The following is a 57,671-nucleotide window of genomic DNA, read 5'->3' as shown; positions in this document are numbered from 1 at the left end:
ACAGATAGGGGCCAAACTCATCCCCAATCCAGAAGCTACCGTCTTTATCAACAATTAAAGATTCAACATCAAAGTCTGCACCGGTGAGGAATCTTTCACTAGTTCCTTCATTAGTAATTTTGAAAGGAACCTTTTTATCTGGGTCAGATAGTTGAATATAGTCTAAAACTTTGACAGTACCATCACCATTTTCTGTTCCCTTGAAATTGGGATCTAAACGTTGGATACGTAGCAGAAAATCAGCACTATTATTTTTGCTACCGTAACCATTATCTGAGAGGAAATAGAAAGAATTACTGTTAGCAAATTGGACACCACTGAAACCTTGTATTGGTTGTCCGGGGAAAGGCCCGGTTCTACCATTGGCGGAAATTCCTTCACCAGATGCAGGCCCCTCACCATAGGTATCAGCCGGAAGAGAAGCAAAGCCAACTAACTCAACTTTAGGAACAGCATTCGGCGCAATCAGGAAACCGAGTTGACCACCTTCTACTAAGTTATCTGTGCGTTCAACAGTCCCATCGCCATCGGTATCAATACCAGGAACAGTAATAATTGAGCCATCCCGAATGCTGTGTGCTTGGACATTAAACAGTAGCAGTTCGCCGGGATCGTAGTCAAACAGCTGGGAAACATCGAGGATACCAGAAGATTCCCAGTTACCTAGATCTGTAGGGCTAGAGTCAGTTTGACCGGAGGGTACAGCCGTGCGATCGATTTGTGCTATGCGGGTTGCTGTGGTTTCTGGGTTAGTAGCGCTGGGATCGATGCGCCAGATAGAAGCTTCTTCTTTAGAGGTAGCACCAAACAGGTCAGCACCGATGGCGCGGTCTTCTTGAATATAGATTTTACCATCATCAGCCCAATCTAGGTTATCAGGGCTGCGTAACCCAAAATCTTTGTTACCCTCGTCATTACCGTCGTAGAGAATGTTGAGGCTAGCTGTGATTTGATTGCTGCTGAAATCAACATCAATTTTGTAAGTTGTACCCCAGGTATCAGCATTATCAAACAAACCGGTGCGACCAGTAGAAGCTAATACAGCTTGTGTACCATCTGCTGGGTTGGTGGCGACATCTTCAGGACGAGAGAACAAGAAAGCTTTAACTTCATTAGCTAAAGCATCTTGTTGGGCTTGGGTAGCAAAACCTTGGGCATCATAACCCAATTCATTTTGAATGCTAGTATCGGCATCTGTACCATCTACAGCTGTACCGGCTAAGTCAGGGCGATAGTGCTGAATCTCGACAAACTTACCAGCGCGACTGTTACCACTACCTTGGAAATCTCTAGCATCTAGTTCAATAGAATCAGAGTTATCTGTGGGATCGTCAGCTACCCAAACGTAAAGCTTTCCTTGCGCCAAGCCATTGCGATCGAGGAAACTACCGTCACCCTTAGCGTTTTTGTCACCAACATATAAAATTAAAGGAGCTGGGCCGCGATCGTCACCGATTAATAAAGCTACTTTATCAGTGCTACCTGTGTTAATCTCAGTCACACTTTCCCAAGCAGCACGACCCATCCAAGGTACAGCCCAGAGTTGATTAGTGGTAGTATCTAGGGCAAACTGTGTACCACCATCGGTTTCTTCGCCTGTAAAATAAATGCGATCGCTAAATCCAATCCCCGCGCCAAAGTGGTTAGCTTCCATCAAATTTGCCGAACAAAAACGATTAAGTCCAGCAAATTCTAAGTCAGAAGCCGCATCGACAACTTCACCAGCGCGGTTGTAAATTGTGTCAAAAGCTAAACCAGAATCAACTATTTTTAAAGTACGCTTATCAATATCAAAATAGCTAATTCTAGCACCAGGAAGAGAAGCCCCACTTTTGAGGGTGTAATTATAGCCGACATTGTTAGCTATTTCGTGGTTAACTAACAATCTCACAGTGGTGTCATTGAGTTTAAAAGCACCTGTACCATCGAGAATTCCCGGTGGCGCATAATCATCTATTTTTTCACCCACAGTAAATATAGGGTTAACAGTATAACCGCCTAAACCCTTTACCTGTGCAGGCTGATTTGTATCGAATGGTGTATTAGCCATGCCAAAATTCCCTCAATTGTGATTAGCAATATTTGTTAAGCAAACAGTTTTCTAGCAGTAGTCAAAAAAGCCAACTAATTTTTGTCTACAGCAATATAACTGAGTAGTTGGATACAACTTTTACTAGTTAGTTCAGTTAGCTGAGAATTACTTGATAAATCATGAAAACCTTTCTCAATCTAGAAACCAGAGTTAAGGTGCGATCGCGCATTTGAACATAATTTACACATTGCTGTTAGGTTTAATGCCAATTTTGAGTTTTTGAAGAATACATTAAACAAACTGCAACGCTCCCTGATGATCTAAGTGATTGTAACGATATTAATAGTTAGTTTCTAGAACAGAAGGCTAAAACTTCAAATTCAAATGTATCTACATAACAATTCTCTAAATTTTGTAAAAAAACTTATTAATAGATTAAAAATTTTTAACCTACATCATTATGAGTTTTTTACTAATTTTTTTAAGGATGTTATGTAAGTAGAGACTAACTAAACTAGTACCAGTCATATTTCCCCGGCAAGATTAAGAAAAAAATAAGTTAGCTCAAACAAATAGTTAAAATATACACAACTAAAATAGTCTGAATAAAATTTTTTTATTAGGTTAAGGCAAAAATAAGGTAGATGGCATAAAAGATTAAGTCTTTTTAGGTAATACCTCTATGGCGCATTAATAAATACTTTGTTAATAGTAAATATGCGATGTTATTTAATTGCTACATATTTATCCATAGCAGGACAAACACTGTTAAAGTATTGACAAAATAGATAATCTAAATATTTATATGAAAAGAATGAAATTTACTAAGACTTTCTTAATAATGACAAATGCTACAGTGTTACTTTCAGTATTTTGTCAAACAGTAGCATCTCAAATGACAGACTATCTTTTACCAGAAGACTTTAGAGTGTATGTCAGCGCTGAAGGCGGCGTTATCAACCGACCAGCACCAGGATATAGAGAGAAAATTTTGCCCACCATTAACAAATATATGAAGCGAGATGGTGGTTATATTGCTTGCTATTCTCGCAATGAAGCCGGCAGTATTTATTCTGTTGGTGACGGAATCTATGTCATGGGTCAAATCCGTGTAAAAGGGCGATACATTGGGCGGATATTTCATCCCCACGGTTATGAAGGTAAAGATATTAGTGCGGCTAAAAAATTCAAAACCCTTTGTAATCAAACATTTCCGGCTGCACGTTCTGGCGGTTGGGCTGGTGGTGATACTGGCGGTTGGTTTGGAATTCAGTAAAAAAAATGCGGAATATAAAATTCCGCATCCAGAGCAGCATCTTAAATAAGAGATAGATATTTCTTACTCATACTCATGCAACGCGCCTAACTTCCGCATTTCCGGCCAAATCATCGCCGTTGCAATAACTACGAGAATTGTGCCAATTCCACCACCAACAACGGATACTATGGGGCCGAATAAAGCCGCCGCTAAACCTGACTCAAAACCCCCCAATTCGTTGGAAGCGCTAATAAACACGCTGTTAATTGCTGCAACTCGACCGCGTAAATGATTGGGTGTGCGAATTTGCACTAAAGTATGACGAATAACCACGCTAATGCTGTCTAATGCGCCACTTAATGCCAGCATTAGCAGTGATAGCCAAAACGATCGCGATAAGCCAAAGATGATCGTCACGACACCAAAACCAACCACAGACCAAAGTAAGGCTGGCCCGGCTTTACGCATGGGTGGTAAATGTGCCAAAGTTACCGCCATAATTAGCGCACCAATGGAAGGAGCCGCTTGCAAATAGCCTAATTCTACAGGGCCGACATGTAAAATATCTTTGGCAAAGATTGGTAGTAAAGCTACTGCTCCCCCTAGTAATACTGCGAACATATCTAGGGTAATTGCTGCGAAAATTATCTGATTTTTCCAAACAAATTCTGCACCTCCAGCTAAGGTTCTCAGCGAGATTGGTTCTTGGGAAAGGGCAGTATTTTGTTGTTTAATCGGCAATGTTAAGGCGAAACATAAAAATGCAGCCACAGCCGCCAATATATATACCCCTGTAGCATTTCCTAAACCAGCGATCGCAAATCCTCCCAATGCTGGGCCGATAACTGTCGCTAGCTGAAAGCTGGTACTGTTCCAGGTAGCAGCGTTGGTAAATACGCTCGTCGGTATCAACTGCCACATCATGGCATCGCTGGCAGGTTTTAAGAACGCCCTGGCAATACCTGTAAAAACTAAGCAGGTATAAAAAAGACTAATTGCACCTTGAGTATAGGAAACCACAGCTAACGCCAAGGAGCAAATAGCTAGCAAGAAAATAGATAGTAAGGTGGTAAATTTGCGATCGCGTCTGTCAGCTACATGTCCAGCAATTAACGTCAGCGCGATCATTGGGATGACTTGCGCCAAGCCTACCCCGCCTAATACCATCGCTGAGTTGGTGCGCTCGTACAGTTCCCAACCAATCGCCACTGTCTGCATTTGGGAGCCTGTAAACAACAGTACGCGCCCAAGGGTAAATAGTCGATAATCGCGAAACCGCAAAGCTGCAAAAGAATCGTGTTCTTTTCCTTCTCGGTTAAGGAGCTTTTTTAATTTCTGTTTGCTCGAAGACATTTTTTAATAAAGTCAAGCCTTCTTCAAGATTTGATACTTGCTCTGGCGTTAAACTCTCAAGAATATCGGCAATATGAGCGCGAGTAGTTGCTTGGGATTGCTTTAACAGCATTGTTCCCGCTTCCGTTAAATTCAGCACTATTCGCCGCCGTTCTTGGGGGTGATCGTTACGTTCTACCAGATTGCGTTGAACTAAGCGTTCAATTGTAGTTGATGCTGTAGCGCAGGTAACGCCTAAATGCTCTGCTACCTCAGATAATGATGCACCAGGATTGCGATTGAGAAAAGCGAGCGATCGCAACTGAGGTATCGATAAAGATTCAGCATTATGACTGCGCATATCTGCTCGGATAAACCGCATTAGTAAAGGAACTGTTTCCATTACTCTCGCAGCACATTCTTCCGTTGGTTTTCCGAGCTTGGCCATCTTTTTCTCCTAATTACATTGCCACCCGTGGGTAAAGTCGTCCACAGATCACAGTTAAGCCTATTAATGTTAACAAGAGAATTGTACAGTCCATACCAAACCCATAAACACTGGAACCATGAGCGATCATTGTGCCTCGTAAGGCATCAACTTCATAAGTTAAGGGATTGATGCTAGAAATCACATGCAGCCAAGCTGGCATCAATGTTAAGGGATAGATAGCATTACTGGCAAAAAATAACGGCATTGTAATCAGTTGTCCTATACCTGTAAACCTTTCTCGGCTTCTTACCAAGCAGCCAATAATTAAGGAAAAAACACAAAAACAAGCTGCACCTAACAGCACAATCACCACTACTTGCAATAAAGCTAGGGGGTGAAGGTTGAGTTTTACACCTAACAATAGTGCCAATCCATAGATGATGACTATTTGCGATAAGCTTCTCACGCCACAAGCTACAGCTTTACCCAACACCATCGCCGCACGAGGTATGGGACTAGCTAAGAATTTATGTACAATTCCTAAATCTCGTTCCCAAATCAACGTCATCCCACCAGTGAAAATGGCAACAAATAGCACACTCTGCGCCAAAATCCCTGGAGCCATAAATTCTAAATAAGATAAGTTACCTGTGGGGATAGCGCGAGTGCGAGTAAAAACTTGCCCAAAAACTAACAGCCACAATGCAGGCTGTACGCCACGAATGAGTAAATCATAGGGATCGTGGCGAAGTTTGCGTATTTCTAGTTCTGCGATCACAAGAGTTTTTTGAAATAGTTCTGCGATTGCAGAGATAAAATTGCCTTTAGCTGTAGGCTTTGGTTTAACCCAACCGTTGAGCATTACGTCTGGTTCTTTTGATGTCATGATAACTAACTCCTGATGCTAATTCGTCCCCTGTGTAGTGAATAAACACATCATCCAAGGTGGCGTTTTGTTTATTTAAACCAGCCTTTAAATCTGTAGGTGAACCTGTGGTAATTACCTTACCCCGATTCATAATTGCTACTCGATTACACAAGTGATCGGCTTCCTCTAAAAAGTGAGTTGTCAAAAAGATAGTTGTGCCGTAATTTTCTCGGAGTTCCTGCACCAAATTCCAGACTTGATTACGCGCCACCGGATCTAATCCCACTGTTGGCTCATCGAGAAACATAATTTGCGGTCGATGCAAGATAGATTGAGCAATTTCTAGCTTGCGAATCATCCCCCCTGAATAATTTCTCACCAAGCGATGCGCTACTTCCGCCAAACCCATAAATTCCAAAACATCCCAGATGCGCTGTTGGCGTTGTTTCGCGGGAATGTCATATAATTTGGTAAAAATTAACAGATTTTCATAACCTGTCAATGTCCCATCAGCAGACAGCGCTTGCGGTACATAACCAATCGCTCTTCTCACCGCCTGAGATTGATGGGTGACATCATAGCCGGCGATGCTTGCTTTACCTGCACTTGCTGGCAGTAGGGTTGTTAACATCTTAATTACTGTACTTTTCCCGGCTCCATTGGGGCCGAGCAAACCAAACACTTCACCAGCTGCAACAGTAATATTTAACCGATCCACTGCTGTGAAGTTATCAAAACGGCGCGTCAGTTCCTGTGTTTCCAATAAAACCGATTCCGGATAGTGACTAGGCGTTGCTAACCAATCGGCGCTTCCCGTCAAATTTGTCACGAGTTAGATGCACTTCCTTCGCAATACATTTAGATAGCCTAATAATTAGCTTGACATATATTCGCGTTAAGTCAAGTACCTGGTTTGAAGATAGGGAACAGGGAATAGGGAATAGGGAACAGGGAACAGGGAAGAGAAATTTTCATGCTTGGTTGTGGGTTTTTACCATGAGGGGCTGTCTTGAAGATAGGGGCTAGGGGCTAGGGACTAGGAAAGAGAGATTTTCATATTTGGTTGTGAGATTTTCTCGTGATTAACTAGCTTGAAAATAGGGGCTAGAGAAGAATAGTTTTGATGCCCCTGTAGTATGATTTATTGAATAAATACACAAAATTTATTACATTCATTGCGAGTAAAGTATAGACGCAAAGCGGCTGATTGAAGCGTTGTCTATTTCCTGTATGCGCCAGTTAACTCTTTACAGCAAATCTGATGATTAAAAAAAGATTACAGCAGTTTTCATACATTTGAACCACAATCGTAGTAGGGAACATCCACAATCTTCTCGTATATACAATAATGTTACTGGTGCCGTGCCCCTACAGTGTGGTCTATTTACCTGAAAATTGCTGTAATACAGATAAAATTTAATACAAACTGATATATCGCAATCTGCTCTTGGACTTGTGCAATCTGACATAAAGGGTTGTTCACTGTCAGCAGTCAACAGTCAACAGCCAAAACTGATATTTTTCACAACTTAAAATAGGAACGCTATATTTTTCTTTTATTACATTTAATAAATCTTAAAATGATAATTAGTTTAAAAATTAACTAGCAAGTATTTTCTAATACTTACTTTGTAAGCAGATAGATTTTAAAGATTAGATAAAGTTGGGATAAGCACGGAAAATTTATGTTAAATAGATAATCAGTTTATGATTTGTTTAAGAAACTCAGACTAGCCCCAAATGATTTGTAAATGTGTAGTCGATGAAAGAGATCCAATACCTGAAGAAGAGAGCGATCGCTCTCTTTAAACTTGAGTATGTAGTATTTATCACACACCTCTAGCTAGCATTTATTTCCCTTATTTAGCTTCATTCTCCTTGCGTTGTGGAGGCTTTCAATAGTCATCCCCTAGCCGCGTCATGTGAAATTTTCTGTATAAAACTTTTCCATTGAACAATTATTAAGAGGATTTACGATGGCAATAATTAATGTTTCTGCTGGCCAGTCTATTCAACAAGCCATCAATGCTGCCAAAAATGGAGATACCATTATCGTTGCTCCGGGAGTTTATCGCGAAACACTAACTATCTCTGGAAAGGCAATTACATTGGCTTCTGAGTTTTTAACTACTGGCAATGCCAATACCATTATGACAACTATCATCGATGGTGGCGGGTCGTTAGTAGATTCTGACCCTGATGTGGTGCGATTTACAGATACAGTTCCTCCAGGTGCAAAATTAATTGGTTTTACCGTTCGCAACGGTGGAGATGGAATCAAAGTAGAGGGAACGAAAGTAGAGATTCTCAACAACTACATTACTAACACCATAGATGGGATTAACTATAAGTTGGTTTCTAGCGGTGTAAGTGGTGGTATAGCTCGTAATAATATTATCGAAAAAAATAAGGATGATGGTGTTGATATTAATCAAGTTGCAGATGTAGTTGTTGAAGATAACATCATTCGCCAAAACGGAAATGATGGTATTGAAGTCAGAATGAACAGCTATACAGGTACTACAGTCCTGAACAATATCATTCGCAGAAATATTATCTCCGCTAATAATGGCGATGGTATTCAGCTGATTGATTATCCAGAGGTTTCTCAACGTTACTACCGGATAGAAAACAATCTGATTGAAGGAAATAGAGATGCCGGTCTAGGCTTGATGGATAACGGAGACTCATCGGAAGATTATCGAGCTGCTAGTATTCCTGAACCTATAGATGTAATTGGTAACACTTTTAAAAATAACAATCATGGACTAACTGGTGGTGACAATCTAGTTGCCATCAATAATATTTTCATCAATCACACCAGAATTGCAATGAAGGGTGTAGATGGAAATTCTATTGCTGCCTATAACCTCTTTTGGAATAATGGTACGAACACTCAAGGTAGTAATGTCGATACTAGTACCACTATATTTGCCGATCCCCTATTAAGTCCGACCTCGCAATTACAAACAGGTAGTCCAGCAATTGATAAAGGAACTGCATTATTTCAATGGCGAGGTAGAACAGTAATTAACCTTCCTAGTAGTTCATACAAGGGTTCTGCACCGGATTTAGGAGCTTTTGAAAGTGGGAGTACATCCCAACCTCAACCCCAAGGTTCAATCGGTAATCGCATTTGGAATGACACCGATGGCGATGGTATCCAAGACGCTGAGGAAACTGGGATTGCCAATGTTAGTGTCAAACTGCTGAACTCATCTCAACAAATTATTGCGACTAAATTAACTAACAGTAATGGTCACTACACATTTAATAATCTATCGGCAGGTAATTACACTGTTCAGGTAGATAACAGTACCTTACCCAGTGGAGCCGAGATAACTAGCGATCCGGATGATACTAAAGACGGACAATCGCTAGTTACCTTGGCGACAGATGAGACAAAGGTGAATATAGACTTTGGTTATCAATTTCCATTGCAACCACCGCAACCAAAGGTAATTGAAGTTCGGGTGAATTCCAGTTCCGATGATGCTGAACAGCGTCTGACGACTGGATCAATGAATTTAACAAGTACAGATTTAGAACTAATCAACGATAGTGTCGATCAACTTGTAGGTTTGCGCTTTGTAGGCGTGAATATTCCCCAAGGAGCAAAAATTACCAATGCTTATATCCAATTCAAGGTTGATGAAATCGGTTCAACTACAACAAACTTGACCATTCGCGGGGAAGATGTGGATAATGCCCTCACCTTTACTACTTCTAAAAACAATATTTCTAGTAGAGTGACTACAGATGCTGCTGTTGTTTGGAATCCTTTGGCCTGGAGTACTGTCAGCCAAGCAGGTATTAACCAACGAACTGCCAATATTGCATCTGTGATTCAAGAAATTGTCAATCGTCAAGGTTGGAGTAGTGGTAATTCTATCGCCACTATTATCAGTGGGACTGGTAAGCGTACAGCCGAGTCATTTGATGGTGATGCGCTAGGCGCTCCGTTGTTGTATGTGGAATTTACTCCTCCTACGTCTTCCAATATCTAGACGAGCAAAAGTAGCTAAATGGCGATCGCATTTGCATCTACATCGCCAAACCTGTGCAATTGTAGCAGAATGTAATTATGCAAGATTTTGTGGCTATGAGCATAGGCGATCGCTCGCATTCGAGTACCAAGTGCTGAGTTTCGCCTTGATTCCCTATTTCAGGCTGAAATCTCTCCATGCAATGCTGTGAGATCAATTGGCGAATGTCTCAACTACCAGTTTGATGCAAAAAGCGATCGCCAAAACTTAACCAATCTTTTCCATCGCATCTATAGCGCCTTAACTCCTGGGGGTGTCTTCATTTTCGACATTGCACAACCAGGACAGCTAACACCAGGAATTAGCAAAGGATTCACAGAAGGTGAAGATTGGGTAGTACTCGTGGAAAAAGAAGAAAATCAAGAACTCAGCACCTTAACCCGTCGGATTATCACCTTTCGCAAGGTTGGCGAATACTATAGACGGGATGAGGAACTACATCACCAACGTTTATATACAGCGACCGAAATTGCCAATCAACTCCATCAAATTGGCTTTCAGGTTGAGACAATGGCTAGTTATGGTCAATATTCTTTACCATCAGCTCATACAGCCTTTCTTGCGCGTAAATCTTGAATTTTCTCTGTTATTAGTTTCTTGGCTTGTTTTTCCCTTCCCGCATCACAGCATTAACAAATATACGCTTAATATTTGGTTGGCGTTAGAGAATTTTGCGCTTATAACTGAATAGTGAATTTACTGCTGTCTATAAACCGCGCTCATGAATAGGGAGAGATCATCTACCTAATGCTACGGGTTGGTCAAACTCTTCACCCGTTACTATGTTCCATCCCATTTAGGTGTGTCATCAAAAATTATATTGTGTAATTTTTATACTCAGGTGTACATAACAGTCACTATTCATCAGAGTACGGTAAAAATTGAACAGCAGATAATTTTTTCACAACTTTTATTGTCTCAGTAAGTAAAGCGAAAGTTTATCCATGTTAAATCTTGTAAAAACTTGTATAGCAAGCCTTGCATGGGTTATACATATCTAAAATCTCAAAGAGTTCCTTCATCCATCTTGTATTTATAAATACTTTAATATAGGATGAATCAACCCTGTACAATCTGTAATTTTTTCCATGTGTGAGGAATTTACTCGTGATTAAACAAAATTTAATAGGTATACTACTACTCAAAAATGGGCAGTATTTTTTCTCTGGTTTAGGAAGAATCATCGTTACTAGTTTGTTACTGACTACAGCTCTATCCACCCATGCCGCAGCTGCTGAAGATAAATTGATAGTTGATCATCTCATCAGTAACTTCAGTTCTGAAAATCAACCACAAGCGAATTCTGCCAATTATGAAACTATGGCAGAGCAGAAAATCAATTTCAGCCAAGTAACTGTAGAACAAAACAATCCCAATGGGGAATTCACTCCTGTTCCTACATTGGAAGCATCTTCTACTACCTCAGATATTCCAGCCAAGCCCAATGCAAACTTTAAGCAAAAACTACCGCAGCTAATTGCACAAACAGATTCTTCCGGTACTGTGGGCGATACTCTAGGAGATGCCAACAAAATACGCCAAGATCTGTTTATTGAACCCATACTCACCGAAATTCCCAGACCGCGCAAGGGCGGTTCACCTGGTTCTAGTGCGGGAACACCCACTGCTTACGGTGCAAGTTGGGGTCAAGCCTTTATTGGTGGTGGTGGATTCATACCTTTTGAAAAAGGAAAAGTAGATGGTTCTTTATCGGCTGGTTTTGGTTTAGGAGATGCAGTTAAATCAGTAGGCCTAGAAGTCGCCTTCAATATCTACAGTGTCGGTGGTCAAAAGGAATTGTTTGGAGACTTTGGCGATAGTGGCGGTATTGGGTTCAAATTACATAAATTCTTTGCTGACGGTACAGCAGTAGCCGTTGGTTGGTCAAACCCAATTACATGGGGACAAGGAAATAAGTCTAAAGATACGATCTATGGCGTAGTTACCAGAGCATTTTACTTACAGCCTGATAGCCCCACTAATAAATTACCTTTGACTGTTTCTGTGGGTGTTGGTAGTGGTGCTTTTCGCTCTGTAGGGGCCCTGAGATCTCGCTCAGGAGATAATCCACCAAATTTCTTCGGGAGTGTAGGTTTACGAGTTATACCTGAAGCATCCCTAGTAGCTAGTTGGACTGGAAGTGCTTTAAATTTGGGTGCGTCTTTTGCTCCTTTCCGAGACACCCCTATAGTTATTAACACTATTTTCACAGACGTAACTGGTAATTCAACTAACGCTACTGGTTTTAGTTTAAGTGCCGGGTACAGTTTCCAGTTCTAATTGTTAGGTTTTTTGCTACTTAAATTTGAGATAAAAACATGAACAAGCAAAAATTATCTTTAGGGTTGAGTTTGGTGTTAGTTTTATCAAGTTCTTTAGTGGTTACGTCTAATAGAGCAAATGCTGGTACTGCTGGTGCTTTAGGTATTCCTGCAGATTCATCGGGTATTTCTGGTGATAGTTTTGTTCCTACTAATGTGGAAATACCTGGGTCATCAAATTCACTGCTACCAGGCGTTAATTTAGAAATTAGTGCAAATGGAGAAATTATCGTTCCACAAGAAGTTCAAAATAATCTGAATAACATTGCCATTAATATAATTAGACAAACACCTGAACCTAATACTTTTGCAGCAGCAATTTACATTGTTTTGGTAGGGGGAGTTGGTGCAGAAGAAGGAAAAGCGCAAATTCAATCTGCTTTGACAAGTTATGGAGTTACTGCACAATCGGCACAGGCATTTATCAGTTCCATCACCGGTTTGTTAGCCAGTGGCGATGTGAATGTTACGCAATTGGCTGTGGCTATTAATAATTGGAATGAGATAGTGAAACAACTTAGCCCTAACGAGCTGCCAAAGGTTGCAAATAACCCAGGTTTAGGAAAACTAGCACGGGATATCAAGCAATTAAGAGCAGCTTTGAAGAAATTACGTTAAGCTAGCTCTCTTTTTGGATAGAATGAGTTTTCCGTGACATCTTCCCCTTTCTGTGAGAGGGGAATTTTATTGAAGTGCGATCGCTCAACTGCAACATCATTCCATAATGGTATATTATTGAACCTGAGCAAAACGGCTACATAAGTGCGATCGCTCATATCCTGATGATTGGCAATGTTACAATTTAATTAGTAAGTGCGCTAAATTATAGATAAAATCAGAATATTTGGTGATATTTACTGAACTATGTTTTCTCGGCTCTGATATACCATAAATACTCATAGATTTATGGCAAAACAATGATTTATCTTTTGCTTGCTCTTCTATCAGGATTGGCTTGGTGGCTGATTTCATTAATTATTCCCATACCAATAGCTTTAGTAGTTGTGCCATTATTAGTTTTTTTACTTGCAATTATAAGTAGTGCTGTAGAGCCTGAAGAGGAAGAGAATATTCAAGCTAATCCCCAGGAGAAACAGAGGGTTAAGTAAGACCACCACACTTATTTTATGCAAGTAAAAACCGTAGATGCATTGGTATACAATATTAAAAAATATACCTTTAGACAGATAGACATACGATGAAAATCATCGAAACTACTAGAATAATGATGCTTTTTGCCCTGCAAGTATAATCCTATATACGTGTAGGGTTTTTTATTTGTAGAAAAAACTCGTACCCTCCCTTAGTATTTAGCGGCTACGATCCTTATTGATCAAGCTTGTCAAAAAGGCGATCGCTTTTTTTAAGTGTTTCAGGCATAATTTTTTATGTCTTCTTGTGAAAGGTTTCTTACCAGCCATACTTGCGATCGCGATCGTGCTTAAATTTGAGTTGGTGATATTTAGATAATATTCGGAAAATCATGCATCTTCAATAATTTAAGGTGCGTTAGCCTACGGCATAACACACCCTACGAAATCCGAATTGTTGATTAAAGTTTTAAAGCTATATCTTCAAACTTTTCATTCTTGGTTAGAAACTTATCTGCCTTGATACCTTTAGGAGTGTCAAATAGTAAATCCACAGAACGAGCTTCACCTGGAGCAAAAGGTTTACTCAATAAATTAGTATCAAATTTGAACTCAGTCTCTTTAACATCATATTTATTATTTTGTGAGTCAGCTAAAGTTGAAATAAAAAGATAAGTCAATGCATCATCTTGTCGTTGTCTTTTGTTAGTTGTGTTTTTAAAAGTTACAGAAACAACTGTCCAAATTTCGGCTGCTTCATATGTTCGGTACTGTCCTTTAATTGTTTGTCCTGCATATTTAACACCTGTAACTCTAATTTCCCAACCTTTAATATTAAGTTTACCTTTGACTGCTTTTGAATTAGCTTCAACTTTAGAAGTATCAGCAGCATTTGCTTGAGATGATGAAGACTCTACTTTTGCTTGTTGAGAAGGTGTACAGGCAGAAATTAGCATTAATAATGTTCCAATAAATAGGTATTTAAGGTTATTCATGCTTACACTCTGGTTATATATCAAAACTTCTTTCAGTCTTTTGAAAGGTTCGTTATTATAGTTCCCAGAAATTGACGAATATTCACAAATAATAAAATTTGCTAATTTTAAGTCTGTCTCCGCATCACTAAAGCGAACAATGGCAACAAGCCAAATAGGAATTCTAGTCTTTGCAATTGTTTTGTCGTTCTTCTTCGCAATGATATCTTATATTTCAGTATGCATTTAAAGTTTATTTCAGTGTTTTTACCGGATTGATGTAAAAAAATGCAGATTAAAATGTGTAGTTGGAATTCTCAACTATATATTAGGTTTATTGTGATGAGTAATAATTTTATTACCCTTGATTGTGATGATGATATCATCCTCATTGCTACAGATAGTTTTACGATAAGTAGATTAAAAGAGTTAGTTATTAAAGGAATTAGAGAAAAGGAACCTTTGAATTGTGGTAATAACACTACTGTTAGAACTTCATCTTTTATTGGTCACTTCCAAACTTTTAAAATTTATGAGCAATATATCACTATAGATGAGATTCAATTTCAAGTAGTAAAAGAATGCCAAATGTTAAAAATAGGTAGTCAAGGTTGGCAACCTGGAAAGATAACAATAGAGTTGTCTATTTCACCTACTGGAAAGACACAAGATAATGTTAAACTAAAATTTTATCCCGATCAGCCTGTTGAACCTGAATCACCTTTAGATAATATTCGGAAAATCATGCAACCAAGATGAAAAATATCTTTCATATTACCCAATCGGAAAAATGGGAACACGCAAAAATCCTTGGTAGCTATCGCACTGATTCGCTGGAGACTGAGGGGTTTATTCATTGTTCGGAAGTCAATCAAGTAGTTAATTCTGCAAATAAGTTTTTCTTTAATCAACAGGGCTTGGTATTACTATTTATTGATGCTGGTAAGGTGAAGGCAGAAGTTCGTTATGAGGAAGCGGAAATTGGTGAGTTGTTTCCGCATATTTATGGAGAATTAAATATTGATGCTGTGTTTGGGGTAAGTGATTTTGAACCTGGGGAGGATGGTTTGTTTAATTTGCCGCCAGAGGTTGTAGATTTAGAATAATTAACCGCAGAGGACGCAGAGAACGCAGAGGAGAAGAGATGGAGAGTCAAGGGTTTGATGTGGGGGAGTATGTGGAGCAAATGGCGTGGCTGGTGGATTTGCGGTTGCGGGATGAGTATCGTGATGGGGTGGTGGCAAATTTTGAGAGAATTAAAGCGATCGCTTCTCTTGTCACTGAATTCCCAATACCAGAAGATATTGAAGTTGCACCTGTGTTTGAACCATGAATGATGCTGTATCTATAGCTGCGGCTGTGCGTGAGGGTAAAATTAGCGCGGTGGAGGTAACTCAGGCGGCGTTAAATAAAATTGCGGCACGCGATCGCCAACTCAATTGTTTTACGGCGATAATGACTGAAGCAGCTTTAGCAGATGCCAGCAGAATTGATCAAGAAATTGCCCAAGGTAACGATCCTGGTGTGTTGGCTGGCGTACCTTTTGCAGCGAAAAATCTCTACGATATCGCGGGATTAACAACTCTCGCTGGTGCGAAAATTAATGCTGAAAATCCCCCTGCTACCGAAGATGCAACAGTAGTAGCGCGGTTAAAGCAAGCTGGTGCGGTGTTGGTTGGTGCTTTAAATATGGATGAGTACGCCTATGGGTTTGTGACGGAAAATTCCCATTACGGCGCGACTCACAACCCCCACGATTTACAGCGCGTGGCTGGGGGTTCCTCTGGCGGTTCGGCTGCTGCGGTGGCGGCGGATTTGGTTCCTGTAACGCTGGGTTCTGATACAAATGGTTCGATTCGCGTACCGGCGGCTTTTTGCGGTATTTTTGGGTTAAAACCGACTTATGGTAGGTTATCGCGGGCTGGAGTAGCTTTATTTTCTACCAGTCTCGATCATGTCGGCCCTTTTGCCCGTTCGGTGCGGGATATTGCTACAGTATTTGATATTCTCCAAGGTGCAGACGATCGCGATCCGGTATGTACAAAACGTCCCCCGGAGTTATGTTTGCCCCAAATTAATCAAGATATATCTGGTATCAAAATTGCTATTGCTGATGAGTATTTCGCTAGGGGTGCAGTACCAGAAGCCTTGGCAGCATTGGAACAGGTAGCCCAAGCTTTAAATGTAAAGCGGTATGTAACGATACCAGAGTCAGCACGGGCTAGAGCAGCCGCCTTTGTAATTACCGCCAGTGAAGGGGCAAATCTGCATTTAGATAAATTGCGATCGCGTCCCCAAGATTTTGATATTGCTACACGCGATCGCTTTTTGGCTGGGGCGTTAATTCCGAATCAGTGGTATTTGCAAGCACAGCGCTTTAGAAGATGGTATCGCGATCGCCTGCGGGAAATCTTTGCCGATGTTGATATCATTCTTGCGCCGACTACACCAATTCCTGCGCCATTAATTGGGCAACAAACTATGATTTTAGATGGTGAGGAAATGTTAGTTCGTCCTCACCTGGGATTATTTACCCAACCATTATCTTTTATCGGCTTACCTGTCTTATCAGTGCCAATTCAGCGCCCGAATTCTCTACCTTTAGGCGTGCAAATCATCGCTGCACCTGATAATGAAGCCTTAATTTTAAAAGTTGCAGCAGTATTAGAAGCTCAAGGTGTAGTCTCAGCAACGACAAAATAATAGTAGAATTACTGACTACTCCAGAATCGCGCCTTTGCATTCAGCCCACGCAGGTGGGCTTTGTACTGATAGCCCCAGGCTTCCAGCCTGCGGGCGTTATGTGGCGTATCGAACTTTTACCAATTTAAATAATGTTTGCGACACATCAATATATTCTAGAGGGCATGGCATTGCCATGCCCCTACCATCTGTCTTATGATTTTTTCAAATTGGTATCAAATTTTCACATTTCCCCACTTTCTCCAAGTTTTACAATAAATTTATAAAATCTTCAGCATTTTCACTCAGGTGGATACTCGACAATATCATTAGCTGACAAAACTGCATAAGCTCACTCCCCTGAGAGATATTGATTGATAAGACAGCAACGGATAGAGATTCCATTTAGGTAAAACAGCTTATATCAAGCTATTATCTATCGCTAATTTCTACCAAATTCTGATTTTAAGTAAATACGCAACAATTTTTGTCATGTATTTTATTGGAGAAATACACATGAAAGGCTTAAAAGTTTTAGCATCGGGTATGATTTTATTTGGTTTAATGCTATGTGCCCCTAAAGCTAATGCTGAAAATTTATCTAACAACTTAACAAGCGAAATAACAGCAAACTTTACTCAAATTACAAATAATAAATCTAACGCCAAAGCTTTTATAGACCAAGGTTTTGAATTACTAGATAAGAAAAATTATCGCGAAGCTATTAAAACTTTTAGTCAAGGACTTAGTTTAGCACCTGATAATCCCTATGGTTACCTGGGTAGAGGTATCGCTTACTTTAGTATTAAGGAATATCAGTCAGCTAGATCTGATTTTGGACAATCTATAACTATAGATGGGAATATTGCTTATGCTTATTTATTTCGGGGGATGTCTCATTTTGCTTTAGGTAGTAAAGAATCAGCAATTTCTGATTTAGAAACAGCCGCCAATCTCTTTGACAAAGAAGGTGAAAAAGAGATGGCTGAACAAGCTCGTGATACCATTAAACAGATTCGTAATTCGTAATTCGTAATTCGTAATTCGTAATTTACAAGAGGTATTAATAAAGCAATTTATACCAATTTAAAATCCAAAATAACGCTCGATGACTCGCTAACAAAATTCAAAATTGAGACTGTATCTAAGTTTTTGGTTTTGATTGCGTTGCTAGATTTTAGAGAATTGGTATTGCGTTTTTAAAGTATGAAACTGCGATTTGTTGGCGGAATCTACTGGAATGAAAACCCTCACAAGGGCGGGGAAACCCTCACAAGGGCGGGGAAACCCTCACAAGGGCGGGGAAACCCTCACAAGGGCGGGGAAACCCCGCCCCTACGCATGACAAATGACTATTGTACAGACAAGGGTTATCGCGTCTCTATTGACTATTGACTATTGACTATTGACTATTGACCATTGACTATTGACTATTGACTATTGACTATTGACTATTGACCATTGACGAACTGTCGCTTGGACGAAAGCTTGAAAAATTCTTTGATGATGGGGATCGTTAGCAGATAGCTCCGGATGCCATTGTACACCCAATGCCCAAGGATGATATTCGCATTCTACGGCTTCAATTACTTCATCTTCTAGAGCATGGGCGACAACGCGCCAACCGGGAGGTACTTTGTGTACTGCTTGATGATGCCACGATACTACAGAAATGTGAGTATTTTGCACGCAACTAGCTAAACGGCTTTTGACATCAATTTTAACTATGTGTTCTGTGGGCAAACGCTTTCCAGCTTCAGGTTCTAGACGATGTAAAACTGATGTACCATATACTTCTGGTACGTGGGGAATTAGCGTACCACCACAGCCAACGATGAGAATTTGTAAACCCCGACATATACCTAACACTGGTAAATGACTTTCTAAAGCTAGTTTAGCTAGTTGTAGTTCAAAAGCATCGCGCTCGCAATCTACAGAATATATGCTGGGGTGATTGCAACCGTTATAGCAAACCGGATTAATATCTCCACCACCAGAAATGATTAAGCCATCCAGAGGTTCTAACAGGATGCTGGGGTCAGTTTCTCCTGGTGGTAATAATATGGGAGTACCGCCTGCTGCACGGACTGCATCTAGGTAATCTCTGGCAACAGAAAATGGTAATGCTCCATGCTGACCACAGGTAGTAATACCAATCAATGCTTTGTGAGATTTTCTACTCATCGTCTTTCACCAATTTAGCCGAAAACTTTAATCAGTTTTACCCTCCTTTAACATTTGATCTAACAATTTTCTCGCAGGTTGTGCTTTAGTCAACGCTGTTTGATGATCGCTATAAGCCCGAATTAAGCGCGTCAAACCGTTCACACCTACTTTAAGTTGCTCTAAATCTTCACCAGTTACTAGCTCGCCATCTAGCATCCGCCCAATTAAAGGTTTAATATCACCTACTTCTTGACGTACTTTTTGCAACTTTTCTAAAGCACTCAACAAACTTTTGAGCGAGTTAACAATTTCATCAATATTCTGAGCATCCTCTACTGGTGCAGGAGAATCTGTAGCTGTGACTACATCTTCAGTTTCTGCAACTGCGGGTAATTCCTCGGTAGAAGTTTCACTTTTAACCGCGTTTGTCTTTGCCATCAACGCTTCCTCAAGAAATTTACAGAAAGTCGGCGGGAAAGATTAATTCTGCAAGGGGTGAGATAAACTTTTGCCCGCCGACTTGGGGTATGGGGCATAGGGCATAGGGCATCGGGGAGCCAGCGCAATCGCGGGTTTCCCGCGTTAAAGCAACTGGCTTCATTGGTAGCTTTTCCCATGTTCTATGCTCGCAAAATCCCACTCATTTTAGGGGTGGGATAAGCTTAACACAGTGTATCGTGCTTATTGCTTTTCCATCACTCTCAAGTAACCCGATCGCCAAAAAATCTATTTTTCCCATGCCCAATGCCCCATGCCCAATGCCCAATGCCCCATGCCCATTTCCCTTAAAAACATAGATTTTCGTTATCGAGAACCGATATATTAAGTTTGTCCATAAAATGATTAGGAAAACTATAGTGACGCCGGAAGCTGAGGGTATCGAGAAAGAGCCGGAAGCGGTTTCCTATAACGCTTTGACTCCCAGAGAACAAAAGCAGCGATTAACGGAATTAGCAACTATATTTTTGCGCCTGGGTGCGATCGCATTTGGCGGCCCGGCTGCCCACATCGCTATGATGGATAATGAGGTGGTAAACCGCCATCGTTGGATGAGTCGGGAGAAACTGTTAGATTTACTGGGGATTACGAATTTGATTCCCGGGCCGAACTCTACAGAATTAGCAATTCACATTGGTTATGAGCGCGGTGGATGGCGTGGTTTACTAATTGCAGGTAGCTGCTTTATTTTACCTGCTATGCTCATCGTTTGGACGTTAGCAGCAATTTATACTCGCTATCAGACTGTTCCTCAGGTAGGATGGTTGCTGTATGGTATCAAGCCTGTAATTATTGCCATAGTGCTGCAAGCCTTGTGGAATCTAGGAAATAAAGCAGCAAAAGACTGGCCGACAAGAATTACCGCAGTAGTCGCGATCGCAGGTTACTTTGCGGGTTTGAATGAAATTTTGCTACTAATTGTTCTCGGTGTTATTGTCATGCTCGTGAAGAATTGGCAAACAAAAAGCCAAACAAACGGTGCATGGTTGTTACCTTTGTCTGGTATTTTCGCACAAATAAGCACGACAACAGCCGCAGTCACATCAGTTAGTTGGGCTAGTGTATTTCTGTTCTTTCTGAAAATTGGCTGTGTGTTGTATGGTAGTGGTTACGTATTACTAGCATTTTTGCAACGGGATTTAGTAGAACGCAACCATTGGCTAACCTCTCAACAGTTATTAGATGCGGTAGCTATTGGTCAGTTTACACCGGGGCCTGTATTTACTACTGCTACATTTATTGGCTATTTGTTAGCTGGAAATGCGGGAGCGATCGCAGGTACAATTGGTATCTTCTTACCAGCTTTTCTTTTAGTGTTGGTAGTTAACCCTTGGGTACCTAAATTGCGTCAATCGCCTTGGGCTAGCGGCTTTCTCGATGGCGTGAATGCAGCCTCAATGGGATTAATGGCGGGGGTTACCTATACTTTAGGAAGAACCGCCTTGATAGATTGGGTGACAATTATTGTGTCCATTGCGAGTGCGATCGCTGTTTTTCGATTTAAAATCAATTCTGCTTGGTTAGTGTTAGCAGGTGGATTGATTGGGCTTGGCTCACATGTATTAGGGTTAGTCAATGGTTAATAGATTAATCGCTTCTGTATAACTCAGTATTATCCCTGAGTTTGACCCCTGATTTTTTAGATGTTAATACAGAGTGGTCTTAAGAAATTGACCAGTATTTAACGTCTAAAAAATCAGAGTAAGCCAATGGATATAATAACTTTAACTACTTTTCTCACCCCATTTTTACCCTACTTGCTCAAAGCTGGAGAGACAGCAGCAGAAGAAGCTGCTAAGAAACTCGGTGAAACTTTGGGTGCTAATAGCTGGGAAAAAGCGAAATCTTTGTGGAGTAAACTGCAACCAAAAGTAGAAGCCAAGCCAATGGCTAAAGGTGCAGCCGAAGAATTAGCTAGTTCGCCTGATGATGCAGATGCGAAAGAAACGCTGCAAAAACAACTCAAAAAATTAATTGATGAAGATAAAAATTTAGCGGCAGAAATTACCAAATTAATGCAAGAAGATACAGAAGCAATTGCTCAAGTTGTAAATAACTTTAATACAACAATTTCTGGTGATAATAACTCAGTTCAAAATACTGCTGGTGATGGTAATAAAGTAATTGGTACTGTGGGAGGTAATGCAACTATTAACTAGTAAAGCAGCCATAATATAGAAAAATACAGTTCAGTTAAGCATTAATTTCTTCGATTTTTTCTTCTCTCTGCGTCCTTGGCGTCTTGGCGGTTCATTAAAAAAAATGACCTTTATAACAGCATTTTACTTTAACTGAACCGTATTAAAATATAGGAAGTTAAAACAGTGCCACAAAGCAGCTTAAAAAGGTTATGGAAGCGAGTATTACTTTTTTTCTCTAAGTTGGCTGGCGTTTTCACAGGTAAACGTCGCCGATTAAAACATCAGCGACAAATATTAAAGAATGAAGTAACTCAACCCAACTTAAATCAGCATTGTCCAACTAATTTAACTCCCCATATTCCTATTCAAGTTGCTCATACAGCACAAACAATTTCTGGTAACGAAAACGTTGTGCAAAATGTCCAAGGCGATCATAATATTATTGTTGGGCGGGTAGAAGGTAGCTTAACTATTAATTATCGTCGCCCTATAGATAGGCCTTTTCAAGCTCCGAGTTTACCTGCTAGTTTTGTCGATCGTCCACAAGTTACTTTAGAAATTAAAGCGCGGTTACTAGCAAATACATCTGATAATGGTGCATTATTAATTAGTGCCATTCACGGTTTAGGTGGCATAGGTAAAACAACTTTAATTACAGCTATTGCGCACGATGATGATATTCAAAAACGTTTTTCAGGTGGCGTACTTTGGGCAACTTTAGGACAAGAACCAGATATTCTCGCTCTACTTAGTAGCTGGGTACAAGCTTTAGGCGACTATGAATTTCGTGCTGTGAATATAGAAGGAACCTCAGCCCATTTACGCAGTTTATTACATAATAAAGCTGTTTTATTAGTAGTAGATGATGCTTGGGAACCAGAGAAAGTTAAACCCTTTATGGTAGCGGGTTCCCAATCTCAATTATTAATTACTTCCCGGCGTGCTGATGTGGCTAATACTGTGGGCGCTCATTTGCAAGAATTAAATTTGATGACGCCAGCAGAATCTCTAGAATTACTTGCTAAATCTTTAGGACGAGAAATTACAGAAGTAGAAAAACCAGAGGCTTTAAGAGTAGCTGAAACTGTAGGATATCTGCCAATTGCTCTGAATTTGATAGCCGCTAGAGTTAAATGGGGTATTACATGGGAGAAGTTAGAAACAGCTTTAAAGCAAGAAGTTGCTAATTTAAAAGTATTATACGGGCCGCGTCAAGAAAATTCATTAGAAGCGACTTTTAATTTAAGTTTAAAAGCTTTGCAAGACTATGATAAAGAAGCTTGGAAAAATTTTATTTGGTTAGGCGTTTTACCAGAAGATGTCACCATAGCTGCACCAATGGCGGTGACATTATGGGGTATGAAATCTCAGGATGAAGCTAATGAATGTTTAGAGTTACTGTGGAATGATGCTTTACTGCAATCTGATGCACCTGTATTTATTGGCGGTGTAAAATTTAAAGCTTATAGGTTACATGACTTATTACATGATGTCGCTCGTAGTCGCTTAACTCAATCTCCGCCTACAGGGATGGGTATTGATTTAATTGATGCACATAGCCAACTACTAAAACGTTATCAAGAAAAGACAGAAAATAATTTTTGGCATAGTTTAATTCCTGATGGTTACATTCATCAAAATTTAGTTTGGCATTTAGAAAAAGCGCAACAAATAGCAGAAATTCACGCCTTATTCCGGGAAGAGTCAGTAACAGGAAATAATGGCTGGTATGCAGCACAAGAAAAACTTGGACAAGTGGGGGGTTATATCCGCGATATTTCTCGCGCTTGGGAATTAGCTGAGGCGAATTGGAGTGAATCAACGCTGTCTCATGTGGTAAGTTTGCAATGTCGCTATGCTTTGATTAAAGCTTCTTTGAATAGTTTGGCTGCTAATTTACCTGCAAAAATGCTGCTAGGGTTAGTTAAACACAAAATCTGGACTCCGGAGCAAGGATTAGCTTACGCCTTGCAAAAACCAGAACTAAAACAGAAAGTAGCAGCGATTACAGAATTAATTAACTATCTGCCAGCAAATTTAGAGCAAATCGCTATATCTGAAGCAATTACTATTACTAACGCGATTCAAGATGAGAAGTATTACGCTGATTTTCTGATAGCATTATCAGGAAAACTACAAGAAGTATCGCCAGAATTACTTTCATCTGCTAAGGCGATTAAGTATGAGTTATATCGTGTCGAAGTGCTGATTGCATTCGCTGAGAAACTACCAAAATTGTTACCAGAAGCGCTGTTAATTGCTAAGTCGATTGAATATGAGCGCGATCGCGCGACAGCTTTGAGAATATTAGCACCAAAATTAACCCCAGAGTTACTACCACAAGCTTTTTCCGCCGCTAGAGCGATTGAGAATGAAAGCGATCGCACTTACGCTTTAATAGCATTAGCCGAGAATCCACATTTAGCACCAGAGTTCTTACCAGAAGTACTTTCGGCGGTGAACACGATTAACTATGCAAGCGATTGCACTTCTAGTTTGATAACATTAATCGATAATTTACCACCAGAATTGTTACCAGAAGCACTCAATGCTGCTAGAGTAATTACGGATGAGCGTTGTCTCGCTCCCGTTTTGATAACATTAGCCGATAAACTACCACCAGAATTGTTACCGAAATTACTCAATGCTGCTAGAGTAATTACGGATGAGCAATATCGTGCCTGTACGCTGATAGCTTTATCTCAGAGATTACCAGAGTTATTACCAGAAGCTCTCTCCCTCTTCATGGCAATGGAGCGAGAAATATATTATACCTCTATACCCTTAATTAACAGACCTCACTCTGGAATACCATCATTTTTATCACCAAAAGCGATCGCTATCTGGATAGCAATTGAAGAAGAAAGGTATCGCGTTTCTACCTTGATAGCATTAGCCGAGAAACTACCAGCAGATTTGTACCTGAAAGCAGTCACCTCTGCTAGGGAAATTAAGGATGATAAATATCGTGCTGAAGCCTTGAGAATATTAGCCGAAAAACTACCACTAGATTTATTGCCAGAAGCACTCTCCGCCGTCAAGTCAATGGATATTGAGTGGTATTATGCCGAAGTCTTGATTGCATTAGCCGACAAACTCACACCAGATTTGTTATCAGAAGCTCTGACTATGGCTATGGCTCAGGATGAATATTCTCGCGCCTCACTCTTGATAGCATTAGCCGAGCATCTATCACCAGAGTTGTTACCAAAAGCACTCTCAGCCGCTAGAGCAATTGAAGATAAAAACTGTCGCATTAAAGTTCTGAGTAAATTAGCTGACAAGCAACCAGAATTACTGCTAGAAGCGCTAACTGTGGCGAAGACGATTCATTATGAAAGCGAGCGCGCTCCTTTCCTCAGTGCATTAACGGAAAAAATGCCAGCAGAGTTGTTACCAAAAGCACTCTCAGCTTTAAAAGCAATTGATGATGAACAGTATCGCGCCCAAGCTACAAGTGTATTCACAGAGAAAGTATCGCCAGATTTGTTACTAGAAGCATTGAAACTAACGAGGGCGATTCAGTATGAAAGCGATCGCACTCTAGTTCTCAAAAATTTAGCCGCAAAACTCCCAGCACAGTCATTACCAGAAGCAATCTCAATTTTACAAGCAATTGAAGACGAACAATATCGCGCCCAAGTGCTGATTGCATTAGCCGAAAAACTCCCACCAGAGTTGTTAAAAGAAGCACTCACCATTGCTAGAGCAATTCAAAATGATTATTCTCGCGTTCAAATTTTGAGTGCATTAATGCAAAAACTACCTGATTGTATACCAGAAGCGCTTGCTGTCGCGAGGGGAATTGAGAATGAGCGCGATCGCGCCAAAGGTATGCAGATATTAGCCGAAAAACTACCAGAATTATTACCAGAAGCACTGTCCAGCGTTAAGGCAATTGAGGATGAGTATGATCGTGCCGAAGTCTTGAGTGCATTAGTCCCAAGTTTACCACCAGAATTATTACCCGAAGCTCTCACTGTGGCTAGAGAACTGGAAATCAAGTATTTTCAAGCTCAAGCCTTGATGGTATTAGGAGAACGACTACCAGATTGTATGTCAGAAGCACTCACCGCAGCTCAGGCGATTGACGATTATGAAGACTTACGCGCCGAAATTTTGGTAACATTAGCCGAGAAACTACCAGCAGAATTGTTAAAAGAAGCACTCACCGCCGCTACAGTAATTGAGAATGAGGAATATCGCACCCAAGTTTTAATTGCATTAACCGAGAAACTACCAACAGAATTATTACCAGAAGTATTCAATACAACTATGGCGATTGACTCTGAGCATTATCGCGCCGAAGTTTTAGCGACATTAGTCAAGAAACTACCGCCAGAGTTCTTACCACAAGTACTCACCGCCGCTAGAGCAATTGAATATGAAAGCGATCGCGCCCCAGTTATGATTGCATTAGCCGAGCAACTACCAGAATTGTTACCAGAAGCAATCACCACTACCAGAGAAATTCAGAATGAGCGCGATCGCGCTAAGATTTTGAGTATATTAATCAAGCAACTACCAGCAGAATTACTACCAGAAGCAATCACAGCTGCTAAGGCGATTGAGAATGTGCAGTATCGCGTTTCCATTCTGACTGCATTAGGTTTATCACCAATATCAGCAACGGAACTTTTCCCCCTGTGGCGAGATACTCTTCATAATTTATCCCTGCATACTCGCCCTATTTTGTTACCCAGTATCAAGGAACTCTTTCCAGTTATCTTTGCATTGGGTAGTGAAGCGGCAACGGTAGAAGTTGCGCGTGCGATCGCGGATATAGGGCGATGGTGGCAATAACAAGCCAATATCACCGCTATTTGCAAAGTGCGAATGACAAATGACAAATGACAAATGACTATTGTACAGACGCGATTAATCGCGTCTCTACTGACTATTGACAGCTTTCTCCAACTATTTTTAATTGCACCGCCCTAATTACATTAAGTAGTTTCACTGAAATTGACCGCTTATTTTTTAGATGTTAATACAGAGTTGCTTATGGCAATTAACTAGTATTCTATATCTAAAAAATCAAAGTATGCTCATAAATATCGTAATTTTGACTACATTTTTCACCTATTTTTACCATACTTATTTCCGCTTCTACTGAGAATTTAGATTAGGCTTACCCTGTGTCATATAAAAATTTGTCAATCATTTTGTGAGTAAACACTCCAGTGCTGATTTACAGACTAAATTACTCCCTTTGAGAAGTTCTTGCTAGCTTCCTCAGAAGGCTAGAATACAAAGCTTTAACTATTTACGCTTCTATTTAGTTCATTAGCCAGAATATCGGAAGTTAACAAAGTGCTACAAAAAATTAAGAACACTATGAAAACGGATAATATTTTTTTCATAGACTATTTAGCAGCTTTTATCAGCCATAACTAGAAAATATCAAGCATTATATGATGTTAAAAATATTTAAATATCTTAGTATTTGTCTGATTAGCGCCTGGTTGCTATTTGCTTGTCATCATTCAGCATCGAAAGAATTTAAACGCCCTCCCTTGAAAGTACAATTTGGATCTTTTGTTGGTGAATATCCAGGCTTGATTGCTCAAGAAAAAGGCTTATTCAAAGCCCAAGGCGTAGATGTGGAATTAATTTATAAACGACACACCAAATTAGAGCAAGCAAATTTTAGTGCAGGTAAGTATGATGGTATTTCATTATCCTTGGGAAGTTTTATTATCTTGAGTGCCACAAATCCTGATATACAAGGCGTGATGGTTATAGATGAATCAACAGGAGCAGATGTAGTAGTTGCTCAATCACAAATTCAAACCATAGCTGACTTAAAAGGAAAAAAGCTCGGTGTGAATTTAGGCGGTTTTAGCGAAGTTTTTGGAACTGAGATGTTGAAAACTGGCAAATTAACTAGTGATGATGTGAAGTTAGTTCAAGCAGAAGCTTTAGAAATTCCTCAACACCTGAAAAATAATGTTATTCAAGCCGGACATACTTGGCAACCCCATGTTTCTAAAGCTATTAAATTAGGGGAACATATCTTATTTACCAGCAAACAAACCCCTGGCTTAATTTTAGATATGATAATCTTTCGCCAAGATATAATTCGCGATCGCCCCGAAGATATTCGTGGATTTGTGCGCGGATGGCTGCAAGCCTCAAACTACTGGAAAGCAAATATTCAAGAAGGAAACGCTATCATCAGCAAAGCCTTAAAAATTCCTAGCAATAAACTTTCATTAGAGGGAGTAAGCTTAACAGATTTGGCAGAAAATAAAAAATTATTTCAATCTAGTAACCCGAATTCTATCTACAAAACTGCTGAGATATATGCAGATTTTTTTATTCGCTCTGGGAACGTAACGCGCCTTCCTGAACTAAAGAATTTGTTTAATTCTTCCTTTTTGCAAAATCCTTCTTAAGATATAGCCATGCAGCAGACTTTTTTGGGTGGCATTCGGACAAAGTTAATTGCTTCGTTTCTCATTGTAGCTTTGATTCCATTGCTTTTATTAGCATTTATCAATAAACAGACAACTGAAAAAGCATTAACTAGCAACGCGCAACAAGCTCTATCTGCTGCTGCGAAAGAAACAACTTACAGAATCGATGCTTTTATTGATGAAAATCTTGATGCTGTGCGCGTAGAAGCTATTCTTCCAGGGTTGGCACAATACCTCAATTTACCACCCAAACAGCGAAATAATAGCCCCGAAATGCAATTGGCGATAGAAACATTAATTCGTCTGAGTCGCAAAGATATGCTTAATATTCTTTCCTACGCTTTGCTTGACTTAAACGGTAAAAATGTCTTGGATACATCTACATTAAATATTGGTAAAGATGAATCAGTAGAAGATTATTTTCAACAACCACTGCAAACTAAGTTATCCTTTGTTTCTGCCATGAAACTATCGCCAACAATTCCCGATTTAGTGACGCTCTTTTTTAGCAGTCCAGTTCGTAATGCTCAAGGAAAGATATTAGGTGTATTGCGCGTAGCATACAATGCAACTGTTGTCCAACAGTTAGTAACGCGAGAAACTGAAAGATCTGGGGCAGAATCCTTTGCTATTCTTTTAGATGAAAATAATATTTATCTTGCACATAGCACTACACCAAAACTGCTATTTAAATCAATTGTGCCTTTACCTTTGAATGTTGTCACTCAATTGCAAAAAGAACGGCGTTTACCTCATGCACCTATTAAAGAATTGGCAACTAAGGAATCAAAACTTAAGCAGGCATTAGACAATCAAGATTCATATTTAATTGCATCTTTATCAGCAACAGGCGATTGGGTTAATTTGATTGCGATTTCTCAGTTAAAATATAAACCTTGGTCTGTGGTATTTGCACAGCCTATTACTGTGGCTTTAGCACCTGTGAAAAAGCAAATTCATGATGCAATGTGTCTATTTGCAATTATCGCCGGCATAGTCACAATTATTGCTTTTGTCATTGGAGAACTGCTAACAAAACCAATAATTTACCTGACAAATATAGTTTTTCAATTTACAACAGGTAACTTAGATATCCGTGCTAAAGTTAACTCAAACGATGAAATAGGTCAACTAGCAAAATCGTTTAACAACATGGCATTTCAGTTACAAACATCTTTTGAAACTTTAGAACAAAGGGTACAAGAAAGAACAGCAGAGTTATTAATTGCCAAAGAAAAAGCAGAAGATGCAAACCAGAAACTCGAAAAACTAGTTAATCTAGATGGTTTGACACAGGTAGCTAACCGTCGCTGCTTCAATGGACGACTACAAGCAGAATGGAATCGCCTTTTAAAAGAACAACAACCCCTGTCATTGATTTTATTTGATGTCGATCAATTTAAATCCTATAATGACTACTATGGTCATCTCAAAGGTGATGATTGTCTAGTCAAAATAGCTCAAAGAGTCCAACAAATAGTTTATCGTCCTGCAGATCTCGTAGCCCGTTTCGGTGGAGAAGAATTTTCTGTACTTCTCCCCAATACTGATTTATTCGGAGCAATTCAAGTAGCCAAAAATATTCAACAAGCAATTCAAGATTTGAAGATTCCCCATGCCAAGTCTGAGGTACAGGATATAGTCACAGTTAGTCTAGGAATTTCATCTCTCATCCCCGCTTTAGAAATCAAGCCAGATATACTGATTGCTTCAGCCGATGAAGCCCTGTATAATGCCAAACACAGAGGACGTAATCGCTATTGTTACCCATCAGATGATATATATGTAGCTTAACTGCGATCGCAAATTCAATCAGCGCACAAAATAGACAAGGAAGACAAGGGAGACAAAATTGTTGTCGCGCAGCGCAACGCACCTTGAATTTTTAATCTCTTCAACATTGTGTTTATTGTCGTCAACGTTGTATTTATTGTCGTCAACGTTGTGTTTATTGTCGTCAACGTTGTGTTTATTGTCGTCAACGTTGTATTTATTGTCGTCAACGTTGTGTTTATTGTCGTCAACGTTGTATTTATCGGCGTCAACGTTGTGTTTATTGTCGTCAACGTTGTATTTATCGGCGTCAAAACAATGTTGACGCATCACAATAAGGTATTTGTGTGTTGGGTTACCCTACGGGAAGCCGCTTTGCGTCTACGTTCTTCAAAAAACCTATAAATATACTTTATTTGCATGGTTCTAGTTAATCAAGAATTTAAGACACAGCAAAACCTGTATATTGTCGTAATTCCTCTGGATGAAAAGCTAATACAATATCTTCTTTAGGGACACCAGCATCTATCAGTGCTTGTGCTAAAGGTTGAGAACAACCATCATATTGAATCCAAACTTTTTCACCAATAATATCAAGATGTACAGTACAGCCATGTACGCGCCGCACGCCATCCCAGCCTACTTGTACAACTTGATAACGGTCATTTTCTGTGTCAATAATTGGTAAAGGATCGATTTTGCCGTGATAAGGTTTATGCTTGGCGTATTCATTGATTATTTGTCTGACAATTTCTCGATATTTAGTTAATTTATCCATTGCCAAACCCTCTCAATTTTTTCGTCAAATACAATAAGTATCTTATCTGAGTTGTGAAATTATTTTTTTCATGAACCGCCTTCTCTGCGAGAGGCTTCCGCCAACGCGCAGCGTCTCGCAGAGAAGACGCCAAGTACGCCAAGGATAAGAGAAAAAACTGAGAATTGGTAAATTTCACAAATGATTTAGGATTGCTATATCTCTAGCAGGCATGATTGAGAAAGTGTTGAGACAATACAATTTTAGGATTTGCGATCGCTTTTGCGCAAGGCAGCATTAGCAAGACCACACCATACATTTTATACCTCTGCGTGGAGAAATATATCGTAGGGGCACGGCACCAGTAAATTATTGTACATACCAGAAGATTGTGGATGCCGTGCCCCTACTGCCTACTTTTTTCAAATTGGTATTAGCTTTGTCAACCGCCTGAGAATGAATTCTCAGGCTAATAGCCAAAGTAGGGGCGGGTTAAGCGAGATAGTCGTGAATTATTGGAGCATATCTGTGAACCCGCCCCTACTGATAGACTCAAGATTTTGAGGATATTTAGTCATCTTTAGATGACTTTGGCTATTAGCAAGGAACTTGAGTTCCTTGCGCTAGACGGGTTTTGTGTTAAGTTGACACCAATGGCAGTGCCATACCCCTACTATCGCATTTTTGTTTCAAACATCACCATCCGATGATGTTACCCATTACCGATTTGCTAAATATTGATACATCTGCCAACGTGCATCAACTTCGGCTTGGGCTTGTTCTAGCAGTTGTTTGGCGACTTCTGGCTTACTCTTGGTGAGCATTTTGAAGCGATTTTCTTGATACATTGATTGCTCTACCGATTGCTTAGGTGGTCTCATATCCAATTGCAAGGGGTTTTTGCCATCTTTCTGTAATTCAGGATTATAGCGATACAGCAACCACCTTCCTGATTCTATCAGAGATTTTTGGTGATTCATGCCTGTGGTCATGTTGATGCCGTGGGCGATGCAATGGCTGTAAGCAATAATTAAGGATGGGCCGTTGAAAGCTTCGGCTTCTAAAAATGCTCTCAGGGTATGTTCGTCTCTTGCGCCTAATGCTACACTAGCTACGTAGACATTTCCGTAGGTCATGGCGATTAAACCCAAGTCTTTTTTCGGCGCAGGCTTACCACTGGCGGCAAATTTGGCGACGGCTGCTTTGGGGGTGGCTTTGGATGATTGTCCGCCTGTGTTAGAATATACTTCTGTATCCATGACTAAGATATTGACGTTGCGACCACTGGCTAAAACATGATCGATACCGCCAAAGTCAATATCGTACGCCCAGCCGTCACCACCGACAATCCAAACGCTTTTTTTGACGAGGTAATCTGCAATCGATTTTAGATTTTGGATTTGGGCATTGGGTATTGAGAGATTCGGTTTTTGCAATAATTCATCTAGCTTTTGTTTGAGGATTTCTACTCGTTCCCGTTGTTCCCAAATGTCAGCTTCAGTGTTTTGTTTCGCATTGAGAATCGAGTCTACCAAATTACTAGATATTCCCAATTCCCCTGTCCCGCCACCAGCCCCATTTCCTAATTGTTGCAGTAATTCGGCGGCAAATTCGGCTTGTTTATCTAAGGAAAGGCGGAAGCCAAAACCAAATTCGGCGTTATCTTCAAATAAACTATTAGACCATGCGGGGCCGCGTCCTTGGGCGTTGGTTGTCCAAGGGGTTGTGGGTAAGTTTCCGCCGTAGATGGAAGAACAACCGGTAGCATTGGCAATGACTGAGCGATCGCCAAATAATTGTGTCAATAATTTTAAATAGGGTGTCTCTCCACAACCAGCACAAGCACCGGAAAATTCAAATAATGGTTCTTGCAGTTGTTGTTGGCGAATTTGGTTGATTTTTAGCTGTCTGCGGTCAGGATGGGGCAAACTTAAGAAGAAATCCCAGTTTTTCCGTTCTTGTTCCCTTAATGGTAACTGCTGCGCCATGTTAATGGCTTTTTTCAACGGCTCAGTTTTATTTTTCGCTGGGCAGACGTTCACGCAAATCGCGCAGCCTGTACAATCTTCTGGGGCTACCTGGATGGTAAATTTCTGATTTGCGAAGTCTCTATCTTTTGCATCCACTGACTTAAAGCTGGGTGGTGCATTTACTAACTCACTCGGCTGATAAGCTTTGGCGCGGATGGCGCTGTGAGGACATACCATCACGCATTTACTACATTGTACGCAAAGATTTTCATCCCATACAGGAATTTCTTGGGCGACGTTGCGCTTTTCCCATTTAGTTGTACCTGTGGGGAATGTACCGTCTGCTGGTAGGCTACTTACAGGTAAATCATCGCCTTCCCAAATCATAATTTTACCCAGAACTTCGCGGATAAATTCTGGGGCGTTATCAAGCTGTGTATTTTCGGTTTGGGATTGAGGCTGGTAAATTGTTTGGGGGATATCTACTTTATGTAGGTTAGCGAGGGTATTATCTACGGCTTGCAAATTCATGCGCACAACTTCCGCGCCTTTTTTACCGTAGGTTTTTTCAATTGCTTGTTTAATTTTCGCGATCGCTTCTTCTTGGGGTAAAACATTCGCTAAGGCAAAGAAGCATACCTGCATAATAGTATTAATTCTACCACCCATGCCGCTACTGCGGGCGACTTGGTTGGCATTAATTACGTATAATTTCAGGTGTTTGTCGATAATTTGCTGCTGTACCTTAACAGGTAAATGTTGCCAAACAGCATCCGCATCGTAGGGACTATTAACTAAAATCGTCGCTCCGGGAATCGCTGCTTTGAGAATGTCAATATTTTCTAAAAATCCCCAATGATGACAACCAATAAAGTTAGCTTTGTCGATGAGGTAGGTTGAGCGAATTGGCTGGAGTCCGAAGCGGAGGTGAGAAACTGTCATCGAACCAGATTTTTTGGAGTCGTAGACAAAGTAACCTTGGGCGTAATTGTCTGTTTCCTCACCAATAATTTTAATAGAATTTTTGTTAGCGCCGACTGTTCCATCAGAACCTAAGCCGTAAAACATCGCCCGGACAACGTTATCGGGTTCTGTGGAGAAGTTGGGGTCAAAATTCAGGGATGTATGGCTAACATCGTCATTAATACCGATAGTAAAGTGATTTTTTGGTGTAGGTAAGGCGAGATTGTCAAAAATTCCCTTCACCATTGCGGGGGTGAATTCTTTCGAGGATAAACCGTAGCGCCCACCAATAATAGATTTTAGATTTTGGATTTTGCGAAAAGTTGCGTGCGGGGGTTCCCCCCCGTTGAGCAAACTTTTCAAGACGGATTTTGGATTGGCTTCATGAATGGCGGTGACTACATCTAAATATAAGGGTTCACCGGCGCTTCCTGGTTCTTTGGTGCGGTCGAGGACTGCGATCGCTTTTACACTATTAGGTAAGACTGCGATAAATCTTTCCACATCAAAGGGGCGATATAGTCTGACTTTGACAACGCCGACTTTTTCCCCTTGGTTGTTGAGGTAATCTACAGTTTCATGGACTGTTTCACAACCAGAACCCATGATGACAACGACGCGCTCGGCATCGGGTACGCCATGATATTCATATATTTGATAATACCTGCCAGTGCGATCGCCAAATTTATCCATTAAGCGTTGCACAATTTCGGGGGTAGCGCTGTAATAAGGGTTAGCGCCTTCACGAGATTGGAAGAAAATATCAGGGTTTTGGGCTGTACCTCTCAGTACTGGGCGGTCTGGGGTAAGGGCGCGGCTGCGGTGAGCTAAAATGAGATCGTCGTTGATGAGCGATCGCAAATCATCATCGGAGAGTAATTTTACTTTCTGCACTTCGTGAGAGGTACGAAACCCATCAAAAAAGTGCATAAACGGAACTCGCGTCTCTAACGTCGCAGCATAGGAAATCAGCGCAAAATCGAGATTTTCCTGCACCGAAGCCGAACACAGCATGGCATAACCTGTTGCCCTAGCTGCCATCACATCGCTATGATCGCCGAAAATAGATAAAGCATGGGTAGCTAAAGAACGTGCAGCAACGTGAATTGTCGTACTTGTTAATTCCCCGGCGATTTTGTAGAGATTGGGAATCATTAACAATAACCCTTGAGAAGCGGTGAAAGTAGTACTCAAGGAACCCGTTTGTAACGCCCCATGTACAGCACCAGCAGCACCACCTTCACTTTGCATTTGTACCACACTGGGAACCGTACCCCAAAGGTTAGGACGATTTTCCGCCGCCCAAGCATCAGCCCATTCACCCATTGTTGAAGAGGGGGTGATAGGATAAATGGCGATTACTTCATTTAATTTGTAAGCAATCCGGGAAACAGCCTCATTCCCGTCGATAGTAGCAAAGGTTTTGTTCATTATTGACTCCTGCTTTGTCAGCCAGATGCGAGGATATTCTCATTGCTCTGTAGAAGGGCATAAACACACTTTAAGAGTCCATAATTTGGACTCTTTACTTATACTTTGGAAATGGGCATAGGGCATGGGGCATGGGAAAGACAGATTTTCATAGTTGGTTGTGGGTTTTCCCATGAGGAACTAGCTTAAAAATAGGGGCTATGGAAGAGAGATTTTCATATTTTGTTTTGAGATTTTTTGTGAGACAAGCTAGTTAAATTAGTTTGTACGTAAGTCGGCAATTGCACCAAGCTATGTGCTTTACATAAACATATTTGACACCTTAGCAATAACAAATAACCAATGCCCAATGCCCCATGCCCAATGACACATTGACACACTTTTATCTCTAATTCTTGTATTATTATCTCACAAGTTATTTTGTCTGAATTTATATATATTAATCTTGTACTCAAGAGGCTGAAAAACCTTGCGCTATATATTTCAGACAAATGATTGATGATTTGGGGGTAGAGGTTCGAGAATTAAATAACTTTCTTGATGGGTGTCTACTGTTGAAGACATAGCAATAATCACAAGCTAAGGGACTTCCAACTAAAAAAATACTCCATCGCTGTGTATGCAGAGAAGGCAGAGGAAGTAGAGGAGAAATAATTTGCCACTATGAAAATGGGATAATTTATTTTCTCGAAGTCTCTAATCAGCTAATCTTTAGCCTCAGAAATGCGTGGGGATGTGATTTGAATGATTATTAGCTCAAATTTCACCACTTTAAGTATTATTACTGTGGTTAATCAGTATTAAATAAATAGATACTGCGATCAATATCTAAAAGATATGCGTGGTTGAGAAAAACTACTTAACCACGTAAACCTGAGTAACAGAGAATCTTACGGATAATTCATGAAAAAATTCACTTCCTTGCTGGCTATTATACTTAGCTTTGTTGTGTATCTAAGTGGTGCTAGCCCTGCTTTAGCTCAACAATCGCCTCCGCCTCCGTCTCCATCTCGTGGGATAGTCACTTTTTACCTCACTCCAGAACAACAGGCACAAGGAGTAAAGATATATGGTGATATCTTAAAATATGACTTAGCTCTTCCTAATCCCGATATAAGTGCTATTCTTCCTGAAAATCTCAGCGATTTTCCAGCAGCTTATAAACAAGTAATCGCACAAAATCAGCAGAAAAACGGAATTAATGGCTCATTTACTGAAGCTTGGTTTGATTTCCAAGCAGCAAGGCCTTTGAGATCTGGAACTAACACATTGTTCACTGTTAATGCTCCTATTAACGGCAGAATATACAGTGTAGTAGCTGGATTACCTGTAGCAAATCAATGCCCTCAGAAAATTAAACAAACTGAAATTGCTTTCTTTGATAATGTAAGAGATGCGGAAAGCAAAGCTGATGAATTAGATGCAAGAGGATACTTGGTTTATGTTTCCCCTAAAGATGATTTGACAGTCAAGGCATTTTCACAAATTTTCTATGACCAAACTACTGGGAAGAAACAAGCTAATTCATCTTGTTTGCTAGTTTCAGGTGCTACTGAAAAAGTTATAACCGATTTCAGACAAATCTTCACTTTACTACCTCCTGCTTTACAGCGGGAAGCACATCAACAACCATTTGAATTTAGTCCCAGAGTAGGAAATTCCATCTATGTTGCCAATGCAGTAACGGCTCTCTCCAAGCCTAATACTATTAGTATGAAATAGTCCCTGATTGCTGTAAATTTGTAGGACAAGCTAATTAAAAAAGTTAGTGCCTAATTGCGAGATAGAAATTAAATAATGCTATTTAAGATTTATAGCAACCGCGCACTAAAACAAATCAGCAAAACACCCAACACTTAATTTTTTTTGTTGGGTGTTTTAGTTTTTAGGGGAAGCACCCACCCTACAGATACGGAAATTTTTCAAAAATAAAATCGGATTCTTATATATCCCTAAAATTCAGGACTTAAGCACTGACTACGAATTTATTGATAAAAAATGCGGAATCACTAGGTTGCAGTGTGTAGTTGTAATGCTCAAGGTTTAGCTAGATGCGTTCTCAGCTATTACTGTTGAGGTTGCTATTGAAAAATTTTAGTTGTCAGTATAGAGAGAATCGAGAACAAAATTTAACTTTAAATAGTCAAGATAATTAAGTTTAACCAACACATCATCAATAGAAAAACATTTTGTAATTTTAAATCGGTGATAAATCATGCTGACTGTAAATAACCATTATATCCGTTGGACTTTATTTTTAGGAATCATACTAAGCTTGAGCAGTTGTACTGCTAAGAAACTCACAAATGCGCAAGCGGAAATATCTTCCCCAAAATCTCCGATTGTTAAACGAAATGTAACCGATTTAACTCCCAAAATTCAACTCGCTGAAGAACCGCAATGGTCACCAGATGGTAAACAGATAGCGTTTATGAGTTTGGATAATCCAGGAAATGAAGAAATTTATGTAATAAATATTGATGGTTCAAAAATGAAGAATATTACTAAAAATAAAGTCAAGGATCGTTCTCCATTATGGTCACCTGATAGTAAAAAAATTGCCTTTCTCTCTGGACGGGATGGTAATTCAGAAGTGTATGTCATGAATGCTGATGGTTCTCAGCAAACTAATTTAACAAAACACCCAGCAGATGATTATCCTTATGTCTGGTCACCTGATGGTAAAAAGATTGCTTTTGGTTCGCGTCGGGAAAATCGGGAAAATAATGACTATGAAATTTATACGATGAATGCTGATGGTTCTAATATTACCAGAATCACCAAAAATCCAGGCTATGATTCGGTGCTTTCTTGGTCGCCAGATGGTAAAAAAATTGCTTTTATTTCTGGACGCGATGGTAACGAAGAAATTTATGTAATGAATGCTGATGGTTCCGATCAAATTCGCTTGACTAATGACTCAAATAATAATGCAGGTGCAGTTTGGTCACCAGATAGTAAAAAGATTGCTTACCATACACTTCCTGACCCTTTTAAGAAAGATAGTTACATTTATGTAATGAATGCTGATGGTTCTGGTAATACTCAACTTACAAATCAAGGAATATCCCAAAATCCAGCTTGGTCGCCTGATGGTAAACAAATTGCTTTTGAATCAAATCGTGATGGCAATTCCGATATTTATATCATGAATGCCGATGGTTCCGGTGAAACTCGCCTGACAACTAATAAAAGTAAAGATTCTCATCCAGTTTGGTCACCGGATGGTAAACAAATTGCTTATGAATGTCTAAATAATCAACAATCCCACATTTGCTTGCTGAAGTGAATATGAGTCACCGTTGACTTTTAATTTAATGTATAGGAATCTGATTTGATGATTAAAAATATCTAAGTATTTGTAGTATTTGTAGGGTGTGTTATGCCGTAGGCTAACGCACCTTTTAATTTTAGTAGCACATAAATATATTTTAGAGGGCATGGCACTGCCATGCCCCTACCATCTGTCACATTCTTTTTTCAAATTGGTATGACTATCTCAAATTTTATGATCTTTTACCCAATGCCCAATGCCCAATGCCCAATACCCTATCTATCTTAAGTTAATTGTCATTGGTAAGGCTTTCCGGTATATTTACGTTTCGTAACATAGCTGTGTTGACAGGAGTTGCTATGAGTAATTTTTTATTCGTATCCGATTTAGATCATACCTTTGTAGATCATGATGCAGGTAACGATGATGCTCTCAGAGAGTTAAGCGATCGCCTCCAGCAACATCGTCAATTATATGGTACTAAAATTGTCTATGCTACCGGGCGATCGCCTCACCTTTACCAAGAGTTACAAATCGAAAAAAATCTTTTACAACCAGATGCGCTAGTATTATCTGTCGGTACTGAAATTTACTTCGATGGTAGCGATACCCCAGATCCAACTTGGTCAGAAATTCTTGCTCCAGGCTGGGATCGGGAATTGTTACTATCAATAACAGCCAAATACCCTGAGTTAATTTTGCAACCAGAATCCGAACAGCGCCCTTTTAAATTGAGCTTTTTTTTAGAAAAATCTGTGGCACCTGGAATTTTATCTCAACTTGAGTTAGAGTTACAAAAACATAAATTAAACAAAAAATTAATCTATAGTAGCGGAATTGATCTTGACATTGTTCCCCTTTCCAGCGATAAAGGTCAGGCAATGCAATTTTTACGCCAAAAGTGGAAATTTGCAGCTGAACAAACAGTTGTCTGTGGCGATTCGGGTAATGATATTGCTTTATTTGCTGTAGGCAACGAAAGGGGAATCATTGTTGGTAATGCTCGCCCTGAGCTAATTCAGTGGCATAATGAGCATCCAGCTGACTACCGTTACCTAGCGCAAAACTTTTGTGCTGGTGGCATTCTCGAAGGCTTAAAATATTTTGGATTTTTAGAATGATTAGCTATCTCAAAGGTATCGTTGCTGGTGTTCAAACAATTAGCAGTAATCGGGTGATACTGACCCTTGAGGTCAATAACATCGGCTATGATTTGCACATTCCCCAACGGCTGTCAAAGTCTTTACCAGAGTCAGGGGGAGTGGTGCAAATCTTTACCCATTACCAAGTTCGCGAAGAAGTGCCCTTATTGTATGGCTTTTCTTCCCCAGCAGAAAGAGATTTATTTCGTCATTTGCTGAGTGTGAGCGGAATTGGTGCGGCTTTAGCGATTACTCTGTTAGACACCTTAGAACTCCCAGATTTAGTCCAAGCAATTATTGCGGCGAACATTCAAATTCTCATTCAAGCGCCAGGCGTGGGTAAGAAAACCGCCGAACGTATTTGTTTAGAACTCAAAAGCAAATTAATCGAGTGGCGCAAATCCGCAGGGTTCTTCGTCGCTACAGGGGGGCCAGCACCAGGTATTTTAGAAGAAGTGCAAATGACACTGTTTGCTTTAGGCTACACCGCCCATGAAGTCAGCCACGCCTTACACGTAGTCAGCGAAGATATTGGACTTCCTAAAGATGCTTATGTAGAAGATTGGATTAAACAAGCGATCGCTCATCTTAGCAGTAGCGAGCAAATTAGTTAATAGTCAACAGTCAACAGTCAACAGTCAACAGTAAATGTCCATAGATCCTTATGCTTGGCTAGAGCAGTCTTTGGAAACTATTCATCGGGCGGATTGGTATCGCTCAGTCCAAACGATTGATGGGCTGTGTGGTGCTACTGTGTTGTTAGAAGGGCGAGAAGTAATAAATTTTGCCAGCAATGACTATTTAGGTTTAGCGGGGGATCGGCGTTTAATTACAGCCGGGGTTGCAGCTACCGAAAAATTTGGGACGGGAAGTACTGGTTCGCGATTACTTAGCGGACATCGGGAATTACATAGAGAATTAGAAAAAGCGATCGCATCTTTGAAACAAACCGAAGATGCATTAGTATTTAGTTCAGGGTATTTAGCAAATTTAGGTGCGATCGCTGCATTGGTAGGTAAGCGCGATTTAATCCTCTCGGATCAATACAATCATTCCAGCCTAAAAAATGGAGCAATTCTCAGTGGTGCCGCAATTCTCGAATATCCCCATTGTGATATTACAGTCTTAAAAAATCAGTTAATTGAGCAAAGAGAAAATTACCGACGCTGCTTAATCCTCACTGATAGCGTCTTCAGCATGGATGGCGATTTATGTCCCTTACCCGCATTAATAGATATAGCAGCAGAATTTAGCTGTATGCTCCTAGTAGATGAAGCCCATGCAACCGGAGTTATGGGTAAAACTGGCGCAGGTTGTGTGGAACATTTTAATTGTACCGGAAAACAACTGATTCAAATCGGCACATTAAGCAAAGCCTTAGGTAGTTTAGGCGGATATGTCGCCGGCAGCGCCACCTTAATAGATTTCTTACGCAATCGCGCCCCCACTTGGATTTATACTACAGGACTTTCCCCCGCAGACACAGCCGCAGCCTTAGCCGCCATTGAAATAGTACAACAAGAACCCCAACGCCGCAGCCAATTGTGGGAGAATGTCGCATACCTCAAAAAATTAATGCAAGAACAGGTATCTGAATTAAAACTACTCCCTTCAGAATCACCTATATTATGTTTTCAATTACCAACCGCCGCAGACGCCTTAAAAGCAGGTAAATATTTAAAAGATGCGGGAATTTTCGCCCCAGCCATACGCCCCCCAACCGTACCCACAAGCCGCATTCGCATATCTGCAATGGCGACGCATCAACCAACGCAGATTGAAAAGTTAGTAGATGCATTAAGAGAATTCGTGAATTACTAATTAATTAGAACTTATGCACACTCTACGAACTCTTGGCGTTCTTCTCTTCGAGACGATTCAAACAAGCATTCAAAACTGACCAATGACGCGGCGGGGGGAGCAACCTCGCTACCCCTTGAAGGGGCAGGCTTCCCGCCGCCTTTGGTGATGTTAAACTGGCAAATTATTGCTGGCGGTGGCTGTGACTATCTTACGTACTTGAGCATCAGTGAGATTTTTATTCGCACTGAGCATTAAAGCGACTACCCCAGCAACATGAGGCGTCGCCATAGATGTTCCGTTCCAATTAGCATACTTATTATTGGGGACTGTGGAATAAACACTCACACCGGGAGCTGTAATATATCTGATAAGTTCAGAGCCAGCAAAGTTAGAGAAGCTAGCTATCTCACCATATCGATCCACTGCTCCTACAGCTAGTCCCCAGTTTTGAGCATAGTTGGCGGGATAGTATGGTGCAGAACCGCCATCATTGCCTGCTGCCATAACCACGATCGCGCCTTTGCTGCTAGCATATTGAACAGCTGATTTGATTTCTGCGTTACCGAGATACTTACCTACACTCAGGTTAATGACATTTGCGCCATTATTAACTGCATAGCGAATACCAAGTGCGATCGCTTTATCGGTACCAGAACCATTATCATCTAAAACTTTCACTGGCATAATCTTGGCATCATAAGCAATACCAGTCACGCCAAAGCTATTTTTTACCCCAGCAATTATACCTGCAGTATGAGTACCATGACCCTTTTTATCTAAAGTGTTGTTGTTGTTAGCAGCAAAGTTCCAGCCATAAACATCATCTATATAACCATTGCCATCATCATCTTTACCATTACCAGCAATTTCTTGGGTATTTTTCCAGATATTCGCCTTCAAATCAACATGGTTGCGATCCACCCCAGTATCCAAAACAGCTACAGTAATTCCCTTACCTGTATAGCCTTTAGCCCAGACTTCAGGTACATTAATTAAGTCTGCTCCCCAATTATTTCCTCCTAAATTAGGAACATCTGTAAAGCTATTTTGACCATTAGCTTGAGCCACTGCGGCGGCAGCATTAATTAAGCCATAACCATTAATAGAACTAAAGTTATTCTTGACAGTGACAGATCTAGCAACAATATTATTGCTTTCATTCGTTTCAATTACACTATTGTAGCCATCAGCTTTGTACAATAAATAATAGCTACCTGCGGCGATATTCTTGCCAATCCGCAATGAAGATGTTTTTGTAGCGTAAGTACCAGCTACTAGACTACCAACATCAGTGTCACCTAAATATAAATCATTCTGACTCAATGTTTTATCTTGAGATAGATAAAACATGGTGACAGTCGGCAATGATTTATCGACACCTTGATTTTTAATCTGATAACTAATTGTAAATTTATCTGCAACGGTTACTACACTAGGAGCCACAGGCTTTTGCACTATCAAATCTACTTGAGTCTGAGTAATATTGATAGCCTGGGTAAAAATATTATTGTTTTCATTGCTTTCTGGCAAATCACCATTACCATCAGCTTGCAATATTAAATAATAGCTACCTGTGGCAATATTATTTGGGACTTGAAATCTAGCTGATTCGGAACTATAAGCACCTGCCATGAGAGTATCTACATAGTCTGATCCCAGGTAGACATCATCATCGCTTACTGTTTTATCTTTAGAGATATAAAACAGCGTATAGCTAGAAAAAGCAGTTTCTGAACCTTGGTTTGTCACCTGATATTTTAGATGGATACTATTACCAACTACTGTGGCACTAGGAGAAACAACATTTTGGAGCTTTAAGTCTGCTAAAGCCGGGTTAATATTAATAGCACTAACAACAATGTTGTTACTTTCGTTGCTTTCATTGACAACCCGATCGCTATCAGCTTGGGAGATTAAATAATAACTACCTGGTGAGATACTATTGTCGATTTTAATTGTAGTTGATTCAGAAGTGTTAACACCTGCGGCAATAATATTCACAGCATCGTAGCCTAGATATTTATCATCGTTGCTCAGAGTCTTATCTGGAGATAAATAAAATTTAGTTGTACTAGCGATCGCATTGCTTGTACCTTGATTTTTGACTTTATATTTTAATTCGATATTACTACAAATAGATGCTGAACTAGGAATTACAGCATTTTGCAAAATTAAATCTGCCCGATCAACAGCAACAACAATAGATTGAGGCGTCAGATTAATATTTTGACTATTGGCGATAGGGGTATTAGATGTAGCATTATTTAATGGTAATGCATAATTTTGCCAGTTTGAAGTGAATATACCGCTACTAGTAAAATTGTTATTCCAGCCATCAGCTATTTGTGAAACATAGTTACCTGATATACTAAGTGGCTCGATGGGGCTATGATTCATTTCTCTAACCTCCCCTTAGTTTACTATGGATAAATCCTTCAGTAAGGTCGCATGGTTTTTGCAATTAAAGTTAAAAAATATATTAAAAATTAACATTGTTAATCTAGCTAACATAGATGAATGTGATGTTAGTAAATGCATCAATTCAAAATTCAAAATTCAAGACAGCTACCCACAAGGGGATGGAGTTTAGGAGCGGCACATTAATATATTCTAGAGGACATAGCAATGCCATGCCCCTACCTTATCATCAATGGTATGGAATAAAAAATTAGCCCTATGACAGATTTTTACTGATAAAAAAGGTATAGGTGAAGTCAAATTGCTTGGTAAATGGGATATTCAAGCTTACCCTGTTAAGCAAATTAAACGTGTTAGGCTACTCAAAAAAGCTGACGGTTACTATTGCCAATTCTGTATTGATACTGACGTTAAAACAGAATCTAGAATTGCTGATGGTGAAATAGGTTTAGATGTAGGTCTAGAGTTTTTCTACTCAGATTCAAACGGTAATCATGAGGAGAATCCTAGATTTTTACGCAAAGCTGAGAAAGCGATTAAACACGCTCAACGCCAAATTTACAAAAAAGAAAAAGGTAAAAATCAAAGCCGGAAAGCACGAGACAGATATGCACGAAAGCATTTAAAAGTAAGTAGGCAACGGAAAGAACACGCTCTTGAATTAGCGCGTAACGTATGCAAGCTTAACAGCTTAGTAGCCTATGAAGATTTAAACGTTAAAGGCATGGTAAAAAATCATTGTTTAGCCAAGAGTATTAATGATGCTTCTTGGAGTCTGTTTCGTCGTTGGTTAGAATATTTTGCGGCTAAATTTAACAGTACAGTTGTTGCCGTCAATCCTAAAATGACATCTCAAAAATGTTCAGATTGTGGAACAATTGTGAAAAAATCTCTCTCAACTCGTAGTCATGTTTGCAGTTGTGGATGTAGTTTGCAAAGAGATGTTAACGCTGCCAAAAATATTTTAAATCTTGCAAAAGCTAGCTTGGGGCACAAGCAAAGTAACGCTTCAGGAGTTGGAATCTCTACGCTAATTGGCGTAAGCCTGTTAGAGCAAATTCTGACGGTGAATGAAGAATCCCCCGCCTTTACGACTAAGTGAGCGTAAAGCCTTCGGCATAGCTTCGCTTAACGCGCAGCGTGTCGTCAGACAAGCGATACTTAGTCAGGCGGGGGAGTGTCAAATCAGTCCTGAGTCTCTTTTGAAACGTCCTGATATGCGCAGTTGATAGTGGCTATTTAAAAAAAAGCGATCGCTGATAATTGGTTATGATTTGTCATTTTCTCATTGGTGTACCTGGTAGCGGGAAGTCTACTTTTGCAGCTGAATTTGCCAAGCTGGGGAATTATCGCATTGTTTCTACTGATGCAATTCGTCAACAACTCTATGGTGATGCCAGTATTCAAGGTGATTGGTTGGCGATTGAGGAGAAAGTTATCGCTGAGATTGTAGACGCGATCGCTCAGGGTTATGAAGTAATTTATGATGCTACTAATGCCAAGCGGATGTGGCGGATGGTTTTCTTAATGAAACTCAAAGCGCTAACTCCGGCTGTGTGGATGGCTTGGTATTTGCAAACCCCCATCGCCGTTTGTCAGTTACGCAACCAAAAACGCGATCGCCAAGTGCCACAGGTCATAATTGAGAGTATGTACAAATCTTTGCAAGACTTTCCACCCATAGCTGCAGAAGGTTTTGCCGCAGTCAAGCAAATTAATGTCACTTCAGCAAATTTCAACTTTCAAGAAATATTTACCCACATCGCAGAACTTCCCAGTAGCATCATCAACTATGCTAACCAAAATCGCCAAATTACCTTACACCCCTACAGCGAGTTACTAGATTTTGAACGGTTAATGCATCTGATTTCGCTGACGATTCGCTATCCGGGAATAGGAAATCTGCAAGCAACCCAACCCAGTCAGCTAGAAACTATATTTGGTACCCTTCCAGAGTTTGCCAGTTCTCTAGAAGAAATCACCGCCTGTATGGGGAAATTGTGTGGTAACATCTACGCCGATGCTCAAGCGATCGCATCTGATTTACATTGGTTACAAAAAAATGATTTCATTGGTGATTTGTTAGTTGTCACTCAGGGTGGATTTATACAAGATAGTCATGAATCAGTAAAGATATTTGTTAACCCCCCCGTAGAGTTGTCAGTTGTTCATCCCTCTATATCTCCATCACCACCTCATCCATATTCTGATTTAGCGTCATTTCAAAGGTTGCTGCAAACAATTCGTTGGATTGTGCATCATCCGGTTTTACCAGAATCGGGTGAGGAAAGTTGGGAAACGCTGATATCTGTGCTGAAGGAAAAAGGCATTATTGATACTAATGATTTAGACAATCTCCGTAATGATATTGAGAATGTGCTAAAGCCATATAAACTATTACCCGATATATCTTTACTAAATCGCTAGCCTACGCAGACAGATATTTTAGGACTGCCGATCCTTGCGTTTTATTTTTTCCAGCAAGTTCCCAAAGTATGCAAAATTGTTTGAATATTATATCATATCCGCCTAATCAATTGCGATTTCATAGTCCAATACCAATTGGAAACAAGAATGCGACAGATTGTAGGGGCACTGGCACTGCCATGCCCTCGATAATATTTTGATGTGTCGCAAAAACCCAACACCCGAAAATTTTGGTCTTGTTGGGTTTACACAAGGTAAGCCCAACCTACATTTATTTCCCCCCTGCTCCCTGCTCCCTGCCCCCTGCCCCCTGCCCCTCTGCTACCTTCACGAAGATATTATTTCTTCCCGCTCAATGCTTGAGATTGCTCTACCAGACGAATAAACTCACCTCGATAGCCCTCTTTATCCTCACCTTTACCTTGAGTTGCCAATTTGATTGCTAAATCATAATTAGCACTCCCCTTATACTCAGAATCACGTAGTAACATCCCAAAAGTAGCCACAGCCGCCGCAAATCTTAGGTTGGTTGAGGGTATCCGTTCGCTGCGGGAATCATCATCTTGGATAGTTTGGCTAATTAGTTGACTGTTACTATCTTGAGGTAATTTATAACGCAATTTGACTTGCATTAACTCATTGCTGGTATTATCCGCTTGAGTTACACCAGAACGCTGATAGCGCAAAGGGTCTACTGTTGGTAGTTTCACATCACTCTTGATACCAGTAGGAACGATTTCATAAAGCGCTGTCACAGAATGACCAGATCCAATATCGCCTGCATCTTTCTGATCATCATTAAAATCTTGGTTTTGCAACAAGCGGTTTTCGTAGCCAATCAAGCGATAAGCCTGAACTTTCGCCGGATTAAATTCCACTTGAATTTTCACATCTTTGGCAATGGTAAATAAAGTTCCTCGGAGATCGTTGACTAAAACTTTTTTGGCTTCTAATAGGGTATCAATGTAAGCGTAATTGCCGTTACCTTTATCGGCAAGTTGTTCCATTTTTGAGTCTTTGTAATTGCCAGTACCAAATCCTAACACTGTGAGAAAAATTCCTTGGTCTCGCTTCTGCTCAATTAATCGCGTCAGTTCCCCATCGCTAGAAACCCCGACGTTAAAATCTCCATCGGTAGCTAAAATAACTCTATTATTACCAGATTTAATCAAGTTTTGTTTAGCTATCTTGTAAGCGAGTTCAATACCTTCGCCGCCAGCAGTAGAACCTCCAGCCCGCAAGCGGTCAATTGCTGCCAAAATTTTTGCTTTCTGACTACCAGGAGTAGCAGGTAATACCAATCCCGCATTCCCTGCATAGACTACTAAACTGACTCGGTCTTCAGGACGCAGTTTATTAACTAGCAATTTCAGGGACTGTTGCACCAAGGGTAATTTGTTGGGTTCATCCATAGAACCGGAGACATCAATCAGAAATACTAGGTTACTAGGTGGTAAAGTTTCGCTCTCGCTGCGTTTACCTTGCAAACCTATCTGCACCAGCTTATGTTGTGGATTCCAAGGAGCAGCAGTTACTTCCGTCGTCACAGAAAAAGGGCGATCGCCTTTTGGTTGGGGATAATTGTATGTAAAATAGTTAATCAATTCTTCAATTCGCACTGCATCCTTAGGCGGTAATTCTCCTTGAGTAATAAACCGTCGCACGTTACTGTAGGATGCCGTATCTACATCAATGGAAAAGGTAGAAAGTGGGTCATTATTGACAAGATGAAAGGCATTATCATCAATTCGGTTATAGTTTTCTGTGTTGAATCTATCTGGCTGAGGTTCAGGGCTAACGATTCCTCTGATTCTCATAGCTGGTAGTTTAGGGCTTACTGGGCGGTTAACAGCTTGCTCTTGCGCAATTGATGGTAGGGGTTGAGTTTTACCATTACTCTCAGTATCAGTTACACCAGTACTAGCATCCAATTCTTCTGTCTGTTTTTTGAGGATTGCTAACTCTGGCGCAAATTCAGACTGCAAACGTTGCAAGGTTTGTCTATCTGCTGGGGTAACAATTTTCGGATCTGTTGCTATTAGTTGATTGCTACGATTCACGCAGGCATTTAAGATGGTGGCAAACTCAGCTCTAGTTATAGGTAAAGTGCCAAAGTTAGTGATTGAGACAACACAACTATACTTTTGTACCAATGCTTGAAGTGACTGATAGTCAGGGTGATTGACTGGAATGGGGTTAGCTGCGGTAGAACTTTGAGGACTCTGATTGACTGGAATCGCCACCGTTGCAGATTGACGTAAAATTGCCATTCCGACTGACGGTATTAATAACAACATTGCTCCAATACTGATTCGCTGCCAGAGTTTGGATGGAATCGGGTAAGACATGGCTGAATTCTCACACTAATTCTTGTATCGGCTCAAAACCTCAGAGGATGTGTGGTAGACCTGTTAATTGAGACAGGGTTGCTGACATTTGAAGTTTCTCATTACCTAGAATAATCTTCAGCTACCGGGGATTTTATGGCTGTTACAGTTTTAGTAACTGTAACAGATGCTTGACAGTGATTATACTGATGCAACAGGAAAAAGCATTTCTCAAAAGAAAAATTTTTAAACATTCTTAAATCTATCGGAAAACTGTATAATAAATTAAATACTAAAAGTCGAGCGATTAACCGTAGTTGGTTGTCGCGATCGCAATCATCAAAGAAAGCAAATATCAAAACCATCCATTGAGAGTGTTTGATGTTTGCGAAATTTGGTTGTGCTTGTTTGCATAGCTTTGCAAAACCGACTTACCAGCAGTTGCGCAGCTGCGATGCGTTCCACAGCAATTGCATTGTTGAGTGTAGCGATTAACGAAGGATTAACACCAGAACAAACCTTAAATAAAGCCAAGAATCTCGGCTTTGGCTTCTTTAAACATGCTGGTGTCAGTCCGCGCCTGAAGCAATTATTCATCAACTATCTGCATAAACATCAAAAGGTAGCTGTACCTTATGCATTGACTGTATAACATGAAAATTGCGATCGCCTGTTAGTCATTGGTAGAAAAATCTTTTAGATCCCTCCAAATCCTCCTTATTAAGGGAGACTTTGATTCTTTTCCCCCTTTTTTAAGGGGGGTTAGGGGGGATCGATTAGTATGAAGATACAGCCAATCACTTTTCAAACAACCTCTGATACTTGACTGATTACCCATACCTGCATAATTCTCACCTGCCAATGCATAGAGTATAAAAAGTTCTGTTGTAGCAGGTTGAGTTACAATGGTTTTTTTACTAATTTAAATCAGCTTAAAAATCTTTATTTATCTTAGACAACCGCAATAGACTGTTGATTTCTCGAAAACATAACCTTGTTAAATAAGTCAACCAAGTACTAATACCAATTATTTTGAATACATCTTCCATTACAGCAACAATATGGTGATTATGAATTTTATCAGACAATATTGATAAAATAAAAAAACCTACAGATGCAGATAGAATGATAAACTCCGTTTTCTTGATTGCTTTAAAGTTTTTACCAAAACCAAATAATATTGTCATTAAATATAGAACATAAAATAACTTTTCTGGAAACTTTAAATATAGAGGAAAAACTTCCTCGTGCAGCATCAATAAATCGTCAAGCGTTAAGAAAGATGTTAACAGTCCAGAAAATAATAAAAACCCAGCTAATTCCCGAGAACGATTATTTTGTTTGAGAATTGCATAACTAAACAGACAAATTGTTGCACAAGAACACCATAGCAATATACCAATATTGGAGAACAATCCGATGTAAAAAGGTGTATTAGTAAGTGCTGCTGTATCTCTTGTTAAATAACCTAGCCCAGTTTTCTGCCCTATATTCAAGAGGAGAAAAATTAAAGTGACTGGTGTGATTGTTGCTAAAAATGTGAAAAATACAATTTTTATTTGATAACTAGGCTTTGTTTGACTAGGATGGATTAAATTTTTATCAATTAAATCTTTCATAAATCTTACCAATCCTTATTTTACACTCGTATTTCTAGATATCAACACATCAATATAATTCCTACTCTCAGAAATTTAATTATGAAAAAATTGATTAAGACTTTTTCGATCAAATGTTAATATTCGCTGCTTCATCAAGCATGAATAATTAACCCAAAAATTAGTTTTTGAGTGCAAATATTATTTGATTTTTGCAACCCTAAATGCTGGCTTATGCACCTATCTTAAAATGGACTCCCATAAAGCGTCAGTTTAATTTAAGCTTATCTAAAAATTAATTTAAGGTTAATTAATCACTATGTATAGTTGCACATGTATAAGAAAATATCAAGATTATTGTGTTTGATTTTTTTAAAGTTTTGATGAAGTAGGACTGCTTTATCAGAATAATTACTTAGAACATCTATCAACAGATAGATTTAGGTTGAGTCGATAGAATTAAGTGAAGAAATTTACTCTAGAGAAAACTTAAAACCAACCAAAAAATATTAGCTTGAGGCTGTTGAAAACATCAATGTAATTCACTAAATAAAGCAATTATCAATCGTCCCTACTGCTTTTCCAGAAGATAATTAAATAATTCAACATAAATAGACTAGAAATGCTTACCAGTATTTTCATTACATCGATTTAATTAAGTATTAAAAAAACCACAGATAAACAGCAAAGAATGCGGATATCTGTGGCAAATAACTATCTATTTGTCAATTTCTTAATCTAAATCATCTGCTAGGTTTGATTGGAGATATTTGTACATCTAGAGGAACTCTCACCTTGAGAGATTTTTGAAAATAGTCGCGGGCATAATAATTTTGCCGACCGCTATTATCTAAAAATTGAGTGAAGCTTTGCAACATAATTTGAGAGCCAGCATAATCTAAAGTTAATAATGTATTGGAAAAACCTTGATTGTAGTTAGCTGTTGCATAGGTATGGTTAGTATCTTGCACATTCAAACCATAGGTGACAACTGATGTTGTTCCCCAATCACAATCTGTGGGATGACATTTACCAAACACTTGAATATTTAATTTATTGCTACCTGCTGAGGTAACAACTAAGCGAGTCACACCACGAGTATTGCTATCTTTATTCACCCAAGTACCAATAAAATCAGCAGGTGCTGCTAATGTAGGACTGATAAGAGAAGCAGCTAAACTTACACTAGAAGCAGCAATCATCAAATAACGTTTCAACATTTTATGACTCCATTATTAGTAATTAATTTTGGGATTTGTCTAGAAATATGAAATAGATATTGGCTAAAATTAGTAATAGAAACATACTAATTTATTACTGCCATTTTTCACTCCAAGCACCTGTGACTTTAAAACCGCCACCTACAGGAGTTAACTGCAATGAACCCCAACCAAAGGTGTTACAAATAGGGCCGAAACCATTACCGCAAATATCGCCAGCACCGTAACCATTAAATGAACGAGTACCGATGTGTGAATAAGTAGAACCGCCCCAATTTCCGTTACCAAACCAAGTAGTATTCTTGAGTCCGACACGGAGAACACAACGCAATCCTTCACCGTTACGAGTTCCATTTAAATCGGAAACTTTGTATTCATCAAAATAGCCACCACAAGTTTTTGGTCTGGGTAAAGGTTGATAGTTAGTAGCTGAGACTAATTGCCATTCTTCATTCCATGCACCAGTGACACGAATAGTTGAAGAACCGATGAATTGTACGTTGAGATTTCCAGGAAAGTTATTATTAATATCTTCGCCATTTCCGTGAATATCCGATGCAAAGCCGACAATATTAGCACCTCGGTAAATTGCCTGTCCTACGTGACGGTAAGTAGCGCCACCCCAATTACCTTCGCCGTACCACGCTAGTCTGGGGATTTTCGTTCCTGGTCTACCTTCACTGAGTTTGACGCAACGGATACCTTGACCTTGACGGTTATCTAAAGGCTTAACAATGTAAGTTCGCAGATGGGGGCCGCAATTAAAGCTGGGTACTTGAGTCAAATGTATATTTTTAATTACAGGAATTTGCGCTACCGCACTAGTTACTGTAGTTAGGGCTACCATGCTAGCAAGTGCTAAAGATTTCATTGAAAGTCGCAACATGATTCTCATCCGGTGTAGTAAAGTTTGTGGAGGCACTTTATTAATGCCTTCACTACTTCTCTAGGTAGGCTTTACGTTTTTTATGCACCCTCGGCAAAGCATCATTGAAAATTTTTCAACTTTTGTGCAATTTGTTGCCGATCGCTTTAGTCATTGGGCGACAGAATCAAAATTGCGTAGTAGTATGCAAACTTGTCTCAAACGCACACCGCAAGAAACTTCGGAGTACTTTTGGGCGCTTTACTGGTATAAGTCTTGGCAACTTCCAGAAACTCAATCTTTGGCAAAGCAACATCTAGCAGCTTATTTGCAAGAGTCTTGCTATTGGGTATCGCAAAAAACCGTCAACAGTTTTGCTAGTACCCAGTATCAATTATCAGATTGTTTTCAAATAGCGATCGCTCAAATCGATCGCGTCCTCAAAGGTTTTAACCCCAATCACGGCTATACTCTCAAAAACTACGCCAGCCCAATTTTTGCTAGCGCGATTCGCGAAACTTTACGCCAACGTCATGAAGTCGATATCTGTACAGATTGGGCTTTGTTACGCAAAATTTCCCAAAAGCGTTTACAGGAAGCGTTGCAAACTGCGGGTTTAACTAAAGATGATGTTCATAGCTACATCCTAGCGTGGAACTGTTTTAAAACCTTGTATGTTCCCACCGTCACTGGAACCTCCCGCCAACTTTCTCGACCAGACGATCGCCTTTGGGATGCGATCGCCAAAGCTTACAATAGCCAAAGTAGCCAACAGCAAAATATTCCTACTTTAGAAAAGTGGTTACTTCATGCAGCTAAAACCACCCGCAAATATCTTTATCCCAGTGCCGAATCTCTCAATATCACTCAAGGTAGTGACGATTCTTGGGAATTACTCGACAATTTGCCCGGAAATCAACAACCATCCTTAATTGAAGAATTTATTTCCCAAGAAGAACAAACAACTAGAACTGCCCAACAAACTGAAATTAACCAGATTTTAAGGAATGCGATCGCTCAATTAGAACCAGAGGCGCAACAGATTCTTCAACTCTACTACACTCAAGGACTCAACCAGGATAAAATCGCCAAACACTTAGAAATCAAGCAGTATACTGTATCACGGCGATTGACAAAAGCCAGGGAAAATTTACTCAAGTCTTTAGCTACTTGGAGTCGAGACACCCTGCATATTTCCCTCACGCCCGACCTACTCAAAAGTATGAGTACAGTAATGGAAGAATGGTTACAAAATTATTTAGGGCATGGGGCATAGGAGACTGTTGACTGTTGACCGTTCGTTGTACGGGCGGGTTTACAAATATCTTCGATTGTTAACGAGAATCTCGGTTAACCCGCCCCTACAGACTGTTGACTGCTGGCTGTTCCCTCTAACCACTGACAACTCTACAGACAAAGGTTATCGCGTCTCTGACAATTGTACAGACGCGATGAATCGCGTCTATAACAACTTACAATTAACAATTTCCCGGAGGAACCGCCATGAATGCAATGACTTTTGCCAATCCCACAGATTTATTATTAGAAATTCCCGTTAACGTGCAAAATCGGGCGGATATTCAGAGTCCATCTTTCTCTAACCCCCTTTCTCGCTATCAAGGCTATATTAATGAACTTTGCCTGGGCGCAGTCTTACCTTGGTTGCAAGAAGATTTCGCACCACAGGCAAAGGTCTGGCCAACTACCACTGCTTTACCTAGTTTTTGGGAACTGGTAAATGGAACCGCACTCTTGGTAGACGACAAACGCTTTATTTTGGTTCCCAGTGAAACCATAGATTTAAGTGAAATCCGCGTACCCCAAGAATGGGTAGATTTACTTAGCTGGGCTGGTGATTATTATTTGGCAGTGCAAGTGGAAGCAGATGAAGGTTATGTCAGAGTTTGGGGCTATTGTACTCACGCACAACTTAAAGAACAAGGCAATTACGATCCAAGCGATCGCACTTATTCTCTAGATACTACTGAATTGATTAATGACATTAGCGTATTAGCTGTTACCCAAGAACTTTGCCCGCAAATAGCTACGCGCGGTGTAATCGCAACCTTGCCCAGCCTACCACACCCACAAGCTCAAAACCTCATTGCCCGCCTGGGAAAGTCCGAAATCGTGACACCGCGTTTAGAGATACCTTTTCAACTTTGGGGTGGGTTAATTGAACATGGTGGTTGGCGAAAAAGCTTATATCAGCAGCGTTTGGGAATTCCCGAACAATGGTCTATAGTAGAATGGTTGCAAAGCGGCGTTTCTCAAGTGGCTGAAAATATCGGGTGGGAAAGGTTAAATCTGCAATTGAGTTTTGTGGGTAGTAGAGGTGTAGAAGAAACGCAACCCGATTCTATCCTGTCTCGCCAATTAGCGATCGCCGGGCAAACCTACGAACTCCTAGTTATCCTCCAAGGCGAACCAGATGAACCCATTTGGCGCTTTCAATTGCGTAACGCCACAGTAGGCGCAGCTATCCCTGGTGGCTTTAAATTGCGACTACTCACCGAAGATTTACAACCATTCCCTAATAATGAAGATATCGCCGCAACTGCCGTAGAACAACTTTTTGTAGAAGTTGCCCTAGAACCAGGTGAAGGTATAGTCTGGGAAATAGAACCACTGCCAGATAATTATGACCGCGAAATACTCAAATTTTAAATTTTGGCTGGGCTTTTTTTATAGATACTAAGATGGAGGATTATTTCTTCAATTCACTGCAAATTAAAAATCCATGAGAGAAAAACCAAAACAACAAATGCGTATCTGGGCGATGTGTTGCCATCTCTCGGCTTTATGCGCATGGATGTTATTATTTTTTTTGGTATTTCTCGGTATTCCCTTATATCTCCCGTTAAATATTTTCTTTCCCCTCATAATCTGGCGCTTAAATAAATCTAAATCTCCTTGGGTAGATTTTCAGGGTAAAGAATCCTTAAATTTCCAAATTTCTCTCACAGTTTATATTTTGATTATAATTCTCTTGTCATTGCTGATGCTGCTCACTATTTGTGGTATATCAATAACAACTAATAGTACAGGACAAGAAATCAAAGCACTTTTAGATATTTTATTATTTCTCTGGTTTGCAATTACATCATTCATGATATTACTACAAATATTTTTAGTAACTTTTGCTGCTGTAAAAGCTTATAACGGCGAACATTATCGCTATCCTTGGACAGTGAGATTTCTCAGATAAAATTACAGTGTCTTTTAAATAAATGCAATAGAGGCACAACATTGTTGTGCCCTAAAAATATCTATATATAGATGAAATAACTAATTTATAGTTTTTTTGATTTCATCTTTGATATTTTCTGCGGTGTGAGTCACTTTGGCATCAGCTTGCTTGGCTTTGCCTTCAGCCTTATCTGCGGGATTACCAGTGACTTCACCAACAATTTCTTGAAGTTTACCTTCAATATTTTTAGCAGTAGCTTCTACTCTTTTTTCAATACTCATAGTTTCTCTGTTCAGCCCTTAGCTGTATTTATTGACAAAAAATAATCTATAGCATCCACTAACATCATGTATCTATCATGAGATAGCTTATAAATTTCTTATTATCTTTACTTAAGATAGATGCTAAGTTAAAAACTATATATTAAAGAATAGTATATGTAGTAGATTTTGATGATTTCAGCTAGCAAATACATTAATCAAATTTTACACATAAAAGCTTTTTGGAAATAAAAAAAATGATTTTTCATCTAAGGAAAGTATAGGAGTGAACGCAAAACGCCGGAAAAATGTTTGGAGAAGTGAGATTAATGACATCATTCGCGGTACCTGTGGCGGGTTTTTATTTGGGATTCCCTTGCTGTATACAATGGAAGTATGGTGGATTGGATCGCTAGCAAAACCTCAACTAATGATGACAGCGATCGCATTGATGTTTATTGGTGTCTTTTTACTCAATAAAAGCGAAGGCTTCCGCAAACGCCGACGCAGAAAGCGTCCTTACGAAGCAGCCATAGATACTGTAGAAGCGATCGCGATCGGGTTAGCATGTTCTAGCTTTGTATTATTTCTATTACAAGAATTAACCATTGCAACACATCTAAAAGAAACCTTAGGGAAAATTATTTTTGAAAGCGTACCCTTTACCCTTGGTGTAGCATTAGCCAACCAATTTTTAGGAGATACAGAAGGTGGTAATAGTAGAGAAACTGAAAATAAAACACCCAAAAGTGAATTATCCGCTACCCTTGCCGATTTAGGTGCAACAGTAATTGGTGCTACCGTCATTGCATTTAATATTGCCCCTACAGATGAAATTCCTATGCTAGCAGCCACAGTTTCACCACCTTGGCAATTACCAATTATCGCCACATCCTTAATAATTTCCTATGGCATAGTCTTTCAAGCCGGCTTTGCCGATCAGCAAAAACGTAGGCAACAAAAAGGTATTTTTCAACGCCCATCTGGTGAAACAATTATGTCCTATTTAGTTTCGCTCTTAGCAGCTGCAATGATGCTATGGTTCTTTCAAAAGCTAACATTAAGCGACCCTTGGACAATGTGGTTAGATCATACATTAATGCTAGGTTTACCTGCAACTATTGGTGGTGCAGCAGGTAGGTTAGCAATATGAATAATACAGAAGAAAATTACCAGCAAGAACGTTCTATGGCTGAATGGGTGACATTTAGCATAGCTTCATTTATCTTGGCAGTAATAGTTGGTTTAGTAGGATATACCTGGTTAACAGATAAAAATCAACCGCCTATTGTTTCTGTTAGCAATAAACAAACAATCCGCGAAAGTGATGGAAAATTTTATGTTCCGTTTGAAGTCGTCAATACAGGCGGAGATACGGCTGAGTCGGTGCAAATAATTGCGGAATTGGAAGTTGACGGTGAAGTTAAAGAAACTGGAGAACAACAAATTGACTTTTTATCGCGTGGGGAAACCGAAGAAGGCGCATTTATTTTTAGCCAAAATCCCAACCAAGGTAAATTAACTATTCGCGTTGCTAGCTATAAGTTACCTTAGTCGAACTTTGTCATCATAGCGATCGCCTACCTTCCTCAACTTTTTTCCACATCGTCAGATACTACCAATTTGAAAACAGAATATAACAGATTTGCTAGGAGCAATATTGTTTAAACTTGAACCTAGTTAATAAGTCTTGGAACCTAATCAATAAGGATATTTTCTTCATCAATAAACTTTTGATACCAATAGGACTTACACAATAAATCTCTGAAACCGTCTTTACTTCGTCTTCTTTGCGTGCTTCGTGGTTCGTTTTTTCATGATTTTGTGTAAGTCCTGATCAATCCTCTGTGAAGCTACGCACTACATTAATGCCTGCAGGCTCTAAGCCCTTGTCATTACCAACATCTTTTAAAGTGGAAATGGGGTGTATTAGAGTCAGAGTATGAAATTAGAAAATTTCACAGACCTCCAAACTTGGGCAGTTGAACAATGGGG

At 39.9% G+C, this 57,671-nt stretch carries 49 protein-coding genes and 1 pseudogene (1 of these 50 running past the window's edge); 31 read left to right on the top strand and 19 right to left on the bottom strand.

Features of this window, described 5'->3' with window-relative positions:
* On the bottom strand, positions 1-2,050 hold the 5' end (the start) of the coding sequence (locus tag H6G08_RS24870) for an esterase-like activity of phytase family protein (RefSeq protein WP_190547853.1). It extends 2,636 nt beyond the left edge of the window; the window shows 2,050 of its 4,686 coding nt (coding positions 1-2,050); it begins with the start codon at positions 2,048-2,050; its stop codon lies off the left edge, out of view.
* An 823-nt stretch (positions 2,051-2,873) separates the two neighbouring features.
* Between H6G08_RS24870 and H6G08_RS24865 the strand changes: the two genes are divergently transcribed.
* Positions 2,874-3,308: a hypothetical protein gene (locus H6G08_RS24865; protein WP_242046260.1), complete on the top strand. Its 435-nt coding sequence runs from the start codon at positions 2,874-2,876 to the stop codon at positions 3,306-3,308.
* A 63-nt stretch (positions 3,309-3,371) separates the two neighbouring features.
* Here the strand turns inward: H6G08_RS24865 and H6G08_RS24860 are convergent, their stop codons facing one another.
* Genes H6G08_RS24860 through H6G08_RS24845 form a run of 4 tightly spaced genes read right to left on the bottom strand, consistent with a single transcriptional unit; the run spans position 3,372 to position 6,749 of the window.
* On the bottom strand, positions 3,372-4,643 hold the full coding sequence (locus H6G08_RS24860) for an MFS transporter (protein ID WP_190547851.1): 1,272 nt from the start codon (positions 4,641-4,643) through the stop codon (positions 3,372-3,374).
* Positions 4,606-5,070: a MarR family winged helix-turn-helix transcriptional regulator gene (locus tag H6G08_RS24855; protein ID WP_190547849.1), complete on the bottom strand. Its 465-nt coding sequence runs from the start codon at positions 5,068-5,070 to the stop codon at positions 4,606-4,608. The genes H6G08_RS24860 and H6G08_RS24855 overlap by 38 nt, the downstream gene beginning before the upstream one ends.
* Before the next feature lie 13 nt (positions 5,071-5,083).
* A complete protein-coding gene (locus H6G08_RS24850; RefSeq protein ID WP_190547847.1) occupies positions 5,084-5,938 on the bottom strand; it encodes an ABC transporter permease in 855 nt (284 codons plus the stop codon).
* Positions 5,895-6,749: an ABC transporter ATP-binding protein gene (locus H6G08_RS24845; protein ID WP_190547845.1), complete on the bottom strand. Its 855-nt coding sequence runs from the start codon at positions 6,747-6,749 to the stop codon at positions 5,895-5,897. The genes H6G08_RS24850 and H6G08_RS24845 overlap by 44 nt, the downstream gene beginning before the upstream one ends.
* Positions 6,750-7,896: 1,147 nt before the next feature.
* On the opposite strand from H6G08_RS24845, the gene H6G08_RS24840 reads away from it, so the two are divergent.
* The 5 genes from H6G08_RS24840 to H6G08_RS24820 all read left to right on the top strand — a co-directional run bounded on the left by H6G08_RS24840 (position 7,897) and on the right by H6G08_RS24820 (position 12,905).
* Positions 7,897-9,927, top strand: coding sequence for an SdrD B-like domain-containing protein (locus H6G08_RS24840; protein WP_190547843.1), 2,031 nt, complete (start codon positions 7,897-7,899; stop codon positions 9,925-9,927).
* A complete protein-coding gene (locus H6G08_RS24835; protein ID WP_190547840.1) occupies positions 9,890-10,117 on the top strand; it encodes a hypothetical protein in 228 nt (75 codons plus the stop codon). Before H6G08_RS24840 ends, H6G08_RS24835 begins: the two co-directional genes overlap by 38 nt.
* Positions 10,114-10,542 (top strand): hypothetical protein, encoded by a 429-nt coding sequence (locus H6G08_RS24830; protein WP_190547838.1) that lies wholly within the window; start codon positions 10,114-10,116, stop codon positions 10,540-10,542. Before H6G08_RS24835 ends, H6G08_RS24830 begins: the two co-directional genes overlap by 4 nt.
* Before the next feature lie 531 nt (positions 10,543-11,073).
* Positions 11,074-12,246 carry a hypothetical protein gene (locus tag H6G08_RS24825; RefSeq protein ID WP_390626097.1) on the top strand — a complete coding sequence of 391 codons (1,173 nt, stop codon included), beginning with the start codon at positions 11,074-11,076 and terminating at the stop codon, positions 12,244-12,246.
* A gap of 38 nt (positions 12,247-12,284) precedes the next feature.
* Complete coding sequence (locus H6G08_RS24820; RefSeq protein ID WP_190547836.1) at positions 12,285-12,905, top strand: hypothetical protein; 621 nt, start codon at positions 12,285-12,287, stop codon at positions 12,903-12,905.
* On the opposite strand, the gene H6G08_RS24815 is transcribed toward H6G08_RS24820, so the two are convergent.
* Positions 12,902-13,063, bottom strand: a complete 162-nt coding sequence (locus H6G08_RS24815; RefSeq protein WP_190547834.1) for a hypothetical protein — start codon at positions 13,061-13,063, stop codon at positions 12,902-12,904. The two genes, H6G08_RS24820 and H6G08_RS24815, sit on opposite strands and share 4 nt — an antisense overlap.
* A gap of 141 nt (positions 13,064-13,204) precedes the next feature.
* Between H6G08_RS24815 and H6G08_RS24810 the strand changes: the two genes are divergently transcribed.
* Positions 13,205-13,396 carry a hypothetical protein gene (locus H6G08_RS24810; protein ID WP_190547832.1) on the top strand — a complete coding sequence of 64 codons (192 nt, stop codon included), beginning with the start codon at positions 13,205-13,207 and terminating at the stop codon, positions 13,394-13,396.
* A gap of 443 nt (positions 13,397-13,839) precedes the next feature.
* Here the strand turns inward: H6G08_RS24810 and H6G08_RS24805 are convergent, their stop codons facing one another.
* On the bottom strand, positions 13,840-14,373 hold the full coding sequence (locus H6G08_RS24805) for a DUF4352 domain-containing protein (RefSeq protein WP_190547831.1): 534 nt from the start codon (positions 14,371-14,373) through the stop codon (positions 13,840-13,842).
* Between the two features lie 321 nt (positions 14,374-14,694).
* On the opposite strand from H6G08_RS24805, the gene H6G08_RS24800 reads away from it, so the two are divergent.
* The 5 genes from H6G08_RS24800 to H6G08_RS24780 all read left to right on the top strand — a co-directional run bounded on the left by H6G08_RS24800 (position 14,695) and on the right by H6G08_RS24780 (position 18,063).
* Positions 14,695-15,111: a KGK domain-containing protein gene (locus H6G08_RS24800; protein ID WP_190547829.1), complete on the top strand. Its 417-nt coding sequence runs from the start codon at positions 14,695-14,697 to the stop codon at positions 15,109-15,111.
* Complete coding sequence (locus H6G08_RS24795; protein WP_190547827.1) at positions 15,108-15,458, top strand: DUF952 domain-containing protein; 351 nt, start codon at positions 15,108-15,110, stop codon at positions 15,456-15,458. The genes H6G08_RS24800 and H6G08_RS24795 overlap by 4 nt, the downstream gene beginning before the upstream one ends.
* A 38-nt stretch (positions 15,459-15,496) precedes the next feature.
* Positions 15,497-15,685 carry a DUF4089 domain-containing protein gene (locus H6G08_RS24790; protein ID WP_190547825.1) on the top strand — a complete coding sequence of 63 codons (189 nt, stop codon included), beginning with the start codon at positions 15,497-15,499 and terminating at the stop codon, positions 15,683-15,685.
* Entirely contained in the window at positions 15,682-17,055 is a 1,374-nt protein-coding gene (locus tag H6G08_RS24785; protein ID WP_190547824.1) for an AtzE family amidohydrolase, read from the top strand. Before H6G08_RS24790 ends, H6G08_RS24785 begins: the two co-directional genes overlap by 4 nt.
* A gap of 495 nt (positions 17,056-17,550) precedes the next feature.
* Positions 17,551-18,063, top strand: coding sequence for a tetratricopeptide repeat protein (locus H6G08_RS24780; RefSeq protein WP_242046259.1), 513 nt, complete (start codon positions 17,551-17,553; stop codon positions 18,061-18,063).
* A 408-nt stretch (positions 18,064-18,471) separates the two neighbouring features.
* On the opposite strand, the gene H6G08_RS24775 is transcribed toward H6G08_RS24780, so the two are convergent.
* From H6G08_RS24775 to H6G08_RS24765, 3 genes are read right to left on the bottom strand one after another with little or no spacing between them, the layout of a single operon-like run.
* Positions 18,472-19,218 (bottom strand): gamma-glutamyl-gamma-aminobutyrate hydrolase family protein, encoded by a 747-nt coding sequence (locus tag H6G08_RS24775; protein ID WP_190547819.1) that lies wholly within the window; start codon positions 19,216-19,218, stop codon positions 18,472-18,474.
* A gap of 27 nt (positions 19,219-19,245) precedes the next feature.
* Entirely contained in the window at positions 19,246-19,638 is a 393-nt protein-coding gene (locus H6G08_RS24770) for a hypothetical protein (protein ID WP_190547817.1), read from the bottom strand.
* 19 nt (positions 19,639-19,657) lie between these two features.
* A complete protein-coding gene (locus H6G08_RS24765; protein ID WP_190547815.1) occupies positions 19,658-19,801 on the bottom strand; it encodes a hypothetical protein in 144 nt (47 codons plus the stop codon).
* Between the two features lie 256 nt (positions 19,802-20,057).
* On the opposite strand from H6G08_RS24765, the gene H6G08_RS24760 reads away from it, so the two are divergent.
* From H6G08_RS24760 to H6G08_RS24735, 6 genes are all read left to right on the top strand, one after another.
* Complete coding sequence (locus H6G08_RS24760; protein WP_313942652.1) at positions 20,058-21,281, top strand: chromate transporter; 1,224 nt, start codon at positions 20,058-20,060, stop codon at positions 21,279-21,281.
* A 126-nt stretch (positions 21,282-21,407) separates the two neighbouring features.
* Positions 21,408-21,857 carry a hypothetical protein gene (locus H6G08_RS24755; RefSeq protein ID WP_190547811.1) on the top strand — a complete coding sequence of 150 codons (450 nt, stop codon included), beginning with the start codon at positions 21,408-21,410 and terminating at the stop codon, positions 21,855-21,857.
* A 165-nt stretch (positions 21,858-22,022) separates the two neighbouring features.
* The gene (locus tag H6G08_RS24750; RefSeq protein WP_190547809.1) at positions 22,023-26,642 is read left to right on the top strand and encodes an NB-ARC domain-containing protein; all 4,620 of its coding nucleotides are present in this window, start codon (positions 22,023-22,025) and stop codon (positions 26,640-26,642) included.
* A 614-nt stretch (positions 26,643-27,256) separates the two neighbouring features.
* Entirely contained in the window at positions 27,257-28,237 is a 981-nt protein-coding gene (locus H6G08_RS24745) for an ABC transporter substrate-binding protein (RefSeq protein ID WP_190547869.1), read from the top strand.
* A gap of 9 nt (positions 28,238-28,246) precedes the next feature.
* A complete protein-coding gene (locus H6G08_RS24740) occupies positions 28,247-30,052 on the top strand; it encodes a diguanylate cyclase (RefSeq protein WP_190547807.1) in 1,806 nt (601 codons plus the stop codon).
* A 108-nt stretch (positions 30,053-30,160) separates the two neighbouring features.
* The gene (locus H6G08_RS24735; protein WP_190547797.1) at positions 30,161-30,436 is read left to right on the top strand and encodes a hypothetical protein; all 276 of its coding nucleotides are present in this window, start codon (positions 30,161-30,163) and stop codon (positions 30,434-30,436) included.
* A 37-nt stretch (positions 30,437-30,473) separates the two neighbouring features.
* Here the strand turns inward: H6G08_RS24735 and H6G08_RS24730 are convergent, their stop codons facing one another.
* Both H6G08_RS24730 and nifJ read right to left on the bottom strand, forming a co-directional pair.
* Positions 30,474-30,809 carry a XisI protein gene (locus H6G08_RS24730; RefSeq protein ID WP_190547795.1) on the bottom strand — a complete coding sequence of 112 codons (336 nt, stop codon included), beginning with the start codon at positions 30,807-30,809 and terminating at the stop codon, positions 30,474-30,476.
* 698 nt (positions 30,810-31,507) lie between these two features.
* Entirely contained in the window at positions 31,508-35,152 is a 3,645-nt protein-coding gene (gene nifJ / locus H6G08_RS24725; RefSeq protein ID WP_190547793.1) for a pyruvate:ferredoxin (flavodoxin) oxidoreductase, read from the bottom strand.
* Positions 35,153-36,055: 903 nt separating this feature from the next.
* On the opposite strand from nifJ, the gene H6G08_RS24720 reads away from it, so the two are divergent.
* The 5 genes from H6G08_RS24720 (at position 36,056) to bioF (ending at position 41,389) form a co-directional block, all read left to right on the top strand.
* Entirely contained in the window at positions 36,056-36,874 is an 819-nt protein-coding gene (locus H6G08_RS24720; RefSeq protein ID WP_190547791.1) for a hypothetical protein, read from the top strand.
* Positions 36,875-37,367: 493 nt separating this feature from the next.
* Positions 37,368-38,441, top strand: coding sequence for a DPP IV N-terminal domain-containing protein (locus H6G08_RS24715; protein ID WP_190547789.1), 1,074 nt, complete (start codon positions 37,368-37,370; stop codon positions 38,439-38,441).
* A 344-nt stretch (positions 38,442-38,785) separates the two neighbouring features.
* A complete protein-coding gene (locus H6G08_RS24710) occupies positions 38,786-39,547 on the top strand; it encodes a sucrose-phosphate phosphatase (RefSeq protein WP_190547787.1) in 762 nt (253 codons plus the stop codon).
* Entirely contained in the window at positions 39,544-40,182 is a 639-nt protein-coding gene (gene ruvA, locus H6G08_RS24705) for a Holliday junction branch migration protein RuvA (RefSeq protein ID WP_190547785.1), read from the top strand. The genes H6G08_RS24710 and ruvA overlap by 4 nt, the downstream gene beginning before the upstream one ends.
* Before the next feature lie 34 nt (positions 40,183-40,216).
* The gene (gene bioF, locus H6G08_RS24700) at positions 40,217-41,389 is read left to right on the top strand and encodes an 8-amino-7-oxononanoate synthase (RefSeq protein ID WP_190547783.1); all 1,173 of its coding nucleotides are present in this window, start codon (positions 40,217-40,219) and stop codon (positions 41,387-41,389) included.
* A gap of 150 nt (positions 41,390-41,539) precedes the next feature.
* Here bioF and H6G08_RS38545 read toward each other — a convergent pair whose 3' ends face one another.
* A complete protein-coding gene (locus H6G08_RS38545; RefSeq protein ID WP_190547780.1) occupies positions 41,540-43,768 on the bottom strand; it encodes a S8 family serine peptidase in 2,229 nt (742 codons plus the stop codon).
* A gap of 289 nt (positions 43,769-44,057) precedes the next feature.
* Between H6G08_RS38545 and H6G08_RS24690 the strand changes: the two are divergent.
* Together H6G08_RS24690 and H6G08_RS24685 are read left to right on the top strand one after the other, a co-directional pair.
* Positions 44,058-44,891, top strand: a pseudogene (locus H6G08_RS24690) (RNA-guided endonuclease InsQ/TnpB family protein); the annotation flags it as partial.
* 167 nt (positions 44,892-45,058) lie between these two features.
* On the top strand, positions 45,059-46,216 hold the full coding sequence (locus H6G08_RS24685) for an ATP-binding protein (protein WP_190547778.1): 1,158 nt from the start codon (positions 45,059-45,061) through the stop codon (positions 46,214-46,216).
* A 338-nt stretch (positions 46,217-46,554) separates the two neighbouring features.
* Here H6G08_RS24685 and H6G08_RS24680 read toward each other — a convergent pair whose 3' ends face one another.
* Together H6G08_RS24680 and H6G08_RS24675 are read right to left on the bottom strand one after the other, a co-directional pair.
* Positions 46,555-48,564: a vWA domain-containing protein gene (locus H6G08_RS24680; RefSeq protein WP_190547776.1), complete on the bottom strand. Its 2,010-nt coding sequence runs from the start codon at positions 48,562-48,564 to the stop codon at positions 46,555-46,557.
* Positions 48,565-48,665: 101 nt separating this feature from the next.
* Positions 48,666-48,908, bottom strand: a complete 243-nt coding sequence (locus H6G08_RS24675; protein ID WP_190547774.1) for a hypothetical protein — start codon at positions 48,906-48,908, stop codon at positions 48,666-48,668.
* Between the two features lie 35 nt (positions 48,909-48,943).
* On the opposite strand from H6G08_RS24675, the gene H6G08_RS24670 reads away from it, so the two are divergent.
* Complete coding sequence (locus H6G08_RS24670; protein WP_242046258.1) at positions 48,944-49,195, top strand: protein-tyrosine phosphatase family protein; 252 nt, start codon at positions 48,944-48,946, stop codon at positions 49,193-49,195.
* Between the two features lie 280 nt (positions 49,196-49,475).
* Here H6G08_RS24670 and H6G08_RS24665 read toward each other — a convergent pair whose 3' ends face one another.
* The 3 genes from H6G08_RS24665 to H6G08_RS24655 form a co-directional block, all read right to left on the bottom strand.
* Positions 49,476-50,162, bottom strand: coding sequence for a DUF8692 domain-containing protein (locus H6G08_RS24665; RefSeq protein WP_190547772.1), 687 nt, complete (start codon positions 50,160-50,162; stop codon positions 49,476-49,478).
* A gap of 722 nt (positions 50,163-50,884) precedes the next feature.
* A complete protein-coding gene (locus H6G08_RS24660) occupies positions 50,885-51,361 on the bottom strand; it encodes a hypothetical protein (protein WP_190547770.1) in 477 nt (158 codons plus the stop codon).
* Between the two features lie 94 nt (positions 51,362-51,455).
* Entirely contained in the window at positions 51,456-52,283 is an 828-nt protein-coding gene (locus H6G08_RS24655; RefSeq protein WP_313942643.1) for a hypothetical protein, read from the bottom strand.
* A 46-nt stretch (positions 52,284-52,329) separates the two neighbouring features.
* Here H6G08_RS24655 and H6G08_RS24650 point away from each other — a divergent pair, with 46 nt between their 5' ends.
* From H6G08_RS24650 to H6G08_RS24640, 3 genes are all read left to right on the top strand, one after another.
* A complete protein-coding gene (locus H6G08_RS24650) occupies positions 52,330-53,502 on the top strand; it encodes a sigma-70 family RNA polymerase sigma factor (protein WP_190547768.1) in 1,173 nt (390 codons plus the stop codon).
* 227 nt (positions 53,503-53,729) lie between these two features.
* On the top strand, positions 53,730-54,893 hold the full coding sequence (locus H6G08_RS24645; RefSeq protein WP_190547766.1) for a DUF1822 family protein: 1,164 nt from the start codon (positions 53,730-53,732) through the stop codon (positions 54,891-54,893).
* A gap of 73 nt (positions 54,894-54,966) precedes the next feature.
* A complete protein-coding gene (locus tag H6G08_RS24640) occupies positions 54,967-55,434 on the top strand; it encodes a DUF4870 domain-containing protein (protein ID WP_190547764.1) in 468 nt (155 codons plus the stop codon).
* An 80-nt stretch (positions 55,435-55,514) separates the two neighbouring features.
* Here the strand turns inward: H6G08_RS24640 and H6G08_RS24635 are convergent, their stop codons facing one another.
* Positions 55,515-55,697 carry a CsbD family protein gene (locus tag H6G08_RS24635; protein WP_190547761.1) on the bottom strand — a complete coding sequence of 61 codons (183 nt, stop codon included), beginning with the start codon at positions 55,695-55,697 and terminating at the stop codon, positions 55,515-55,517.
* 259 nt (positions 55,698-55,956) lie between these two features.
* On the opposite strand from H6G08_RS24635, the gene H6G08_RS24630 reads away from it, so the two are divergent.
* Together H6G08_RS24630 and H6G08_RS24625 are read left to right on the top strand one after the other, a co-directional pair.
* Entirely contained in the window at positions 55,957-56,829 is an 873-nt protein-coding gene (locus tag H6G08_RS24630) for a TIGR02587 family membrane protein (RefSeq protein ID WP_190547865.1), read from the top strand.
* Positions 56,826-57,230, top strand: coding sequence for a TIGR02588 family protein (locus tag H6G08_RS24625; RefSeq protein ID WP_190547759.1), 405 nt, complete (start codon positions 56,826-56,828; stop codon positions 57,228-57,230). The genes H6G08_RS24630 and H6G08_RS24625 overlap by 4 nt, the downstream gene beginning before the upstream one ends.
* Positions 57,231-57,671: the final 441 nt, after the last annotated feature.

It is taken from the genome of Calothrix anomala FACHB-343, assembly GCF_014696435.1.
Lineage (GTDB): Bacteria > Cyanobacteriota > Cyanobacteriia > Cyanobacteriales > Nostocaceae > Aulosira > Aulosira anomala_A.
The sequence above is the reverse complement of the archived record's forward strand: the minus strand, read 5'-3'. Positions and strand labels throughout refer to the sequence as shown.

What these genes read in the sequence shown, in the direction of transcription:
- bioF (WP_190547783.1), top strand. Translation starts at nt 40,217, where the DNA reads ATGTCCATAGATCCTTATGCTTGGCTAGAGCAGTCTTTGGAAACTATT.
- H6G08_RS24715 (WP_190547789.1), top strand. Translation starts at nt 37,368, where the DNA reads ATGCTGACTGTAAATAACCATTATATCCGTTGGACTTTATTTTTAGGA.
- H6G08_RS24775 (WP_190547819.1), bottom strand. Translation starts at nt 19,218, where the DNA reads ATGAGTAGAAAATCTCACAAAGCATTGATTGGTATTACTACCTGTGGT.
- H6G08_RS24865 (WP_242046260.1), top strand. Translation starts at nt 2,874, where the DNA reads ATGACAAATGCTACAGTGTTACTTTCAGTATTTTGTCAAACAGTAGCA.
- H6G08_RS24805 (WP_190547831.1), bottom strand. Translation starts at nt 14,373, where the DNA reads ATGAATAACCTTAAATACCTATTTATTGGAACATTATTAATGCTAATT.
- H6G08_RS24645 (WP_190547766.1), top strand. Translation starts at nt 53,730, where the DNA reads ATGAATGCAATGACTTTTGCCAATCCCACAGATTTATTATTAGAAATT.
- H6G08_RS24785 (WP_190547824.1), top strand. Translation starts at nt 15,682, where the DNA reads ATGAATGATGCTGTATCTATAGCTGCGGCTGTGCGTGAGGGTAAAATT.
- H6G08_RS24780 (WP_242046259.1), top strand. Translation starts at nt 17,551, where the DNA reads ATGAAAGGCTTAAAAGTTTTAGCATCGGGTATGATTTTATTTGGTTTA.
- H6G08_RS24755 (WP_190547811.1), top strand. Translation starts at nt 21,408, where the DNA reads ATGGATATAATAACTTTAACTACTTTTCTCACCCCATTTTTACCCTAC.
- H6G08_RS24660 (WP_190547770.1), bottom strand. Translation starts at nt 51,361, where the DNA reads ATGTTGAAACGTTATTTGATGATTGCTGCTTCTAGTGTAAGTTTAGCT.
- H6G08_RS24720 (WP_190547791.1), top strand. Translation starts at nt 36,056, where the DNA reads ATGAAAAAATTCACTTCCTTGCTGGCTATTATACTTAGCTTTGTTGTG.
- H6G08_RS24625 (WP_190547759.1), top strand. Translation starts at nt 56,826, where the DNA reads ATGAATAATACAGAAGAAAATTACCAGCAAGAACGTTCTATGGCTGAA.
- H6G08_RS24730 (WP_190547795.1), bottom strand. Translation starts at nt 30,809, where the DNA reads ATGGATAAATTAACTAAATATCGAGAAATTGTCAGACAAATAATCAAT.
- H6G08_RS24810 (WP_190547832.1), top strand. Translation starts at nt 13,205, where the DNA reads ATGATTTATCTTTTGCTTGCTCTTCTATCAGGATTGGCTTGGTGGCTG.
- H6G08_RS24790 (WP_190547825.1), top strand. Translation starts at nt 15,497, where the DNA reads ATGGAGAGTCAAGGGTTTGATGTGGGGGAGTATGTGGAGCAAATGGCG.
- H6G08_RS24815 (WP_190547834.1), bottom strand. Translation starts at nt 13,063, where the DNA reads ATGAGCGATCGCACTTATGTAGCCGTTTTGCTCAGGTTCAATAATATA.
- H6G08_RS24765 (WP_190547815.1), bottom strand. Translation starts at nt 19,801, where the DNA reads ATGAAGCCAGTTGCTTTAACGCGGGAAACCCGCGATTGCGCTGGCTCC.
- H6G08_RS24800 (WP_190547829.1), top strand. Translation starts at nt 14,695, where the DNA reads ATGAGTAATAATTTTATTACCCTTGATTGTGATGATGATATCATCCTC.
- nifJ (WP_190547793.1), bottom strand. Translation starts at nt 35,152, where the DNA reads ATGAACAAAACCTTTGCTACTATCGACGGGAATGAGGCTGTTTCCCGG.
- H6G08_RS24850 (WP_190547847.1), bottom strand. Translation starts at nt 5,938, where the DNA reads ATGACATCAAAAGAACCAGACGTAATGCTCAACGGTTGGGTTAAACCA.
- H6G08_RS24685 (WP_190547778.1), top strand. Translation starts at nt 45,059, where the DNA reads ATGATTTGTCATTTTCTCATTGGTGTACCTGGTAGCGGGAAGTCTACT.
- H6G08_RS38545 (WP_190547780.1), bottom strand. Translation starts at nt 43,768, where the DNA reads ATGAATCATAGCCCCATCGAGCCACTTAGTATATCAGGTAACTATGTT.
- H6G08_RS24675 (WP_190547774.1), bottom strand. Translation starts at nt 48,908, where the DNA reads ATGGTTTTGATATTTGCTTTCTTTGATGATTGCGATCGCGACAACCAA.
- H6G08_RS24855 (WP_190547849.1), bottom strand. Translation starts at nt 5,070, where the DNA reads ATGGCCAAGCTCGGAAAACCAACGGAAGAATGTGCTGCGAGAGTAATG.
- H6G08_RS24665 (WP_190547772.1), bottom strand. Translation starts at nt 50,162, where the DNA reads ATGAAAGATTTAATTGATAAAAATTTAATCCATCCTAGTCAAACAAAG.
- H6G08_RS24840 (WP_190547843.1), top strand. Translation starts at nt 7,897, where the DNA reads ATGGCAATAATTAATGTTTCTGCTGGCCAGTCTATTCAACAAGCCATC.
- ruvA (WP_190547785.1), top strand. Translation starts at nt 39,544, where the DNA reads ATGATTAGCTATCTCAAAGGTATCGTTGCTGGTGTTCAAACAATTAGC.
- H6G08_RS24680 (WP_190547776.1), bottom strand. Translation starts at nt 48,564, where the DNA reads ATGTCTTACCCGATTCCATCCAAACTCTGGCAGCGAATCAGTATTGGA.
- H6G08_RS24635 (WP_190547761.1), bottom strand. Translation starts at nt 55,697, where the DNA reads ATGAGTATTGAAAAAAGAGTAGAAGCTACTGCTAAAAATATTGAAGGT.
- H6G08_RS24745 (WP_190547869.1), top strand. Translation starts at nt 27,257, where the DNA reads ATGTTAAAAATATTTAAATATCTTAGTATTTGTCTGATTAGCGCCTGG.
- H6G08_RS24650 (WP_190547768.1), top strand. Translation starts at nt 52,330, where the DNA reads ATGCACCCTCGGCAAAGCATCATTGAAAATTTTTCAACTTTTGTGCAA.
- H6G08_RS24640 (WP_190547764.1), top strand. Translation starts at nt 54,967, where the DNA reads ATGAGAGAAAAACCAAAACAACAAATGCGTATCTGGGCGATGTGTTGC.
- H6G08_RS24835 (WP_190547840.1), top strand. Translation starts at nt 9,890, where the DNA reads ATGTGGAATTTACTCCTCCTACGTCTTCCAATATCTAGACGAGCAAAA.
- H6G08_RS24770 (WP_190547817.1), bottom strand. Translation starts at nt 19,638, where the DNA reads ATGGCAAAGACAAACGCGGTTAAAAGTGAAACTTCTACCGAGGAATTA.
- H6G08_RS24820 (WP_190547836.1), top strand. Translation starts at nt 12,285, where the DNA reads ATGAACAAGCAAAAATTATCTTTAGGGTTGAGTTTGGTGTTAGTTTTA.
- H6G08_RS24860 (WP_190547851.1), bottom strand. Translation starts at nt 4,643, where the DNA reads ATGTCTTCGAGCAAACAGAAATTAAAAAAGCTCCTTAACCGAGAAGGA.
- H6G08_RS24795 (WP_190547827.1), top strand. Translation starts at nt 15,108, where the DNA reads ATGAAAAATATCTTTCATATTACCCAATCGGAAAAATGGGAACACGCA.
- H6G08_RS24740 (WP_190547807.1), top strand. Translation starts at nt 28,247, where the DNA reads ATGCAGCAGACTTTTTTGGGTGGCATTCGGACAAAGTTAATTGCTTCG.
- H6G08_RS24710 (WP_190547787.1), top strand. Translation starts at nt 38,786, where the DNA reads ATGAGTAATTTTTTATTCGTATCCGATTTAGATCATACCTTTGTAGAT.